Raw genomic sequence first — 55,461 nt, 5'->3', positions numbered from 1 at the left:
TCGTGCAGCGCCGCCAGCGCCACTTCGGTGGTCACGCCGCGGTATTCATTCGGGTACGGCGTGTGGAACACCTCAGGCGCCATCGGGCCGAAATTCTGTTTGTACGGCTGGCTCATGCCGGTCAGCGTGGTGCCAAGCAGCGTACGGCCATGAAAGCCGCCCCGGAACGAGATGATTGCCGGGCGATTGGTATGGGCGCGGGCTATTTTCACCGCGTTTTCTACCGCTTCGGCGCCGGAGGTGAAAAGCACTGCCTTGTGATCGATACCGCTTTGGCCTGCGATGAGATGGCTCAGGCGCTTGGCCAGATCCAGATAGGGCTGATACGACGCCACCTGAAAGCAGGCGTGGGTGACTTTGGTCAGCTGCGCCTGAATCGCCGCGACCACGTTCGGGTGGTTGTGGCCGATGTTCAACACGCCGATACCGCCGACGAAATCCAGATAGCGTTTGCCATCGACGTCCCACAATTCAGAACCCTGGGCGCGGTCGATGACCAGCGGGTGAGCCGTGACAATCCCGCGCGGTACGAATTGATCGCGCTGGCGGAGCAGATGAGGAGTTTCGTCGACTTTGCTGTTCATGGTTATACCTGTCGTGGGCCAGGCAGCCGGCGGGGTGGCTGCGATGCTGTTCAGGTTAAGCGTTCAGCGAAATGATCTACGCCGAACTTCGCCCCTCAAAAGTCCATATCGACTGTTTTTCGCCTTGCAAACGGCAGATTCCTTCATGCCCGCAAACCACCATGCAATCTGCCGGGCAGCGGCGCTTTTCGGACATTGCAGAGGCCTTGAAGCAGGCGTTTCAACAGAACATGCTTTGCGTTTGCGGCATGATGGGGCTCCTCTTTCATGCTCAGGAAATGCCCATGCCCGCCCTGCTCTACAAAGCCGATCCCGCACGTGCCGAACGCTGGCGCGTCCTGTTTGCCGAGCACGCGCCAGACATTGAATGGCGGGTATGGCCAGACATCGGCGACCCGGCCGACATCCACTATCTGGGCGCCTGGCTGGCGCCCGATGATCTGCAGGAACTGCTGCCCAACCTGAAAGTGCTGTTCGCCCTTTCGGCGGGTGTGGACCAGTTGGACCTGAGCCGTATTCCGCAATCGCTGCCGGTGGTGCGCCTGCTGGACCCTGGCATCAGTCACGCGATGTGTGAATACGCGACCTTCGCCGTGCTGAGCCTGCACCGGGAAATGCTGCGTTATCGGCAGCAGCAGGTGGAGGGTGTCTGGAAAGCTCATCCACTGATCCCCGCGCACCGGCGTCGAGTGGGTGTGATGGGGCTGGGGTTGCAGGCGCAACATATTCTGTCGAGCCTCAAACCCTTCGGTTTCGAACTATCGGGCTGGGCGCGCAGCGAACATCGAATCGACGCTGTCGAGTGCTACGCCGGGGAAGAGCAACTGGAGGCATTTCTGGGGCAGTGCGACATATTGCTGTGTGTCCTGCCGCTGACCGGGCAGACCGAAGGCATCCTCAATCGCCGGCTTTTCGAACAATTGCCCAAGCGTGCCGCGCTGATCAATATGGGCCGTGGCGGGCATCTGGTGGAGGCGGATCTGCTTGAAGCACTGGACAGCGACCAACTCAGCGCTGCGGTACTGGATGTGCTGCAGCAGGAGCCTGCCCCAGCCGATCATCCATTCTGGACACACCCGAAGATCCTGCTGACCCCGCACGTAGCGGCCATGACCCAGCCGGAAAGCGCATTTCCCGGCCTGCTCGATAACATTCGCCGCTTTGAACGTGGTGAAGCGATGCAGGGACAGGTGGATCGCGGCCAGGGTTACTGACGGATGATCGTTCCCACGCTCCGCGTGGGAATGCAGTTCTGGACGCTCCGCGTCCGATCTTGAACGTGCGGTGCTCTGTGGATTTTTGACGCGGAGCGTCACGAACTGCATTCCCACGCTGGAGCGTGAGGAACGATAATCTCGACTATCGTGCCGACGCTCCGCGTTGGTATGCCGTTCTGAACGCTACAACCCGCCTACATGAAACGCCTTCACTTCCAGGTATTCATCCAGTCCGTAGCTGGAGCCTTCGCGGCCCAGGCCGGATTGTTTGATGCCGCCGAACGGAGCGACTTCCATGGAGATGATGCCGGTGTTGAGGCCGACCATGCCGAACTCCAGCGCTTCGCCGAAACGCCATGAGCGGCGCAGGTCCTGGGTGAAGTAATACGCGCCAAGGCCATAAGGCGTGGCGTTGGCCAGTGCCAGCGCTTCGGCTTCATCTGTGAAGCGCATCAGCGGCGCGACCGGGCCGAAGGTTTCTTCGTTGGCCAGCAGCATGCCCGCATGGGTATCGCCCAATACCGTGGGCTGGACGAACTGGCTGGTGCCGTCGGGAGAACCGCCGTGCAGCAGTTTCGCCCCCTGGCTCAGCGCATCGTCGATATGCCGGGCGACTTTGCTGACCGCTGCCGGGTTGATCAGCGGACCGATGGTCACGCCCTCTTCCAGGCCGTTGCCGACCTTGAGCTTGCTCACTTCTTCCACCAGCCGTGCAGCGAAGCGGTCGTAGATGCCGTTTTGCACCAGAATCCGGTTGGCGCACACACAGGTCTGCCCGGCGTTGCGGAATTTGCTGAGCATGATGCCCGTCACCGCCTGTTCCAGGTCTGCGTCGTCGAACACGATGAAGGGCGCGTTGCCGCCCAGTTCCAGGCTCAGACGCTTGATGTGTTCGGCGCTCTGGCGCATCAGCAGGCGGCCGACCGGCGTCGAACCGGTGAAGGAAATCTTGCGCACTACCGGGTTGCTGGTCAGCTCTTCGCCAATCCCGGTGGGCATGCCGGTGATGACGTTGAACACCCCGGCAGGAATGCCCACCCGCTCGGCAAGCACCGCCAGCGCCAGTGCTGACAAGGGTGTGAGGTCCGAGGGCTTGACGATGATCGGGCATCCGGCAGCCAGGGCCGGCGCGCACTTGCGGGTGATCATTGCGTTGGGGAAGTTCCACGGGGTGATCGCGGCGCAGACACCCACCGGTTGCTTGAGGGTCATCAAACGACGGTCTGCACTGGGCGCGGGAATGGTTTCACCGTACGAGCGGCGCGCTTCCTCGGCGAACCATTTGACGAAGCTGGCACCGTAGCGAATCTCGCCGCGCGACTCGTTCAGGGGCTTGCCCTGCTCAAGGGTCATGATCAGCGCCAGGTCTTCGACGTTGTCGAGCATCGCCTGATGCCAGCGCTCCAGCAGCGCCGCGCGTTCGGCCGCGGGACGTGCGCGCCAGGCAGGCCAGGCGCGATCAGCCGCTTCGATGGCACGCAGGGTTTCAACGCCCTGCAGGGCCGGCACCTGCGCCAGCGCCTCGCCGGTGGCCGGGTTGCTGATGGTCAGGGTTGCGCCATCGTCAGCGCTGATCCATTGCCCATCGACGTAGGCGCGGTCTACCAGCAGGCTGGGGTCTTTCAACTGATTCTTGAGCATGATCAAGTCCTGTTCCGGGATGACTGCCAGTCTAGGCAGACGCCACAGTCCAGGATGCTGAAAGCGCGATAACGGCAGCGTCCGATGCTGAAATTTGCCTGCTGACGGCAGCCTCTACTGCTTCAGCGACCCCAGCAGACTTTGCAAAAAACGCTCGCCTGCGTTCATCTGGCTCTCGTCGATAAACTCGTCCGGCTTGTGTGCCTGCTCGATGGAGCCTGGCCCGCAGACCACCACCGGCACGTTCAGGCGCCCGGCGAACAGGCCGCCCTCGGTGCCATAGGAGACCTTGATGTGCTGTGTGCCCGGCTCGGCAAACGCATGCAGCATGCGCACCGCCTCAACGCTTGGATGGGTCTCCAGCGCCGGGTATTCGTTCATGACCTCGATCTCGATGTCCGCCACCCCCGACAGCTGTCGCGCCTCGCGTACCAGCACTTCGGCACGCTCGCGCAACTGCTCCAGCAACGCATCGGGGTTGTCGCCCGGCAGGTTGCGGTACTCGAATTCCATGGTGCACAGATTGGGCACAATGTTCAGCGCCTTGCCACCATCGATACGGCCGATGTGCACGGTGCTGTAAGGAATGTCATAGCCTTCGTCACGCGCGCCCTGCTGCTCGATCTGCCGCTGACTGTTGCGCAGCTCGGCAATGAAGTCGCTGGCCAGGTGAATCGCGTTGACCGCCCGCGGGGCCAGCGAGGAATGCGTCTCCTGGCCTCGACAGAAGGTGCGATAGGACGCCTTGCCCTTGTGCCCGACGGCGAACTGCATCAGGGTCGGTTCGCCCACCACGCACAGGAACGGGCGTACCGGTGCCAGATGCAGGACGTCCAGCAGGCGCCGCACGCCGACGCAGCCGATCTCTTCGTCGTGGGACAGCGCCAGTTGCAGCGGGCGCATCAGGGTCATGTCTGCGGCATCGAGCATCGCGTCGATAGCCAGGGCGATAAAGCCCTTCATGTCGCAGGTGCCACGGCCGTAGATGCGTCCGTCACGCAGGGTGGCCTGAAACGGTGGCATGGTCCACGCCTGACCGGCCGCAGGGACCACGTCGGTGTGGCCGGACAGCAGCACGCCGGGTACATCGCGCGGGCCGGTGCTGGCGAACAGGTTGGCTTTCTTGCCGGTCTCGTCCTTGACGATCAGCGACTCGATGCCTTTGCTGGCCAGCAGTTCGCGGACGTATTCGATCAGCGCCATGTTCGGCTCCGACGAAACGGTGTCGAAGGCGATCAGACGCTTGAGGATTTCCAGTGCGCGGGGGCTCATGAGGCTTTACTCGTCTGTTCGTTGAGGTTGTCCGCAAGGCTGATGTCAAAACGGCGAATGTCGAACGGGCTGATCGAGGTGCTGGTAGCGCCAGTGCTGATCAGTTCGGCCATTACGTCGCCCACGCCCGGGCCGAGCTGGAAGCCGTGGCCGCAAAAGCCGAACGCATAGAACAGGCCGTCGACCTTGCCGCTGCGGCCCATCACCGGCAGCGAGTCCGGCGTGTAGCCTTCGATGCCGCTCCACACACGGATGATGTTCAGATTGCCGACGCCGGGCAACAGGCGACGCATCTGCTGCACCTGATTGATGATGCTGCGCGGTTCGACATAAGCGCGGCGGTTGATCATGTCCGGCTTGCTGCGAAAGCCCCCGCCGATGACGATGTTGCCGCGGGCGATTTGCCGAAAATAGATCACTTCGTGCGGGATTTTGGTGAACACGCCGATCACCGTCGGCAGTGCATACGGCACCGGCTCGGTCACGGCCATCTGCGGACCATGGGTTTCCAGCGGCACGGGTTCGCGAAACTGCGTAGAGAGTTTCTGTCCCCAGGCGCCAGCGGTGATCAGCAACTGATCGGCGGTGAAAATGCGCCCGTCAGTGGTGGTGACTGCGAATTCGTTACCGACCTTTTCCACATGAGCCACTTCGGTACGCTCTTCGATCCGCGCCCCGGCACGAATCGCCGCGCGGGCGAAGGCAGGTGCCGCCAGGCGCGGGTTGGCGTGACCGTCGTGCGGTGCGTAGGAGCCGCCTTTCACGTCCGGCCCGAGAAACGGGAAGCGTTCGTGCAGCGCACGGCCACTGTATATTTTGAGGTCCAGCTCACGGGCTTCGGGGGCCGCTGCGTAGGCTTCCAGCTCGGCGATTTCGTCCTCGCGATAGCAGACGCGCATGTGGCCGCTGGGCAGGAACTCCAGGTCTTCACCGATCAGCTCCGGCAACCGCTGCCAAAGGGCTCTGGAGCGGTTGGCGAGTTCCAGCTGACCGAGATGCCGACCCTGGCGGCGCACGTTGCCGAAGTTCACGCCGCTGGCGTACTGACCGATCACGTCGCGCTCCAGCAGCGTCACCGACTTGCCGCGCTGGCGCAGAAAGAACGCTGATGCCGAGCCCATGAAACCGCCGCCGACAATCAGTACGTCCACTTTTGGCTGCTTCATGATGGCACCTCGTCCAGCAGCATCGACAACGGTTTGACCGGTGCCTGACCGCGCTGGCGACCGACCTGTTCGACCGGCACTCCGGCCTCGGCGGCGATCACCTCGGCGCCGGCCTGCGAGCAGTAACGACCCTGGCAGCGGCCCATGCCAACGCGACTGAAGGCTTTGGCGCGGTTGACTTCGCAGGCGCCTTTTTCACGTACGACACCGCGCAGTTCACCTGCGCTGATCATCTCGCAGCGGCAGACGATGGCCTCATCGGGCAAGGCAGCCGCCTGGGCAGCAGGCCACGGAAACGCTTCGGCCAGCCCGACCCGAAAACGATCCATTGCCACCAGACTCTTGCGCACTTCTTCCTGGCGCGAGTTATCCACAGGTCGACCGAGGTCTTCCAGCAGTGCCATTGCCGCCAGTCGCCCGGCCTGTTCAGCGGCATCGGCACCACGAATCTTCGCGCCGTCGCCCGCCGCGTAAAAACCTTTGACCGATGTGCGCCCCTCTTCATCGACTGCCAGCACCCATTGCCCGGATGCCTCGTCGAAGCGTAACTGGCAGCCGGCCAGATCAGCCAGCTGGGTTTCCGGACGCAGGTGATAACCCAGCGCCAGGGCATCGCAATCAATGCTCAGCGCGGTGCCGTTGGCCAGTTTCACGCGCACGCCGGTCACGCCGTCCTGTTCGCTGCCGAGGATTTCCTCGGGCTGCACGCCAAGATGCACCGGCACCCCGGCGCTGTACAGCTGGCCCAGCAGCTTCATGCCGTTGAACAGCAGACCGGGACGCGCCAGCAGTTTGGGCATCGCGCTGACACGTTTGCCGAACGGCGACGTGTCGAGCACTGCAGCGACATCGGCACCGGCTTTGACATACTGGCTGGCGACCAGGTACAGCAGCGGGCCGCTGCCCATGAACACCACGCGACTGCCAATCGAGACCGATTGCGACTTGAGCGCAATCTGCGAGCCGCCCAGGCTGTAGGTGCCTGCCAGTTGCCAGCCCTTGATCGGCATCAGGCGGTCGGTGGCACCGGCACACAGGATCAGTGCGTCGTATTCGACCACGGTATGCACGCCCTGACTGGCGCAGCAAAGCTCGCCTTGAGTCAGGTTCCAGGCCAGGGTGTCGGGGCGGTAGTCGATCTGTGTGCGCAAGCGATCGAAGCTTTCATGCAGGTCACGCGCCTTGGCCGCTTCGGTACCATACAGCGCCGAATAATCGCGCTTGAAGCCCTCTGGCTGACGGCGATAGATCTGCCCGCCGTCACGCCGGTTTTCGTCGATCAGGATCGGTTTGATGCCCGCAGCCAGCAAGGTTTCGGCGCAGCGGGTGCCTGCCGGGCCAGCGCCGATGATGACGACTCTCGGGCTGCCGGGGTTGCGAACGTCTAACCGTGAAGAAGTGGCCATTTCGCCTCCGGTTGAGTGGTGACGATGTCGAGTCCGTCGCGGGCTTCATTGGAGCAGGCACGCAGCCGCTCGCCGCTGCGGGTCCAGACCCAGCAATCCTGACAGGCGCCCATCAGACAGAAACCTGCACGGCGTCCCGGGTCGAACTCGGACTGGCGCAACGTGGGCTTGCGAGTCAGCAACGCCACCATCAGGGTATCGCCCTGCAATGCCTCGATGGGCGCGCCATCGACCATCAGGCTCACGACCGGGCGATCACGCTCGCCCAGTCTCACAAAACGGCCATTCATGCGTAAGCTCCCACGGTTTCAGGATTCAGGTTTTCTTGCACGGCCTGCAGTTCGTCGCTGTCGCGGTGGCAAAGGATCTCGCTGCCACCTGCGATCAGGCGACGGCTCGGCGCGGTCTTGTTGCACAGGCCCTCGACGCGGGCCGGGCAGCGATTGAGGAACGTGCACAGCTCCGTATTACTGGCCGATTCGCTGATGGGCGGCAAGTTGCCGCTGGTCACACCGCAGGTTTCCAGCCAGCCCTGGCGCAGTTCCGGCACCGAATGCACCAGCAGATCGGTGTAGGGGTGGAACGGCACCCGGCTGAAGGCTTCGCGGCTGCCCTCCTCGACCTTGTGACCGCTGTACATCACCACGATGTCGTCGCACAGCGCGCGAACGGTGGAAATGTCGTGGCTGATGAACAAATAGGAAACCCCAAGCTTGCGGCGCAGTTCGCCGAGCAGTTCAAGGATGCAGGCACCCACCACGGTATCCAGCGCCGAGGTCACTTCATCACAAAGGATCAGGTCGGGCTTGGCGGCCAGCGCACGGGCCAGGTTGACGCGTTGTTTCTGCCCCCCCGAGAGTTCGTTGGGACGTCGCTCGGCCAGCTCGCGGGGCAGGCGCACCAGGTCCATCAGCTCGTCGATGCGCTCACGCAACGCTTTGCCCTTCAGGCCGAAATACATCTTCAGCGGGCGCGCCAGAATTGCGCTGATGCTGTGCATCGGGTTGAGCGCGGTGTCGGCGTTCTGGAACACCATCTGAATGCGCCGGAATTGCTCTTTGGTACGACCCGCCAGAGTGCCGGACAACTCGGCACCGTCGAACGTCAGGCTGCCCTGCGCCGGGTCCAGGAGGCCGGCGACCACACGGGCCAGCGTCGATTTACCCGAGCCGGACTCGCCGATCACGCCGATGGCCTGACCACGGCGGATGGTCAGGTCGATGTCTTCCAGCACGCGAATCATCGGCATGCCTTGCAGGTTCTTTTTGCCGTAGCCTGCCGTCAGGCCCTTGATGGTCAACAGCGTGCTGTCCTTGACCACTTCGCTGGCTGGGCTCAGCACTTTATCCGGACGCGCTGCCGCCAGCAGGCTGCGGCTGTAGGCGTCGGCCGGGCCTTTGAGCAGCGCCGCGGTGCTGCTCTGTTCGATGATCCGCCCGCCATTGAGCACCACGATCTGATCGGCCATCTGCGCCACGACCGCAAGGTCGTGGGAGACATAGACTGCGGTGGCACCCCGGTCGCGGACTACCCGCTTGAACGCACGCAGCACGTCGATCTGCGTGGTGACGTCCAGTGCGGTGGTCGGCTCGTCGAGGATCACCAGCAACGGGTCACTGATCAGCGCCATGGCCGCCATGACGCGCTGCAACTGACCGCCCGAGACCTGATGCGGATAACGCCGACCGATGCTTTCCGGATTGGGCAGGGCCAGGTCGCGGAACAGTTCGACGGCCTTGGCTTCCAGCTCCGTGCGGCTGCCCAGACCGTGAATCAGCGCGCCTTCGATCACCTGATCGATCAGCTTTTTCGCCGGGTTGAAGGCGGCTGCGGCACTTTGCGCAATGTAGGAAACGCGGTTGCCACGCAGGCCCTGCAATTGGCTTTCTGGCAGGCTGAGCATGTCGTGTTCGCCCACCTGAACCACTCCGCCTGCCAGCTTGCAACCGCGTCGGGCGTAACCCAGCAGGGCCAGCGCGATGGTGGTCTTGCCGGAGCCCGACTCGCCGATCAGTGCCAGCACTTCACCTTTTTCCAGCGAAAAACTGACGCCTTTGACGATCTCCAGCTCGCCATGCTCGCCATCGGCAACCACGCGCAGGTCTTGCACACGAATCAACTGGCTCATCTCAATGCCCTCCCGAACGACGACCGCGCCGCGAGGCCAGCCGGTCGATGAACAGGTTCACGCCGATGGTCAGGGTGCCGATGGCCAGTGCCGGGATCACAATGGCCGGTGCGCCCTGGCTGAGCCCACCGATGTTCTCGCGTACCAGCGAGCCAAGGTCGGCGTCAGGCGGCTGTACACCGAGCCCCAGAAAGCTCATGCCGCTGAGCAGCAACACGATGAAGCCGAAGCGCAGACCCAGGTCGGTCATGACCGGGTTGAGCATGTTCGGCAGGATTTCCCGGCAGGCAATGTAGATACGGCCCTCGCCGCGTGTGCGCGCCACTTGCACATATTCCAGCGCCTCGATGTTCACCGCCAGGCTGCGCGCGATCCGAAACGCGCCTGGCGTGTAGCTGAGTACCGCCGTGCAGATGAGCAGCACTTCGGACGAGCCGAATGCCGAGACCATGATCAGCGCCAGCATTTTGCTGGGGATCGAGATGAACGCGTCCATCAGGCGGCTGATGATTTCGTCCAGCCATTTTGGCGCGACCGCCGACAGTAACGCGCACAGGGTGCCGATGCCGCTGGCCAGCACGGCAGAAATCAATGCCAGGCCGACGGTGAAGCGCGCACCGACCAGCACGCGGCTGAGCATGTCGCGGCCCAGGTAGTCAGTACCGAACGGATAGGCTGCGCTCAGGTTTTCGAACATGTTGTCGGAGACCACTTCGCCCACCGGATGTGGTGCGAGCCAGGGGCCGAACAGGGCGACCATCAACCAGATGAAGCACACCGTAGCGCCCAGCAGGCCAAGCCATGAGGTCGGACGGGACACCTTCTTGCGAAGCACCGGTTGCGGCGCCTCAGGCGTCGATTTCGCAATGAATTGAGTCATTGGTTTCTCAGCCTCGGATTGGAAAGAATTGCACACAGGTCGGCCATCAGCACCAACCCAAGGTAAGCGGAACAGAACAGCATCGTGCAGCCCTGCACCAGGGCCATGTCACGGTTGGTCACCGCATCGACCATCAGGCTGGCGATGCCGGGATAGTTGAAGATGGTCTCGACGATGACGACGCCGCCGAGCAGGTACGACAGGCTCAGTGCCACGGCGTTGACGATCGGCCCGATGGCGTTCGGCAACGCATGGCGCAATACGATACGCACCGGGCTGACGCCCTTGAGGCGCGCCATTTCCACATATGGGCTGTCCAGCTGGTCGATTACCGCAGCGCGGGTCATGCGCGCCATCTGCGCCACGATCACGCAGCACAGGGTCATCACCGGCAACGCATAAGTGCGCATGAACTGCCACGGCGAGCTGACATCGGCGCCATAGGACAGCGCGGACAGCCAGCCCAGATTGACGGCGAAAATCAGCACCGCCAGCGTCGCCACCAGAAACTCGGGCACGGCGACCAGTGACAGGGTGATGAAATTCAGCGCGCCATCAAGACGACTGCCGCGGTACATCGCTGCGCCAATTCCCAGTGCCAGCGCTACCGGCACCGATACCAGCGCGGTGGTGGCCGACAGCATCAGGGTTTTCGGGAAGCGGCCGGCAATCAGCTCGGAGACCGGCATCGCGTTGGAGACAGACTCGCCGAGATTGCCGCCGAGCAGGTTGGTCAACCAGCGCAGATAACGCACTACACCTGGCTGATCCAGGCCCAGTTGGGTACGCAATGCCGCGACCTGTTCAGGCGTCGCGAATTGCCCGAGGGCCTGTTGCGCTGCGTCTCCAGGCAACACCGCGGTAATGGCGAAGACCACGATGGAAACGATCAACAACGTCACGATCGCCGCGCCGAAGCGCTGCACGATCAACCAGAGTGTGTTGCTATTCATCTGCGTCCTCCTGCTCGGTTCAGCGTTGCAATTACGCGTCCAGCCACACCTGCTCGCTGAACATGTAGCCCATGAAGCCGCCCAGCGGGTTGCTGGAGTAGCCCTGGATACGCTTGTCCACACCGTCGATGTTGCTGATGAACACAGGGATGCCGATGCCGCAGTTCTGGCTGACCAGAGCCTGCATGTCGCCATACATTTTGCCGCGCTTGGCGTCGTCGGTTTCGCCACGGGCCAGCAACAGCAACTGGTCGAACTGATCGTTTTTCCAGCCGGATTCGTTCCATGGCGCTGTGGACTGGAAGAACTGCGAGAAGATCACGTCGGCGTTCGGGCGCGGGTTGATGTTGCCGAAGCTCAGCGGGTGCTTCATCCAGTGGTTGGACCAGTAGCCATCGCTCGGCAGGCGGTTGACGTTGAGCGTCAGCCCGGCCTGTTTGGCGGACTGTTGCAGCAACACGGCGATGTCCACCGAGCCGGTGGCAGCAGGCGATGCCGCCACGGCCATGGTGATCTTTTCCATGCCGGCTTTCTTGAGCAGGAATTTGGCTTTTTCCGGATCGTAGGCGCGCTGCGGCAGGTCGGCGTTGAAGTAGCGCGAGCCCGGCGAGATCGGATGGTCGTTACCCACGCGAGCGTAGCCGCGGAACACCGCCGATTTGACCTGTTCACGGTCCAGCAGGTACTTCATGGCCTCGGTGAAGTCCGGGCTCTTGCCGGGCATCTGGTCCTGACGAATGATCAGGTCGGTGTAGTTGCCGGACGGCGCATCCACTACACGGTGCGTGGCGCTGGCGGCAATGCGCGTGGTCGAGCGTGGATTGACCTCGTTGATCATGTGCACATCGCCGGACAGCAGCGCGTTGACCCGCGATGGCTCGTCGGCGATGGCGATGAATTCGATTTCGTCCAGGTAAGGCAGGCCCGGCTTCCAGTAGTTGGGGTTGCGCGCACTGACCGAGCGCACGCCAGGGTTGAATTCCTTGACGGTGAACGGCCCGGTGCCGATACCTTTGCTGAAGTCGGTGGTGCCTTCGGGCACGATCAGCAGATGCGAAACCGCGAGGATCGACGGCAGTTCGGCGTTTGGCGAACTGAGGGTGATCTGCACTTCCAGCGGGCCGGTGGCCTTGATCTCGGAAAACTGCGCCATCAGGGGCAGGACTTTCGAGCCGGTGGCCGGGTCCTTGTGGCGCGACAGGGAGAACACCACGTCGCCAGCGGTCAGTGCCTTGCCGTTGTGGAAGGTCACGCCCTGGCGCAGGGTCACGGTCCAGACCGTAGCGTTGTCGCTTTCGATCTTCTCGGCCAGCTCCATGTGCGGCACCAGATGGCTGTCGAAACGCGTCAGGCCGTTGTAGAACATGAAATGACGCACGTAGTCGGTAGACAGTGCGCCCTTGGCCGGATCCAGCGTATCGGCGGTAGAACTGGACATGCCGGCGACCCGGATACGGCCGCCCGGCTTGCCTTTGACAGGGGCATCCGCGTCGTCGGCAAAGACCTTGCCGGCCGCGCCGAACAGGCTGGTGGAGCCTGCCGCAACCACACCTGCAACACCCAGCATGCGCAACGCATCGCGCCGCGACAGGCCACGATTGAGACCTTCGAAAACCCGCAGGCTGTCTTGGCCTGTGATCAACGCGGAGTCGGTTTTGTTATCAGCCATATCAGTTCTACCTGTCGAAAAGGGAAAATTCCGAATTGCTCACGGTTGGCCGGAGCGTCCTTCAAGCACACACGACGACGGTCAGACAAACACTCAGTGGCGACTGTCCTGGTAGCGGTAATACGCACCCACCAGCGGCAGAAACCACGGCTTGCCGAAGTGGCCGGGAATGGCTGGCCAGCTCAGGTCCTTCCAGGGGTTGGCCTGCGCCTTGCCTTCCATGACTTCGGCCATCATCCGCCCCATGTGCACCGACATCTGTACACCGTGGCCGCTGTAACCCATCGAGTAGAAGACCCCGTTGTGTTCGCCTGCCCGCGGCAGACGGTCGGAGGTCATGTCCACCAGGCCGCCCCAGCAGTAGTCGACCTTGACCTGTGCCAGTTGCGGAAACATCTGCACCATGGCCGCCTGCAGCACCTTGCCGCTCTTGGCGTCGGAACTGCTGTTGGACATGGCGAAGCGCGCGCGCCCGCCGAACAGCAGGCGGTTGTCCGGCGTGAGGCGGAAATAGTTGCCGATCAAACGGCTGGTCACGTAAGCGCGCTGGTTGGGGAACAGTTGGTCGATCAGCGCTTGCGGCAACACTTCAGTGACTATGACGAAGCTGCCGACCGGCACGATGCGCCGGCGATACCAGCCCAGTCCGCCATGCTGGCAGGCACCGGTCGCCAACAGCAGCTGGCCGGCCTGGATAGAGCCTTTCGAGGTGTTGACCACAAAGCCGCCACGGTTGGCTTTCCAGTCCTTTACCGTCGCGCCCTGATACACCCTTGCGCCATGCCGCACGGCCGCATCGGCGAGACCCAGACCGAAACGTCCGACATGCATCTGTATGCCGTTGCGCTGCAGCAGGCCACCGTGAAACTCGTGCGAATCGATTTCGGCGCGCACGTCCTGAGCGGACAGTAGCTCGACGTCAGCATCGACTTCACGGCGGATCAGCTCGCAAGTGCGCGCCAGGCCTTCGTAATGCCCTGGCTTGGCCGCCAGCTTGAGCTTGCCGTTACGCTTGATGTCGCAGGCGATGTTTTCCTCCGCGATCACGGTCACGACGCTCTGCACCGCGCTTTCGTAAGCCTTGTAATACTCGCGTGCCTGATCGGCACCCAGGGTTGCGCTCAACGACGCGTAGTCCTGGGCCACGCCCGTATTGCATTGTCCGCCATTGCGGCCCGACGCTTCGCCGATCACCCGGCCTGCTTCCAGAACCACCACGCTGGCACCTTTCAAGGCCAATGCACGCGCCGCCGCAAGGCCGGTGAAACCGCCACCGACCACCACCACGTCAGCCTGCCCCTCCACTGCGCCATCTTGCGCGCCGGTAAAGTCTGGAGCCGTATCGAGCCAGTAAGACTCACTGCGCATATCGTTCCCCTTGTCACTCATCGAAGAGCACCTTGAAAAATGCCGGTTTTGCGCGGGTTGCCCAGCCTAGAGGCCGACCAGCCCGGCCAGTCCGCCGATATCCGGGATCTGGTGGTATTCGTAGAAGCTGTTGGCGGGCTGTTCATGACCGCGAGCCACAAAGGCCTTGTTTTTGATTTTCATGTCGTGGGCCGAGAACAGGTCATATCGGAAGCTCGAGGACACATGCAAGATGTCTTCCGGACCGCAACCCAGGTTGTCGAGCATGAACTCGAAGGCTGCCAGACGCGGCTTGTAGACCTTGGCCTGGTCGGCGGTGAACACCTTGTGAAACGGTGCACCGAGCTTTTCGACGTTGGACATGATCTGGCTGTCGCTGGCGTTGGAGTAAATCACCAGCGGGATCTTGTCGGCGATTTTCGCCAGACCGGCGGGCACATCGGCATGCGGGCCCCAGGTCGGCACGGCGTCGTAATACAGTTGGCCTTCTTCGCGGTATTCAACGTTCCAGCGCTTGCAGGTACGCGCCAGTGCAACCTTGAGGATTTCGTCGTACGGCATCCAGTCACCCATGACCTGATCCAGACGATACGCCGAAAAATCCCTGACGAACTGATCCATCTGTTCAGCCGGAACACGGTCGGCAAACAGCTCGCGCGTCATGGTGCCCATGTGGAAATTGGTCAACGTGCCGTAGCAGTCGAACGTAATGAATTTTGGTCGAAGAAAGCTCATTGTGTGCGGTCCTGAAAGTTCGTTGAGGTCATGGCATGACGAGCATTCCGGCCTGATGTCCACGGGCGGTGATGCACGCTGCAGCACAACCTCATTACAACACCGTGAAATCAGCAGATGGCGTTAAAAGTGATGGCTGCTTGATAGAAACCACCGTTTTGAGGTGCGCGCTCAGCAGACTTTGCGGGGCGCTCCAGCCTTGGGCAGAGCCCGGTTTTCGGCGCTTTTGTGACCCTTTTCAGGGCGCTCGGGCTCAAACACGCGGGTTTGCGCCGCAGAAACTGCGCCGCGCCAGCGGTTGGCGAGTGACAAATGCCGGCAGCTATATAAAGAGCCTGAACGCGGTGTAAAAACCCTAAGCATTTGCTGCCGGAGGCCCGGCTGATTTAAGCAGTAACTGTGGTCTGGCGAACGGCACTTTGTGGAATCTGCCGAATGCTTGCCAGCCTCTTGTCTCCTCTCGCCACAGGTGGGATACAGAGCATCTGCAGCAACCTTTTATTGCCTGTGCATCCTTCTGGACGGAGAGACTTCATGCTCGCTCAGCAACGCCTCGACTTTGAATATCGCCCCATGACTGCAGCCGATGTCGGCAACGCACATGAGCTGTCCCTCGCCCTGAAATGGCCGCACCGGCTTGAAGACTGGGCCATGCTGCAACGTGTCGCTCAGGGCTTCGTCGCGCTACACAACGGGCGTTTGATCGGCAGCGCGTTTGCCTGCCATCAGGGCGAGTTTTCCACCATCGGCCTGGTGATTGTCAGCGACGACTATCAAGGTAAGGGCATTGGCCGCAAGTTGATGGAATTGGCTGTCGGCAGCGTTGCACCCCGCACGGCGATCCTCAACGCCACGCTGGCGGGTGCGCCGCTCTACGCGAAGATGGGGTTTGTCAGCTTTGGCGAGATCCAGCAGCGTCAGGGGCAGGCGCAACCGCCCGGCCCGACCGAATTGAAGGCACAGGAACGTTGCCGTGGGCTGAGCGAGGCTGACCACCCTCGCGTGCTGGAACTGGCTAACGCCGGTTCAGGGATGGACCGCTCGGTGACGCTGGGCGATGTGCTGAACAACCTTGAGCACGCCGTCGGCATCGAGCGCGACGGCCAGTTGCAGGCCTTTGCCCTGTTGCGCCCGTTCGGCCGCGGCCTGTGCATCGGCCCTGTCGTCGCCCAGAGCGTTGACCAGGCCAGGCACATGATCGGAGAGCTGCTGGCCCGCGTGCCTTACGCCTTCGTACGCATCGACATCCCCACCGATTGCGGACTGGCCGACTGGCTGGAGCAAGCCGGCCTCAAGCGCGTCGACAGCGTGACCTGCATGAGCATGGGCGCGGTCCCGCAAGCCACTCAGGGCGTGCGCCAGTTTGCGCTGATTACCCAGGCGATCGGCTGATCGCCCGGAACAACATCATCGTGCCAATGCTCCGCGTCCGGTCTCGAACATGTGACGCAGAGCGTCACGAAATGCATTACCACGCGGAGCGTGGGAACGATCATCAACGCTTCAACTTCAGGAGCCGCCTCAATGCCCCAACCCACTGTCCTGCTATTGGCCCGCGCTGACCTCAGCCCGGTAGACACCGAATTCACCACTGGCCCCATCGATGCGCATGACTCGTTCGATAATGACCGCCGCACAGCGTTCATTGATGATCAGGGCATTGCGGCCGGCCTCGTGCACTTCGGCACGTCACTGTCAGTGGCCGCTTACCCCTACACCGAAATGCTGGTGATGCATCGCGGGTCCGTCACCCTGACCTCCGGTACCGAAAGCATCACGATCAAGACCGGCGAAAGTGCAGTGATCGGTCGTGGCACTGAAGTTCGTATCGAAGCGCAACCGGACAGCCTCTGGGCGTTCTGCGCGTCCACCCAGGCCAGCGGGCCAGACAAACCGGGCATTACCGCGCTCGACCGCCTCGCCATGCTCACGCCGTCTTCACCGCCAGATCCGGCGATTATGATTAGCGCGCTGCCGCAATGCCGCAGCAACAACCTCTTCGAAGACACCGCCAGCACCCTGCGTACCGGCGTGTGGGACTCGACACCCTACGAGCGCATCTCGCGGCCGCACAAGATCCATGAACTGATGAACCTGATCGAAGGCAGCGTCGAGCTGAGCCTGGAAAACGGCCCGAGCCTGACCGTGAACACCGGCGACACCGTATTCGTCGCCCAAGGCGCGCCCTGCAAGTGGACCAGCACTGCGTATGTGCGCAAGTTTTATGCGGTGACGTGAAGTAGAACGACGTGCGGCTTCGCCCGAGGACTCTATTCAGCAGGGAGTCTGAAATAGAACGGTGGGCAAACGCTATGTCGATGAATACAACGAAATCGGCAGAAGCACCCAAACACTGGTGATGCTTCTCGCCCGCTACATTATTCTTTCAGACCCAGCACATAGAACTTGCTGTCCACCGCGATCAACGGAAAGCTCGCAGGCAGGTCTTCCTTCGTGATTTCTCTGAAGCCGTGCTTTTCATAGAAGCGATGCGCAGCGTGAAACTTGTCGGTCGTGCCCAGGAATACTTCGGTGACGCCCTTGCGAGTTGATTCCTCGATCAGGCGCTCGAGCAGTCTGGCTGCAACGGAGAATTCCCGGCCGCGAAACGGCGCGGCGACAAACATCTTGCGCAGTGCTGCCTGCCCTGCGCCGATATCCCTGAGGCCGATGCTGCCGATGACCTGGTCGTCTTGTACCGCGACCCAGAAATCCCCTGTGCCGGTCTGGTAAAAGTCCGGAATCGCTTTCAGGTCAGGCTGGTCTTCGGCGGTGATGGGAATACCGAACTCTTCACGCTGGATCGGCAGGATCATCGCCGATACACCTGACTCGTCGCTCGGCACGAAACGCCGTATCTGAATCCCATTTACGCCCACATCACACCTCCTGGTCATCGTCCTCAGTGGAAATCAGTATTCCAGACAAGCAAACGCACCGACAAGTCGAGGCGTTTGCTTGAGCATTTTCGAGGTCACGTGCAGGTCCGGATGCAAAGATGTTTAATTACAACACCGCTCCGACGACCTGACGGTTACGGCATTTGCCTGTGAGCTTGCCCTTCCAGCCCGGGCAGTGAGCAGCTTCCGATACCCGCGATTGATGGCTCGAGCAATGCCTGCGCCATATCAAGTAAATAGACGACAGTTAGCGTGAGGTCTCGGCCCTGCCCATTGAGCGGGCAAACGTCTTGGAGGTACGGCTCACAACGTTGATCGAGTCACATTGGGGGAGAAAATCGATGCCTGGGCGCGCAACGAAATTGACGGCCGGGGTCCTCAAGCTAAACAATGCAAACCTCCGTTGCTTTGCCCCAGCGTTCCTACCGCTGCGTGAGAGGTGCTGAGTAGATTTAGGATTTGATTGTTTTCCAAGGAAATGGGTTATGGCAAAAGTTAGTAAAGTACCTTACTACACTATGGAACGATCAATGTTTCGTGGGAGGGTATGGAAAGAGAGTGATGGTTTAGATGGCGCAGTTCCCATCAATACTCCACAAAAAATCTCTTACCAACGCTGTGCGCCTGGTCAAGTATTCTTAAAGCCTGCTGAGCTTGGTAAAGATCAGTTAATGGCGCAGCAAACAGAAGCGGGAGGTCAGAAATCAGCTGCTGAGGTCAAAAGCAATAAGCCATTCTCCGGGCAATCCACACCTTCAAAATCCGATGCTCTAGAGGCTCATGCAGAAGATAAAGAAAAACTTCCAGAATTTGATCTGCAGGATATTCCTTTGGCCATGGACAACATTGGTTGGCCGATAGCTGCCAAGATTGCCAGACAGTGGTTCGCCAGCCCTAAGCATATCTATAATGATCGACCCAATTCAATTCAGCCCATTGATGACGCAACCGTGACGTTAAAATGGGCATTAAAGTATGGGAGCGTCGCAGAAAAATTCAACGAGTTGATTGAGGAAAAGATTTACTCTGAAAAAGCGATTGCAGGCGCTAGACATAAAATTTTCAAGCAAGTAAAAAATAAATTCGATGAATCTAGGTCAGCAGCAAATCTTTCCTTTGATACAGCTCCTTGGATAGGTGATATCAGGCAGTTTCATATTGATTGGCAAATTCAGTTTCAGGCAATATCAACAAGCAACACGCTTGACGGTCTGAGTTTAACTGACCTCACCGCGACGCTAGGGAATTTTAATATTTATGCGGCCATTGGCGTGGTTGAAGTTGCTGTGGAAAAGTTTTACAAATATGACGATCAAGCCAGAACCAGAACATTTTGCGTCGACGCAACGGCGGCTATTACCTGTGTGTATACCTACCTGAAAGATAACTATTCTTTTAATGACAAAAATGAGGGTAACAGCCAATATCTGGGCCACTGGAACAAAAATGATATGATTCTTTCTTACTCTGCCGTTGTCAGTGATCTGGTTGACGGTAAGAAAATTCATACCCGTATGGGAAGTACCCCGATAACTGAAACTAAAATCAATTGGGACTATTTGCCTGGCGGCCAGATTGACAAGCCAGTGGATAAAAGAACAGGTTTGGTAAGAAAATTCATGGAGAAAGATGTTTACTGGCCTGTTTACAACAGCTCTTATAGTGAGTGAAGAGAAAAGCATGGCCGGGGTGGCGATTTTATGATCTACAGCAGACCGAAAATCCACAAACTGAAAACGCCCATCATTATAAAGCTGGATACATTATGCAAACCTTCAGAACCTATGTAAGAAAAATGTATTTCCGCTCTTTTTTCTTCTTTATTTTTATGTTGATTGCTTTGGTTATTTACTCCATTGCTTTCAATCTGTTCGACAACACTGATTGTCAACGCTATAACCACACTGAGGCATTAAATGGAGGTGCAAAGAGTTTCGGTAGTAAAGATTTTATAATAACTTTTTGCGGAGCCGGGGTAAGTAATAGCCTTTTTAATGGGGATGGTATGGAGAGGGTCCGGCTGACTATCTTCGATAAACAAGGCGAGCTGTTAGCCAGGAGGTATTATAAAGTTTTTTGGGACGGCCAGCCGGGGCATGAGCCGCTTAAAGTCTCCGAAAACAGTATTATCTATCAAGATGATAAAGAGCAGAAAGATTATTTAATCACTATGCCTCCCACACGCTTGGAATGGATTAGGGCAAGGCTTCCCCTGTAACTATGATGGTCGTCAAAGGAATGGGTCTCGAGCAAGAGCAGTTTAGTGGCGCGGTATCTACAGACTATAAAGCTCCTTGGTCGAATCTGAAATAAAGGGCGTAAAGTTTAATTTGTTGAAATGTCTGGGTCTCCATTACAGTAAAGCACTCAGCGCGTGGCTAAAAGAATTCTGATAAACCGGATTATACTTATATGCAAGACAATAAATGACAGATGCTAAATTCGATATCTCCATATAGGTGTGCCGTTGATATAGTCGATTTGTCATCTGGCAAGATCTGCAACAGGCTTTCAGATTCGTAAAACGAGGACAAAAAAAACCGCCTGATGAAGGCGGTTTTTTTAGTGGAGGCTAATTACAACATCTTACAACTTCGGACCCGCAGCCTTGATGGCGTCGCTCACGTCGAACTTCTTGAAGTTCTCCACGAACAGGCCAGCCAGGGCCTTGGCGGCTTCGTCGTAGGCAGCCTTGTCAGCCCAGGTGTTGCGTGGGTTGAGCAGGCCGGTATCGACGCCGGGTACCGACTTCGGTACGTCGAGGTTGATGGTATCGAGGTGCTCGGTTTCGGCACCGATCAGTGCGCCGCTCTGGATCGCTGCGATCACGCCACGGGTGGTCGGGATGTTGAAGCGCTTGCCGACGCCGTAGCCACCGCCGGTCCAGCCGGTGTTGACCAGATAGACCTTGGATTTGAAGCCGCGGATGCGCTTGATCAGCAGCTCTGCGTATTCGCCGGCCGGACGCGGGAAGAACGGTGCGCCGAAGCAGGTGGAGAAAGTGGACTTGATGCCCGAACCCGAACCCATTTCAGTCGATCCGACCAGTGCGGTGTAACCCGACAGGAAGTGGTAGGCGGCCTGTTCTTCGCTGAGGATCGACACAGGCGGCAGTACGCCGGTCAGGTCGCAGGTCAGGAAGATAACGGCGTTCGGCTCGCCACCGAGGTTTTTCGGCGCGCGTTTTTCGATCAGTTCGCGCGGGTAGGCGGCGCGGCTGTTCTGGGTCAGGCTGCTGTCGGCGTAGTCGGCTTTTTTGGTGACCGGGTCGAGTACGACGTTTTCCAGTACGGCGCCGTGCTGGATGGCTTTCCAGATGACCGGCTCGTTCTTCTCGGACAGGTCGATGCACTTGGCGTAGCAACCGCCTTCGATGTTGAACACCACGCCTTCGCCCCAGCCGTGCTCGTCGTCACCGATCAGGTAACGGCTTTCGTCGGCGGACAGGGTGGTCTTGCCGGTGCCGGACAGGCCGAAGAACAGGGTGACATCGCCCTCTTCGCCCATGTTGGCCGCGCAGTGCATCGGCAAAACGTCCGACGCCGGGAGCAGGAAGTTCTGCACCGAGAACATGGCTTTCTTCATTTCGCCGGCATAACGCATGCCTGCGATCAGCACCTTGCGGGCTTTGAAGTTGATGATGACGGTGCCGTCGGAGTTGGTGCCGTCACGATCAGGGTCGCAGACGAACCATGGCGCGTTCTGGATTTCCCACTCGTCCTTGCCAGCCGGGTTGTACTGTTCAGGGTTGATGAACAGGCAGCGGCCGAACAGATTGTGCCACGCAGTCTCGGTGGTCATCTTGACTGGCAGGTAGTGCGCAGGATCGGAGCCTACATGAACGTGGGAAACGAAGCGCTCGCGCTCGGCGAGGTACGCGCCGACACGGTTCCACAGGGCGTTGAATTTCTCCTCCGGGAACTTGCGGTTGATCGGGCCCCAGGCGATGGCGTCCTGAGTGCTCGGCTCTTCAACGATGAAACGATCGACCGGCGAACGGCCAGTACGATGGCCTGTCTCCACAACCAGTGCGCCAGTATCGGAAAGTACGCCTTCTTTGCGGGCAAGGGCTTCCTTGACCAGTTCGTCGGTGCTCAGATCGGTGTACACAGCGTTGTTGGTTTGCGTCATGAGGTTCCCCGTCGGCCTGTGGCCGAGTGCTCCAAACGGTTTTGTAGTAAAAAAACAACCACTACTACAGCGTAAAAGTGGGCCGGATTATGCCAGAAATGCCCGGAAATGGTAGGACCCTCCTGTCAGAACAGCATTACAGGGGCCCACACCGTATTCTGAGGCCCTTTACGCGATGATTAATGGCGCGTGTCAGATGGCGAATCGACACCGCCGCCAGCAAACAGCTGCGCGACGTCAGTGGCATCGAACAGATAGCGTTCGTTGCAGAACTGGCAGTCGATCTCGACAGTGCCGTTGTGCTCGATAACCAGTTGCTGCGCGTCCTCCAGCCCCAGGCTGGCCAGCGCATTGGCCGAGCGCTCACGCGAGCAACTGCAGCGAAAGCAGATGGGCTGCACGTCGAACAGGCGAACCGGGTCTTCGTGATACAGGCGATGCAGGATGGTCTGGTTGTCAAGCCCGAGCATTTCCTCCGCAGTGAGGGTATTGGCCAGAGTGATGACGTGCTCCCAGCTGGCGTCGCGCTCTTCCGGATCGGTGATCTGTGCGATGGGCAGCTGTTGCAGCAACAGACCGCGGGCGCGATGGCCGTCGGCCTTGAGCCAGAAACGCGTGCCCAGCTGTTCGGACATCACGAAATAGTTGGAGAGGCTTTCCGACAGGTCTACGCCGTCGAGGGCAACGATGCCCTGATAGCGCTTGCCCTTGCTCGGGTCGATGGTCAATGCCAGCGAGCCATCGGGCATCAGGTCCTGCAGACCCGCGCCTGCTGTAACCAGCGCTTCGTCATAACGGGCAATGCCACGCAGTTCACGCTCGCTGGAGCACTCGACCATCAGCAGCGGTACAGCGCCGCTGGAGCGCGCCTGGAGGATCAACAGGCCGTCGAATTTGAGGGTGCCGACGAGCAGCGCGGCAGCCGCCATCAGTTCGCCAAGCAACTGCGCCACCGGTTCCGGGTAGGGATGCTTGGCGAGCACCTCGGCGTAGCTGCGCTCCAGGGCGACCAGTTCTCCGCGAACGTCGTTTTCGTCGAAGATGAAGCGCTGGGTGAAATCGATGTCCGGGAAATCATGCATAGGTAGTAAAGGTATCTGAAGTAATGACAATGGATGGCACGCGGCTGAGGAAGCGCCGCCCGGCACTCGAGAGCGCCGTGGGCCATGCGGATTGACCGCATTTTAGGAGCTATGCGGTGCGCTTCCAAGCTGGATGGCACTTCGGACTGATAGCCGGAGCTGCCCGGTGCTGTGTTTCAGTCGTTGTTCTGGCTGGCGCGGAAACCGAAAAGCTCCCGGCGTTGCTTCTTGGTCGGCTTTCCGTCGGTGGTCACACCCAGATTGCCGGCCTTGCGCTGAGCGACAGCGTTCTCGCGCCTGGCGATGCTATCGGGTGTCTCGTGATACAGCGTCTGAGCCTCCGGTGCGCCACGCCGAACGATGGACAGAGCCTCGACCACTACGGTGCGGTCGTCGAAACCCATGCGAATCTGAAACTCGTCACCGATACGAGGCTCCTTGCCGGGCTTGCAACGCTCGCCGCGACAGTGCACCTTGCCGCTTTCGATCGCCGCCTTGGCCAGTGCACGAGTTTTGAAAAAGCGCGCTGCCCACAGCCATTTATCCAGGCGGACCTTATCGTCTTCTTCCATCTTTTGTGCCATTTGAATTCCTCATGCGTGTGGCAGTCTTAACGTTATCCGGCTGATCAGGAAACGTGACGGCCTGCAGTTGCTGATCTATAGCTATCAAGAACATGAAGTAACCGATCCTTGCTTGTCAAAATCCGCTATTCATCATTTTATGGCCCTGACCTCACATGGAGTGCGATGTGACAGATTTTCCAACTTCGTTGACCTCCCCCAAAAAGGGGTGTGAGGGCTGCACCGGCAGTCCGGAACTGGGCTTTTCGTTTGATTATGCCTATCAACCCATCGTCAACCTGCATGACCAGTCGATCTTTGCCCATGAAGCGCTGGTCCGGGGCCCGAATGGTGAAGGCGCGATGTCGGTGCTGAAACAGGTCACCGACCAGAACCGCTACCGCTTTGATCAGACCTGCCGGACTACAGCCATCGCCGGCGCTGCGAGACTGGGCATGACCGAACGTTTATCGATCAACTTTTTGCCCAATGCCGTGTATCGTCCCGAGCTGTGTATCCGTAGCACGCTGGAAGCGGCCAAGCTGCATGACTTTCCTATCGAGCGGTTGATTTTCGAAACCATCGAAAGCGAACATGTCTGCAACAACGGCCATTTGAGCAACATCCTGCGCGAATACCGGGAGTTCGGTTTCATGACCGCCATCGACGATTTCGGTGCCGGCTATTCCGGCCTGACGCTGCTGGCTGATTTCCAGCCCGATCTGATAAAACTCGACATGCACCTGATTCGCGACATTCACCGTGATCGCGCACGTCAGGCCATTGTTCGTGGCGTTGTCACAATGTGTACGGACTTGGGGATTAAGCTCATCGCCGAAGGTATCGAACACATTGAAGAGCGGGATTTTCTGGCTGATTGCGGCATCTCCCTGATGCAAGGCTATTTGTTCGCCAAACCTGCATTCAAAGCCCTGGCTCAGGTAGCACCCGAGGCCTGGCAGAAGTCTTGAACAGTACGGAATCGCATTGAAGACATTCGATCATCTGACAGTCATCGGCCTACGCGAGTGGGTGGCGCTTCCCGATCTGGGGGTGGCTGGCCTGCGGGCAAAAATCGATACCGGTGCGAGCACGTCAAGTCTGCACGCCACGGAAATCGAACCTTTTGAACGCAATGGGCAGAAATGGGTGCGCTTTAACGCGCATCTGGGCACTGTGGTTCAGTTGCGGCATCGTCGCTGCGAAGCGCAACTGGTCGCCATGAAAACCATTAAAAGCTCCAACGGTCAGGCGCAGGTGCGCTATGTCATTCGCACCACGCTGGCCCTGGGTGATCTTATCTGGCCGGTGGAATTCACACTGGCCTGCCGCAAGTCGATGCGTTATCGGCTGCTGCTCGGCTCCAAGGCTCTGATCGACGGCCAGCTGGTGGTCAATCCGGGCATAACTTATGTACAAGACAAGCCGGTGTTCCCGGCCTCTACTTCCTCAGGTGTTGCATGAAGATCGCTGTGCTTTCGCGTAATCCGCGTCTGTATTCCACCCGTCGTCTGGTCGAAGCTGGCATTGAGCGTGGCCATGAGATGGTGGTGATCGACACCCTGCGCGCCTATATGAACATCGCCAGCCACAAGCCGCAGATCCACTACCGCGGCAAACCTCTGGAGGGCTTCGATGCGGTGATCCCGCGCATCGGTGCTTCGGTGACTTTCTATGGCTGTGCGGTGTTGCGTCAGTTTGAAATGATGGGCGTGTTTCCGCTCAATGAATCGGTCGCCATTGCCCGTTCGCGGGACAAGCTGCGCTCGCTGCAACTCCTGTCACGCCGGGGTATCGGTTTGCCGGTCACCGGTTTCGCTCACTCGCCCGACGATATTCCCGACCTGATACAGATGGTCAATGGCGCGCCCCTGGTCATCAAGGTGCTCGAAGGTACTCAGGGGATCGGCGTGGTGCTGTGCGAAACGGCCACGGCGGCCGAATCGGTGATCGAAGCTTTCATGGGCCTCAAGCAGGACATCATGGTTCAGGAATACATCAAGGAAGCGGGCGGCGCCGACATCCGCTGCTTCGTGGTCGGTGACAAGGTCATCGCCTCGATGAAACGTCAGGCCAAACCGGGCGAGTTCCGCTCCAACCTGCACCGCGGCGGCAGCGCCAGTCTGATCAAGATCACACCTGAGGAGCGCATGACTGCGTTGCGTGCAGCCAAGGTCATGGGGCTGAGCGTGGCGGGTGTGGATATCCTGCGTTCCAATCACGGTCCCTTGGTGATGGAGGTCAACTCCTCGCCTGGTCTGGAAGGCATTGAAGTGACCACCAGCAAGGACGTGGCCGGGATGATCATCGAGTACCTCGAGAAGAACAGCGGCCCGCACATGACCCGTACCAAAGGAAAAGGCTGACGGTTCTGCCCCTCGTTTAGATTGCTCAGGCTGGCGTTCTGTCTGCGGACAGACCGGCCTGGGCATTCAGTTACCGTACATCAGGTAAATAGGTCTGGCAGTCGATCCCGGGCCGCAGTATCCCGTCTTCTATCCCGTATCTCCCTGTTCAGCCTAAGGCGACGTAATAGCCAGCTTCGCGCCGAATAGCCATCCTCCTGTGTTACATAAATCAACACATTTTTCCCGTATTTGTATGCCGATCATGCATGAGGTAGTCGTTTACGGCATTAGACGTATACGCGCGCCATGGGAATAGTTGCGACTTTTTTCGCCTGCTACAGAGCCGGGATGCTCGTCTGCGGTGACCTTCTCGGGACATTTCCAAAGGGAGCTCCTGCCCCGAAACTGCTGTGAAAAAGCATGTTCGGCTCGCGGGTTTTGGACTTGCCCAAGCCACTTTGAACAAGGGTAATAATATGAAGAAGGCAAAGCTGAGTCTGGCCTGGCAGATTCTGATCGGACTGGTACTGGGTATCGCCGTGGGGGCGCTACTCAATCATTTCAGCGCAGAAAAGGCCTGGTGGATCACTAACATCCTGCAGCCAGCGGGCGATATCTTCATCCGTCTGATCAAGATGATCGTTATCCCTATCGTTGTCGCCTCTCTGATCGTCGGCATCGCCGGCGTGGGCGATGCCAAGAAGCTGGGGCGTATCGGTCTCAAGACCATTCTCTATTTCGAAGTCGTGACCACTATCGCGATTCTGGTGGGCCTGGTCCTGGCCAACGTGTTCCATCCGGGCACTGGCATCGACATGAGTACGCTGGGCACCGTCGATATCTCCAAGTATCAGCAGACGACTGCCGAAGTTCAGCACGATCACGCGTTTATCGCGACCATTCTCAACCTGATCCCGTCCAACATCTTCGCTGCCATGGCGCGTGGCGAGATGCTGCCGATCATCTTCTTTTCAGTGCTGTTCGGTCTGGGGCTTTCCAGTCTGCAGGCCGAGGTCCGTGAGCCGCTGGTGAAACTGTTTCAGGGCGTTTCGGAAACCATGTTCAAGGTCACTCACATGATCATGAACTATGCGCCGATCGGCGTGTTTGCCCTGATTGCGGTGACCGTAGCGAACTTCGGCTTCGCCTCTCTGCTGCCGCTCGCCAAGCTGGTGATTCTGGTTTACGTGGCCATCGCCTTCTTCGCCTTTGTGGTGCTTGGGCTGATCGCCCGTGCATTCGGTTTTTCGGTCATCAGGCTGATGCGCATCTTCAAGGACGAGCTGATTCTGTCCTACTCCACCGCCAGCTCCGAAACCGTACTGCCACGCGTGATCCAGAAGATGGAAGCCTATGGCGCACCGAAGGCGATCTGCAGCTTCGTGGTGCCCACGGGCTACTCGTTCAACCTTGACGGTTCGACGCTCTATCAGAGCATCGCAGCAATCTTCATCGCTCAGTTGTACGGCATCGACCTGTCGATTGGCGCGCAATTGATGCTGGTACTCACCCTGATGGTCACCTCCAAAGGCATCGCGGGTGTACCGGGGGTTTCCTTTGTCGTGCTGCTGGCGACACTGGGCAGCGCCGGTATTCCACTGGAAGGCCTGGCTTTCATCGCCGGTGTCGACCGGATCATGGACATGGCGCGTACCGCATTGAACGTGATCGGCAACGCGCTGGCAGTGCTGGTCATCTCGCGCTGGGAAGGCATGTATGACGATGAAAAGGGCGAGCGCTACTGGGAATCCCTGCCGCACTGGCGCAGCAAAGAGCCTGTGCCACTGCGCCAGCCTGCCGCAGAGTAACGGCCATCGTTCCTCATGCGTGGGCGTGAGGAACGAGCTGCCTTAGCTATCTGCCCGCTGCACGCGAGCCATGAACGCCGGCCAGTCAGCCTCTCTGTCAGCGGCTACTTGCTGAACGTTCGGGCTCAAGGCCAGCTGCTCCTGCAGGGCTCGCGCAGCGGGCATGTCCTCCAGCAGGTCCAGCCCGAACAGTCGCTCGCCGACCTGTTGCGCCAGATCGACGCTGTACAGAAAGTAGATATCGGCAACGGTGAAATGCTCGCCAGCCACATAGGGGGCAAACAGGCCGCGCTGAGCCAGGGCGGCGAAACCTTTGATCAGATCGCGACGTGCCTTGGCCTTGAGGTCGGGCGGCGTCGGTCTGCCACCAAAAATCACCTCCGCATAGCACATGCGTGCCGGCAGCTCGATGTACAACTCGATTTCCTTGGCGATGGTCCATACCTGAGCGCGTGCGAAGGCGCTGTCGGGCAGCAGTGGCCGGTCCGGTGAGGTTTCCTCTATATAGCGCAGAATCACGTCGGTCTCACTGATGAAGCCCTCCGCCGTTCCGAGGACGGGCACCTTGCCGCGGGCGCTGACAGCCAGCACCTCAGGGCTCTGACAGCCAAACAGCGGCACCACCTGAAAGGGCAGTCGCTTCTCCAGCAGCGCCAGCTTGACCATATTGAAGTAGTTGCTTGCGGCGAATCCATAAAGCGTCAGCATCGTCGGCCTCCTCAGCCTCCATCCTGGTAATTGACGGGCTGCACGCTACCGGGCTGACTCTATCTTTCAGTGACTTGGGTCATTTCCCGGCAGTTTTAGGAAGCGTCCTACACATGACCATTCGGGCTGGCAGGACTGCCCGATTGCAGGATTCCGGGTAGACTGCCCGCCTTACCTGAGGAGTGACCATGACCGACGACATCGATAATGACGAAGAAGACTTTGCTGCCTCGACCCTGATCGAAGCCATCGAGAACCAGATCGAAGCCGGTAATCCGCCAGCAGCCAGAGCGGTCTTCAACATGCTGACCCTGGTGAACTATGAGCGTGAAGATATTCTTGAAATGATGGCCCATGTGCTGGCCATCGAGATCGATGCCTTGCTGGAGCAGGACCGCCCGTTCGACACGCAATGGTATGAAGCAGCACTGCGCGCCCTGCCTGACCTGCCGCCGGAAAAGTAACCCTGCGGTCAGAGCGTGACAGCAAGATATATGCTGCAAACACTTCAGACGCTGACTACACTGCAAATGCCCCGCTGCCGCTTGATCCTCCGGGGCCACACGCCAAACCGGCTTTAACGGTCACCCAGAACCGACGAGCGCAGATCGGACACGTCGATTCCAGAGCACACCCGCCAGCCGGCGAGGTCGTACTACTACAAAAAAGTCTGGAGTACCTATGTCGTATACCCCTGAGTTGGTTGCCGAACTGGAAATCCTTGCACTGTTCAATCTGGGAAACACCCAGGAAGGCCTCAAAGTCCATCATGTAGCGGCGCCCACGGCCGTCGCGGCAGCACAAAGACTCTTCGACAAAGGGCTGACGACCCAGGTCGATGGCGGTTATCTGACCAGCCTCGGGCTTGAGGCCGCGCAACATGCCCAATCATTGCTGACCATCCTCAACGTCTCCAGGCAAGCCGCCTGAATGTCGCAGGGCCTGCGCACAAAAAAGCGTGGCAGGCCCTTCACTTATCCGAGCGCCAGTCGATACAGGACGTTGGCGCCAGAATAACCATCCGACCGAATCCGCTTCTCTCGGCTGCAAACCTTCTCCGCCATCTTTCTAGGTAATTCCACGCCTGCCCAGGCCAGATGCCTTGAGTTGCGATGACGCGTAATCCTGAAATTCGCCCCGACCTGGATGAGGGCATCGACCGCAAGGTTCTCAGCCAGTTGCGTAACCGTTTCCTGTCGCTCAACGACGGGCGGTACGCGCGTGCGCTGGAAGGCATGTCGACCCGCCAGCAAAGCGTTCTGACCCTGCTGCCGTTGTTCTTTCACGTCAACCATCCGCTGTTGCCCGGTTATGTTTCCGGCAGCACGCCTGCCGGTGTCTCGCACTACGAGCCGGACACGCTGGCCCTGGCCGAGGCACAGCGGCTGACGCGCTCCTTTTCCTACAAGGCCCGGCACGGCAACCCGCCCCAGCCGATTCATGGCCTGTTTCTGATGGGCAGCCTCGGCACGCTGGCTCAGGCCGAACAAAGCGATATGGATGTCTGGGTCTGCCACGACAGTGAGCTGGAGCCGGAGGCCATCGCCGACCTGCGCAAGAAGTGCCAGGCACTCGAGGCCTGGGCTGCGACGATGGGCGCAGAGGCGCATTTCTTTCTGATCGACCCACAGCGTTTCAAGAGCGGCGAGCGCGATTCGCAGCTCAGCTCGGACGACTGCGGGACGACCCAGCATTACCTGTTGCTTGACGAGTTTTACCGCACCGCGATCTGGCTCGCCGGGCGCACCCCGATGTGGTGGCTGGTGCCGGTCTATGAAGAGCAGAATTACGAGGATTACACCTACACCCTGCTGAGCAAACGCTTCATCCGCGCCAGCGAGGTGCTCGATCTCGGCCCGATGTCGCACATTCCCCCGGCCGAGTTCATCGGTGCCGGATTGTGGCAGTTGTTCAAAGGCATCGAGTCGCCCTACAAGTCTGTGCTCAAGCTGTTGTTGATCGAGGTCTATTCCAGCGAGCATCCTCGCGTTCAGTGCCTGAGCCTGCGTTTCAAGCAAGCGGTGTTCGCTAACCAGGCGGACCTGGATGAACTGGACCCTTACGTGGTCGTATACCGGCGCATCGAGGAACATCTGCAAGCACGCAACGAGCCGGAGCGCCTGGAGCTGGTGCGGCGCAGCCTGTACCTGAAGGTCAACAAGAAGCTCACCGGGTCAACGCGTTTGCGCAACGTCGGCTGGCAGCGCCAGTTGCTGGAACGCCTGACGACGGAATGGGGTTGGGACGAGCGACAACTGGCGCTGCTCGACAGCCGCAGTCAGTGGAAAGTCCGCCAGGTGGCCGGCGAACGCCGCGCACTGGTCAACGAGCTTAATTACAGCTATCGCTTTCAGAGCCGATTTGCCAAAACGCAAAGCACTGCCGATGCGCTCAATGCCCGCGACCTGACCATTCTGGGGCGGCGTCTGTATGCAGCTTTTGAACGCAAGGCGGGCAAGGTCGAGTTCATCAACCCGGGCATCGCCCCTGACCTTGCCGAAGATACGCTGACGCTGGTGCATTCGCCCGACAAGCGCGAGCCAGGCAAGCACCAGTGGGCCTTGTATAACGGCAATCTGGGCATTCACGAGTGGCCGAATTACTCGCCACTCAAACGCAGCCGGGAATTGCTTGAGCTGCTGACCTGGTGCCACCGCAATACCGTGATCGACAGCACCACCCGCGTGGCATTGCACCCGGGCACCAGTGACCTGAGCGAGTTCGAGCTGTTCAACCTGATGGGCGCCTTGCAGCAGAGCATTCAACTGCCACTGCCCGAGGTCAGCGATGAGGCGTTGCTGATGCCCTGCACGCCCAGTGAAATACTGCTGTTGATCAATGTCGGCGTCGATCCGCTCAGGCATCACCGCGACCTCAATATTCTGATGACCACCGAGCGCACCGACTCGCTCAGTTACGCGGGTGTCCGGGAAAATCTGGTGCTGACGCTGGACCAGATCACCCTCAATACCTGGAACGAAACCCTGGTCAGCCGTTACGACGGCCCGCACGCTCTGCTCGACTGCATGAGCGAGCTGCTCGGCAGCCTGCCGCAGAGCGGTAAACAGCCGCAGATTCACGTGCGTTGCTTCTGCCATAACCGCGCACCCGCTATTGCCCAGCGTGTCGAAGAGCTGATCGGCACGGCGCGGTTGTTACTGGAGAGGCGGCTCAATCACCGTTACCTGATTCAGGTGCAGCAGCAGTATCACGTGCTGGAGATGAAGCCGGGTCAGATCGGTCATGTGGTGATCAACAGCCTGCCCGGGCTGTTCAAGTATCTGGGTGAACAGCTGTCGTCATACAGCCCGCTGCACCTGGACCCGCAGGCACTCGATGACCACGATCTGGCCCTGATCCTGCCGCTTGGCCAGCCTGAGTGCATTCAGGTGTTCTATCGGGTCAACGAGCCGGATGCTGATCTGTACGTGCTCGACGAACACAATTCGCTCTGGCACCAGCGTCTGCCGTATCACGATGAACAGAGCCTGCTGGTGCCGCTGCAGCGCTTTCTTCACGCGCTGGTTTATCGCCGGGGCGCTTCATTGCCACTGGATGATCCGTCCGCGCCGGTGACGCTGGAAGCCCTCTACTATCAGATGCTGCCCTCCGGCGCGGGGCCTGCCCGACGTGTCGAGCATCGACCGGCGCCGACCGCGGCGGACAAGGCGTTCTACGACGTGCAGGCAATCATCGAAGAAACCTCGCCAGGGCAACTGAACGCCACCCTCTACTGCGACAACAACGAGTTTTCCGAACTGGAATACGGCGATCGACTGTACGCCGCCGTCGCGCAACAAATCCTCGGCAAACGCCTGGAGCTCCAGCGCTATCGCTGTTACATCACCGACCTGGACCTGTCCGGGCTGCTGGACGGCAAGCACGGGCAAAGCATCCTCTTCCTGCGCCACAAGGCCGAGCTGGAAAAACTGCTGAACGAGGCGATGGGTCAGGCCTGACGTACAGCATTGGCACGATAGGTTTTCTGCGAAGCGCCCGTTCCGCACGCTCCAGCGTGGGAATGCAGTTCTGGACGCTCTGGGTCCACTTCCGGAGCTGTGACGCCGGAGCGTCACGCACTGCATGCCAACGCGGAGCATTGGCACGACAGGTATTCTGCGGGGCGCCTCTCGTTCCTCACGCTCCGCGTGGGAATGCAGTTCTGGACGCTCTGCGTCCGCTCCTGAATCCGGAGGCGTTCTACGGATGCAGCGCCTTTGATTACTCGTACTCGCCCGCCGCTTCCGGCTGATATTCAACCGCCAGCAAGGTCAGTTTCAGGGTCTTGCCGCCCGGTGCAGGCCAGTCGATGTGTTGGCCGATTTGCAGACCCAGCAGCGCCGAACCCATTGGCGCCAGGACCGAGACGGTGCCGTCCGCGCCCGCATCCTGTGGATAAACCAGTTTGAGGTGGTAGTCCTTGCCACTGACTTCTTCGCGGCAATGCACACGCGAATTCATGGTCACAACGCCCGCAGGCACTTCGTCGTGGCCAACCACCTGGTCGGCGCGGTCCAGTTCGGCTTGCAACGCCTGGATACCCGGCGCGTCTTCGTCCTGGCTGGCGATAAAACTCTCAAGACGCTGTACGTCGAGTCGGGTAAGGATGATCGAAGGTGCTGTGGTCATGGTCTGGGCAGACTCCTTTATTCTCCATGAATAAAACAAAACCCCACCAATTGGCGGGGTTTGACGAGCCTCTTGTCTGCAGAGGCAAGGTCTGACCCTAACACAGCGCAATAAATACACAACCCGACGCGGTTTCAGCCAGCGGCCTGGTCAACCTCGGCGCGGGCTCGACGCTGATCGGCTTCATGGCGAATCTGGCGGCGCCGGTCGTCATCGGCCGAGCGCCATTCGCGGATGTCTTCGACATGACGGAAGCACCCCAGGCAAACCTTCTGCTCATCGAGCCGACACAGGCTGATACACGGAGAGGCTACTGCCGGGCTGACGTTGCTGAAAAGCGGCTTGGGCGGTCGAACGGGGGACTGGCTCACGATCAGATCTCGTCGAAATCCAGTTCAACACCAGCCTGCTCGACGGTAAAGCGCTCCAGCATCTCGCTCAGCAGCTCATCACTGGAATCGCAGGCCCAGCACTGATTCTCTTCGTCGTAGTCGAAGTGAAAACCACCCGATTTGGCGGCCAGCCACAGCTGGCGCAGGGGCTCCTGACGGCTGAAGATAAGCTGCGTGCCGCCTTCAAACTTGACGGTCAGTACACCGGCCGAGTTTTCCAGGTCCACATCCAGACCACTCTCGTCGAATACGTCTTCGATATTCTGCTGAGTCGCATCGACCAGATCGTGAAAGCGCGCTTCGGTCAAACTCATTACGGAAACCTCGATAATTGCCTGCTGATGGCGCAGACGGGCAAGATACGGACGCAGGCAGGCAAATGCAAAGCTTACCCAACATTGGCGATGCACGAGCACTTTAATCCCGATCAACCATAGCTCTGCTGCGGCTTTCGCGCCAAAGGCCCGCCAGACGGGACGCCGCTCGCATAGGCAAGGTGCCGGGTGGTCGGTATACTCGGGCGCAATTAATGCTTTTACAAAGGATTTCGCCATGAAGCGCCTGATCTCTTCGCTTGCTGCGCTTGTCGCGGTCGCGTGTCTTGTTACAGCCTGTGGCCAGAAAGGCCCGCTGTACCTGCCGGATGACACCAAAACCCCGGAAGAACAAGCCAAATCGCAATCGCACAAGCACCTTTAAGGGAACTCCATGGACGCCTTCAACTACCGCGACGGTGAGCTGTTCGCGGAAGGGGTAGCCTTGTCCGGCATTGCCGAGCGCTTCGGCACGCCGACCTATGTCTACTCGCGCGCTCATATCGAAGCGCAATACCGTGCCTACGCCGATGCGCTGAGCGGCATGCCGCACATGGTCTGCTTCGCCGTAAAAGCCAACTCCAACCTGGGTGTACTCAATGTCCTGGCGCGCCTTGGCGCCGGTTTCGACATCGTTTCGCGTGGCGAGCTGGAGCGTGTGCTGGCGGCGGGTGGCAAAGCCGAAAGGATCGTCTTTTCCGGTGTCGGCAAGACCCGCGAAGACATGCGTCGGGCCCTTGAAGTCGGCGTGCACTGCTTCAACGTAGAATCCACCGACGAGCTGGAGCGCCTGCAGGAAGTCGCTGCCGAACTCAATGTTCGTGCGCCGATATCGCTGCGGGTCAATCCGGACGTGGATGCAGGCACTCACCCCTACATCTCCACGGGCCTCAAGGAAAACAAGTTCGGCATCGCCATTGCCGCAGCGGAAGACGTGTACATTCGCGCCTCGCAGTTGCCGAACCTGGAAGTGATCGGGGTCGACTGCCATATCGGCTCGCAACTGACCACGCTCGAACCGTTCATCGATGCGCTGGATCGACTGCTGGATCTGGTAGATCGTCTGGGCGACTGCGGCATTCACCTGCACCACATCGATCTGGGGGGCGGTCTTGGCGTGCGTTATCGCGACGAAGAGCCTCCGCTGGCGGCCGATTACATCAAGGCCGTGCGCGAGCGCCTGGCCGGTCGCGACCTGGGGCTGCTGTTCGAACCGGGACGCTTCATCGTCGCCAACGCGGGCACGCTGCTGACCCGTGTCGAATACCTCAAGCACACCGAGCACAAGGATTTCGCCATCGTCGATGCGGCGATGAACGATCTGATCCGGCCTGCGCTTTATCAGGCCTGGATGGAGGTCACCGCGGTGCGTCCGCGTGACAGCGAACCTCGTGCTTACGATATCGTCGGGCCGATCTGCGAGACCGGCGATTTCCTCGCCAAGGGTCGCGAACTGGCGCTGGCCGAGGGCGATCTGCTGGCCGTCCATTCAGCCGGTGCCTATGGTTTCGTCATGAGCTCGAACTACAACACCCGTGGCCGTGCCGCCGAGGTACTGGTCGACGGTTCCCAGGCTTTTGAAGTGCGTCGTCGCGAAACCGTGGCCGAGCTGTTCGCTGGCGAAAGCCTGCTGCCGGAGTAATCCCCATGCTGCTGCGTTTTACCAAGATGCACGGGCTGGGTAACGACTTCATGGTCCTGGACCTTGTCAGTCAGCACGCGCATATCTTGCCCAAGCACGCCAAACAATGGGGCGACCGCCACACCGGTATCGGTTTCGATCAGCTTTTGCTGGTCGAGGCGCCGAACAACCCGGATGTGGACTTTCGCTATCGAATCTTCAATTCCGACGGCTCCGAAGTCGAACAATGCGGCAACGGCGCACGCTGCTTTGCCCGTTTTGTGCTCGACAAGCGCCTGACCGCCAAGAAGCAGATACGCGTCGAGACCAAGAGCGGCATCATCGAACTGGATATCCGCAGCGACGGGCAGATCAGCGTCGATATGGGGCCGCCAAGGTTTGTACCCGAAGAGATACCCTTCGAAGCGGCGGAACAGGCCAGCTGTTACACCGTTGACGTCGACGGGCAGAATATCGAAATGGCGGCTGTGTCCATGGGCAATCCGCACGCCGTGCTGCGGGTCGATGACATCAATAACGCACCGGTGCATGCGCTGGGGCCGAAGATCGAGCATCACCCGCGCTTTCCGGCCCGGGTCAACGTCGGCTTTCTCCACGTTGTGGACCGCCAGCGTGCGCAGTTGCGTGTCTGGGAACGCGGTGCCGGGGAAACCCAGGCGTGCGGTACCGGTGCCTGTGCGGCGGCTGTGGCTGCCATCAGTCAGGGCTGGATGGATTCGCCGTTGCTGATCGACCTGCCCGGCGGTCGCCTGTCCATCGAATGGGCTGGGCCGGGACATTCTGTCATGATGACCGGCCCCGCAGTCAGGGTTTATGAAGGCCAAGTTCGTCTTTGAGTGAGTAAGTACCATGACCGATAAACCTCCCGCTTCAACAGGCACCCCCTGCGAATCGCCTGTCGATAGCGCAGCGCCAGACCTTGAAGCAGAGGCGGTCATCGCCTTCCTGCTCGAGCACCCGGACTTCTTCGCCGAGCACGACGAGCTGCTGGTGTCGATGCGCATCCCGCATCAGCGTGGTGACACCGTTTCGCTGGTCGAGCGTCAGCTCAAGCTGCTGCGCGAGCGCAATATCGAAATGCGCCATCGCCTGTCGCAATTGATGGACGTCGCACGGGACAATGACCGCCTGTTCGAAAAGACCCGACGCCTGAACCTCGCGCTGATGGATGCGACCAGCCTGGAAGAGCTGGTCATCGCCGTCGAAGACAGCCTGCGTCAGGACTTTCAGGTGCCCTTCGTCAGTCTGATCCTGTTCAGCGACAGCCCGATGCCGGTGGGTCGCTGGGTCAGCGGTGCCGAAGCACAGAAAGCCATCGGCGGCCTGATTGGCGAGAAGATCATCTGCGGCGCCCTGCGTGAGCATGAACTGGCGTTTCTGTTTGGTGCAGAACAAGGCAAGGAAGTCGGTTCGACTGCCATCGCCAGCCTCAATCATCTGGGCCTGCATGGCGTGCTGGCCATCGGCAGCCGTGATCCGCAGCATTACAAAAGCTCGGTTGGCACCCTGTTTCTCAGTTATATCGCCGACGTGCTGAGCCGCCTGCTGCCGCGCTTCGCCCACTCATTACGCTCGGTTCGCTAGCCATGGAACAGCATCTGGACGCCTACTGCGTGCACCTGCGCAGTGAGCGCCAGGTGTCGCCCCATACGCTGGAAGCCTACCGACGCGATCTCGGCAAGGTTCTGGCGTATTGCCAGAAGGCACAGTTGTCGAGCTGGAGTGACCTGGATATTCAGCACCTGCGCAGCTTCACTGCCCGCCAGCATCAGCAGGGCCAGTCTTCACGCAGTCTGGCGCGGATGCTGTCAGCGGTGCGCGGCTTCTACAAGTACCTCAATCGCGAAGGTATCTGCCAGCACGACCCGGCAAACGGACTGTCACCGCCCAAGGGTGAGCGGCGCCTGCCCAAGACCCTGGACACCGACCGCACCGCGCAATTGCTGGACGGCGGCGTTGAAGATGATTTTCTGGCGCACCGTGACCAAGCCATCCTGGAACTGCTGTACTCGTCAGGACTGCGCCTGTCCGAGCTGACCGGCCTGAATCTGGACCAGCTGGACCTGCGCGACGGGCTGGTGCAGGTGCTGGGCAAGGGCAGCAAGACCCGCGTATTGCCGGTGGGCAGCAAGGCGCGTCAGGCACTGGAAGTCTGGCTGCCGTTACGCGCGCTGACCAATCCGCAGGACGACGCGGTATTTGTCAGCCAGCAAGGCAAGCGCCTTGGCCCGCGTGCGATTCAGGTGCGACTCAAGGCGGCCGGTGAGCGGGAACTGGGGCAGAATCTGCATCCGCACATGCTGCGGCATTCCTTCGCCAGCCATCTGCTTGAATCGTCACAGGACTTGCGCGCCGTGCAGGAGCTGCTGGGTCATGCGGATATCAAGACCACGCAGATATACACGCACCTGGACTTCCAGCATTTGGCTACTGTTTATGACAGCGCCCATCCCCGAGCCAAACGTAAAGGAGCTGCAGATGATTAAGCTGGTGACGTTTGATCTTGACGACACGCTCTGGGACACAGCCCCTGCCATTGCCGGTGCCGAGGTCACACTGCGTGACTGGCTGGGCGAACACGCGCCCAGGCTGGGGGCGGTTCCTGTCGAGCACCTGTGGGAAATCCGCTCGCGTCTGGTGGCCGAAGACCCGTCCTTCAAACACCGCATCAGCGCCTTGCGACGCCGCGTACTGTTCCATGCGCTCGAAGATGCCGGCTACGACCCGGACGAGGCGCAGGACCTGGCCGACCGGGGCTTTGAAGTCTTCCTGCAGGGACGCCATCAGGTACAGATTTTCCCTGAGGTGCAACCGATGCTGGAAATTCTCGCCAAGACCTTCACGCTCGGCGTGATTACCAATGGCAATGCCGATGTGCGTCGTTTGGGGCTGGCGGACTACTTTGCCTTCGCGCTGTGCGCCGAGGACCTGGGTATCGGCAAGCCGGATCCGGCACCGTTCGTGGAGGCGCTTCGCCGCGCAAGGGTCGATGCCGGCTCGGCGGTGCATGTCGGTGACCACCCCAGGGACGACATCGCAGGTGCCCAGCAGGCTGGCATGCGCGCCATCTGGTACAACCCGCAAGGCAAGGCCTGGGATGCGGATCGACTGCCGGATGCCGAGATCCACAACCTGTCGCAACTGCCAGAGGTGCTGGCGCGCTGGGCCTGAAAGCTCACTGACAGGCGCGCATAGAAAAGCCCGCAGCGACGGCGGGCTTTTCTCATACAGTCATGCAGCCTCAGATAGGGCGGCTACCGTATTTGTTGTCAGGCTTCTTGGGCGGATCGGCGACCACGTTGGCCTCCACTTCCTGCACCTTGCCGCCACGCGCCAGGAATTCTTCCATGGCACGTGCCAGAGCATCACGCTCCTTGTTCTTGGCTTCCACGCTAGGCAGTTCATCGACCGAGACTGCAGCCTTTGCCTTGCCTTTCGCGGCAGGTGCCGGAACGTCATCGTCTACTTCGACCGGGTCGTCTCCGGGAGCAGCTGCAAGCTCCTCACCGTCTTCTTCGCCTTCCAGGTCGTCTACCAGGTCGTCGTTAGTATCGTCGTCGTCGCTCATGTTCTACCTCATGACTTGCGAAAGCTGATTAGTTATAGCCCAACCGCCCAAAATTGCTAAGGCAACCGGAAAAATTCAACAACCGCTGATCTCAGCGGTTATGTCCACTCACCCTGAAGGGTGGCCAGGACGTTACGAGACCCACCAGCGTCTCGATGTTCGCCCAGGTAAATACCTTGCCAGGTGCCCAGCGCCAGTCGCCCTGCCGTAACCGGCAACAGCAACTGGCAGCCCAGCAGACTGGCCTTGAAATGCGCTGGCAAGTCATCAGGGCCTTCGTCGTCATGTTCGTAGCCATCCACGCCCTGGGGCACCAGACGGTTGAAAAAACGCTCAAAGTCGCGACGTACCGCCGGATCGGCATTTTCGTTGATGGTCAACGAAGCCGAGGTATGTTGCAGCCATACATGCAGTAGCCCGACACGACAACCGCGCAACGGGGGTAACCCCGCGACTATCTCGTCAGTCACCAGATGGAACCCGCGTGGCCTGGCCCGCAAGGCAATCCTGGATTGATGCCACATACCGTTCTCCGCACCTTCGGCGCGCATTCTAACTCGACTGAGAAAAAAGCAAAGCGCGCAATAAACCGGCTTCCCTGCAAGTTGACGAAGACTGTCGCCACCTCGTTACCTGCGCTGCGTCACGGTGCCGAAATCATTGACACGGGCAAGATCAATGACAGCAAAAAACGGCGGTATATCCACAAACGTCAGACAAAAAAATGCCCGGAGACCGGGCATTCTTTTTTGCGTAGGCCGAAGCTTACAAGTTGTAGCCGCGCTCGTTGTGTTGAGCGAGGTCCAGACCGACAGACTCTTCCTCGTCGGTGACACGCAGGCCCATGACCGCATCCAGCACCTTGAGGATGATGAAGGTCACGATTGCGGTGTAGACCACGGTGAACGCGACGCCCTTGAACTGAATCCAGACCTGAGCACCGATGTCAGTTACGGTGCCGAAGCCGCCCAGTGCAGGTGCTGCGAACACACCGGTCAGGATCGCGCCGACGATACCGCCGATGCCGTGAACGCCGAACGCATCCAGGGAGTCATCGTAGCCCAGCTTGCGCTTGAGGCTGGTCGCGCAGAAGAAGCAGATCACGCCTGCTGCCAGACCGATGATCAGCGCGCCCATCGGGCCGACGGTACCGGCCGCAGGGGTAACGGCAACCAGGCCGGCAACCACACCCGAAGCGATACCCAGAGCACTTGGCTTACCGTGGGTCAGCCACTCTGCGAACATCCAGCCCAGTGCGGCGGCCGCGGTAGCGATTTGAGTGACCAGCATGGCCATACCGGCAGTGCCGTTGGCCGCAGCGGCGGAGCCGGCGTTGAAACCGAACCAGCCGACCCAGAGCATCGCTGCGCCGATCAGGGTATAACCCAGGTTGTGCGGCGCCATCGGCGTGGTCGGGAAGCCTTTGCGCTTGCCCAGTACCAGGCACGCTACCAGACCGGCTACACCGGCGTTGATATGTACGACGGTACCGCCAGCGAAGTCCAGGACGCCCCAGTCCCACAGCAAGCCACCGACGCCGCCCCAGACCATGTGGGCAATTGGCGCGTAGACCAGAGTGAACCAGATACCCATGAACACCAGCATCGCGGAGAACTTCATGCGTTCTGCGAAAGCGCCGACAATCAGGGCAGGGGTGATGATCGCGAAGGTCATCTGAAAGGTGACGAACACCGCTTCAGGGAACAATGCAGCAGGACCGGTAATGCTTGCCGGCGTGATGCCTGCCAGGAACGCTTTACCCATACCGCCAAAGAAGGAATTGAAGTTGACGACGCCTGCTTCCATGCCGGTTGTGTCAAACGCGATGCTGTAGCCGTAAACGACCCACAGGATGCTGATCAGACCGGTGATGGCGAAACACTGCATCATCACCGACAGAATGTTCTTGGAGCGAACCATGCCGCCGTAGAACAGCGCGAGACCGGGGATGGTCATGAACAGGACCAGCGCGGTCGAGGTCAGCATCCATGCAGTGTCGCCAGAGTTCAGCACCGGCTCGGCCACTGGGTCAGCCGCCAGGGCAAGACCAGGTAATGCGAGGGACAACAGGGCACCGAGCCCTGCGAATTGACGCAGAGTCATATTGTTTTCTCCTGGGGCGTTGGGTTTGGCGGCTTAAATAGCGTCTGTATCGGTCTCGCCGGTACGGATGCGAATGGCCTGTTCCAGATTGACCACGAAAATCTTGCCGTCACCGATCTTGCCAGTGTTGGCGGCCTTGGTTATGGCTTCGATGACACGATCCAGATCCTTGTCATCGATGGCGACATCGATCTTCACTTTAGGAAGGAAGTCGACGACGTATTCAGCACCGCGATAAAGCTCAGTGTGACCCTTCTGACGCCCGAAGCCTTTGACTTCAGTGACGGTGATGCCCTGCACGCCGATTTCAGACAACGACTCGCGCACGTCATCCAGTTTGAACGGCTTAATGATGGCAGTGACTAGCTTCATGAAAACTTTCTCCCGAATTTGGTGGACTTGCCCCAGGAAAACAAACCCGACTCAAGTCTAAGCGCAGTGTCTGGCTTTGTAACGTGTCGGCCGCCTGATCAGGCCAGACCAACTCCAGAAAACCGCTTCTGACGAAACACTTCCCCGCTCCGCCTGCCGCACTGCATTCGTCACAGCGACTGCATCAGTGCATGGGTCATAAGCCACTAAGCAGAAAGCTTGCCATCTCGCGAATATTCATTGAATACAGGCCCTTGGGCTGGTTTTGCACAACCTGGCAGGGCCCATCATGGAGCCAATGCACAGCAATGGTGCTCATGTGCCCGTCACTGCGCTCCATAAGCGTGCATTGCGCACCTGGGATTGACTATAGACACTGCGTGTTACACTGCCGGCCTCTGATTCAGGAAAATAACCATGCTCGCGCCCAAAGCCTTTCTTGACGCTCTCAGCGGTCACGCCTCTCGCCTGTTCAATGGCGAAACGCCTGTACCGCGCAGCGAATTCGAAACCCAGTTCAAGGCCCTGCTGCAAAGCGGCTTCAGCAAACTGGATCTGGTCAGCCGTGAAGAGTTCGACAGCCAGATGGCCGTCCTCGCCCGCACCCGCGCGCGCCTGGAAGCGCTGGAGGCCAAGATGGCCGAGCTGGAAGAAAAGGCCTCCGGGACCGAAAAAGCCGAATAAGGCGTTTCCTTGTTTTGCTCTTAATGAGCAGCGCTGAGCACCATCATGCACAGCGGGCCAGACACCTGACCTGCTCGCGAATCCGGGCGCCCTTTTCCATTTCTGTCTTGCGCAGGTCGTGAGTGAGTTGCAGGTTCAGCCAGAACTCGGCGCTCGTCTCAAGGCATGCAGCAAGACGTAGCGCCACATCAGCGCTCACGCCTCTGCGCTGGAGCACGATGTCGTTCACCGTCGGCGTCGATACGTTGAGGGCCCTGGCCAGAGCTGCAGCGGTCAGCCCCATCGGCTCAAGATATTCCTCTTTCAAAACCTCGCCTGGATGGACTGGGCGCATTCCGTTTTTGGTCATTGGGGGTACCTCAGTGATAATCGATAATTTCCACATCCTCGGGGCCGTTGGTGCCCCAGACGAAGCAAATCCTGAATTGAGCGTTTATATGGATGCTGTATTGGCCAGAACGACTTCCATCGAGCGCCTCCAGTCGGTTACCAGGCTGAGAACGCAGATCCAGCGTCGAGGTAGCAGCATCAAGCATTGCAAGCTTGCGCTCGGCAACAGACTTGATTGACGGCCATAACCGCGTATTACCATGAAAAAATAGCGATCTCGTGTGCATACATTTAAAGCTCACAATCATGATTAAAGCTTAACGTTATTCGTTAACGCAATACTTTATTTGCCGTTACGACGACCCGCAATGCGGCCTTTCGGCAAGTCATGTGGGACTTTTCCTTCATTTGGATAATTTGTGATGTGATGGCCAGAAATGGCTGAGGGCTTTATCGGCTGCGCGATTCGTAAGCGCCTTCAGGCTGAAGGCGGTGCCAGCTCGATGGTCCGGCAATAATCCATGAACAGGCGCGTCGCGCGGGTCGGCTGGTTGTTGCGCAGATAGGCCATGACCAGGGTGGAGGCGGGCATGTCGTCTTCGATATCGAGCTGTGCCAGCAGCTCACCGTCGTAGGTCATGTTGGTTCTGGGACGCGTGACCAGCACCGAAAACCCCAGGCCCTGACCGACCATGCAGCGCACCATTTCGATTGATGGCGAGCTGTACGCGACCACCGGCGTATAGCCCTTTTCCGTGAAGATATCGATGAAGTAGGTCCTGCTGGGCACGGCGTCGAGCAGGATCATTGGCTCGCGGCTCAGTTCCAGCAAGGTCACGGTTTTTTTCGTCGCCAGAGGGTGGGCTGCCGGCAGTAGCGCATACGGCTTGTGCGGTGCATTCAGTTCCTCTTTGTTGATCGTGGTTCCCAGTTCCAGGTCGTACAGAAACGCCAGATCGAAGCGCCCACGGTGCAGCCCGTGCATCAGTTCATGTTGCTCGCCGTCGTAGAGCTGAATAGTGACGTCCGGGTATAAACGCTTGAAACCGGCCACCAGTCGGGGCATGTAAAGCGGCGCGGCCGATTCAAAACAGCCAATGGCGATAGTGCCGGAGACGTGTTTGTTTTCGGCCCGGGAGTTTTGTTCAAGCTCTTCGGAAAGTCGCAGCAACTCTTTGGCTTTTTCATACACTTTCCCGCCACCGGAAGTTAGGGAAACACCTTGAGCGTGGTGGCGCACAAACAGCGGCTGATTGAAAGCTTCTTCGAGGTTCTTGATAGCGACAGAAATAGACGGCTGCGAAATATGCAACTGCCGCGAGGCTTCGGCAATGCTGTCCATTTCGACGGCTGTCACGAAATACTTGAGCTGTTTCAATGTGAAGTGAGCCACGTGATACCTCGTGATGAGCCGACCCTTGACGGCTGCACTTGAATAGCTTTTACCTATGCATAGCGAGGAGCGTGCCAGCCGCTCGCGCCTTGCCGGAATCGCCGGGCCCTGATGATGTCCGCCGCTGGCCATGGTCATTCAGCTGCACCCAAAATAATAGACTTTTGCCAAACAAGCCCGCAAATGCGGGCGGCGCACCTATTGCGAGCGATTATAGCTGCCGCGTTATTCAATCGCCCTAAAAGTGTGCAGTCAGCTCGGCGTGACACTAAAGCATCACTCACTCTTTTTAACGCGCTGCTGCTCTGAAGATGAAGACAGGCGTATCTGCTTAGGATTTTCCTATGCTGCGGGCCAAAACTTACTATTTGGCTGCCGGACCTGGCATCAATCATGATGGCTTCAGAAGGGCAAACGGACAGCGTCCCGTTTCAACTTCAACAGGACGTCGCCCATCACTATTCAATTTGCCGAGCGAGCCGACAATGACGTTTGATTGGAAATACATGTTTGGCCTGTTCAGCGATACGGAGTTCTGGATGGCCACCTGGACGGTCATTCAACTCAGTGTATTGACCTGGGTCATCAGTATTGTTCTGGGTTTTATTCTTGCGCTGGCCAAACAATCCTCTTTGCCGCTGATCAACTTGCCGGCCAAAGCCTATATCTGGTTATTTCGCAGTTTGCCGTTACTGGTACTGCTGATCTTTGTCTACAACTTGCCGCAGGCAGTGCCCGCCACCTCGGCGGTGCTGGCCAACCCGTTCTGGGCCGGCCTGATTGCCATGGTGATGTGCGAAACGGCCTATGTCGCGGAAATTCATCGCGGCGGCCTGCTGTCCATCGCCAAGGGCCAGACCGAAGCAGCCCGGGCACTGGGCCTGCGCTTCGTGGGTACGCAATGGCGCATCGTGATTCCGCAGGCGCTGCGTGTGGCGCTGCCGTCGCTGACCAACGAATACATCTCCATCGTCAAACTCAGTTCGCTGGTTTCAGTGATCTCCCTGACCGAGATCCTGATGGTCGGTCAGCGCCTGTATTCGCAGAACTTTCTGGTGATGGAAACCATGGCGGCCGTGGCGTTCTACTACGTGCTGATCGTGACTGTATTCGACTTCCTGCTCAAACGCCTGGAACGTTATCTGGACGTCACGCAGCACAAGGTCACCCGCACACCGGATGCCGAACTGCTTGAGCTGGCCAGCCGCAAATCGTCAGTTGTCGCTCGTCCTGTGATCGACTTCGAAGGGCCTGCATTGCAAGCGACCCGATTGCACAAGGCGTACAACGACATCGAGGTGCTTGGTGCGGTCAGCCTGCAGATCAATTCCGGCGAGGTGGTGTCGGTGATCGGCCCCTCGGGGTCGGGCAAAACCACGCTGATCCGTCTGCTCAACGGCCTTGAGCAGATCGACAACGGCGACATCAAGATCAACGGCCAGCCGTTCATTCACCTTGTTCGCCAGGGCGCGCAAAAGCCGCGTTATGTGGAGAACGCCGCCTACCGCCTGAACATCGGCATGGTGTTTCAGAGCTTCAACCTGTTTCCGCACCTGACGGTGTTGAACAACCTGCTGCTGGCCCCGCGTTATCACCGCCTGGCGCCAGTACCCGAGCTCAAACAGCAGGCCTACGAGTTGCTGAACAAGGTGGGGATGCTGGAGCACGCCTGGAAATACCCGCATCAGTTGTCGGGTGGCCAACAGCAACGTGTCGCCATCGCTCGCGCCCTGATGATGCGCCCGCAAATCATGCTGTTCGACGAGCCCACCTCGGCGCTCGACCCGGAGAAGGTCAACGAGGTGTTGCAGGTCATTGAAACCCTGGCCCAGGAAGGCATCACGATGGTCATCGTGACCCATGAGATGAACTTCGCTTTCAAGGTCTCTGACCGCATCGTCTTTATGGAGAAGGGACGCGTGATCTGCGATGACAAACCCCAGGCGCTACGCGACGGCCAGCACCCCCGCGTTGAAGCCTTTCTTAAAGATGTCTCACTGGCCTGAGGCCTTGTTGAAGAGGAGAAGAACATGATCGAGCAATGGCAGATTGACCAGTTTCATGAGCAGGGTTTTCTGGTAGTGGAGGGCGTGCTGGCAGCCGATGAAGTGGCAGCGCTGCAACAGGACTTTGACCAGTGGGTAGACGACAGCCGCAGTCAGAATAAGGCCTGGGGGCAGACTCAGGACGGGCGTCCGCGCTTCGACATCGAAAGCGATCATCGGCCGGATCATCCGTCGCTGCGCCGTGTGGCTTCGCCTACGGAGATCTCGCCGGCCTACCGGCACGCGGCGTTCCAGTCACGCATGGCAGCCATCGCGGCGCAGCTGATCGGCGGCAACGGCACCCGTTTTCATCACAGTAAGATCAACTCCAAGCTGCCGCACACCGCGACTCAGGTGAAGTGGCATCAGGACTTTCTCTTCACACCGCACAGCAATGACGACCTGGTCACGGCGCTGCTGATGATCAGCGATGTAACCCCTGAAAACGGCCCGCTGAATGTCGCGCCGGGCAGCCATAAGCACGCGCTCTGGTCGCATTGGCAGAACGAGCGTTTCACCGGTGCCGTGGAAGACGCGGTGGTTGAACAGCATTGCCAGCAGCCGGTCGCCTGCTATGGCCCGTCGGGCTCGGTGTGCTTCATGCACACACGCCTGTTGCATGCTTCAAGCCCCAATGAAACCGAGTTTCCGCGCACGCTGTTCATCAGCGTCTACGCCGCCGAAGACGCATTGCCGTTCGGTGAGAACCCGCTGCCCAGCGAGCATGCCGGGTTGATGGTCGCAGGCCACGAGAGCGGTCTGGTACGCAGCACCGAGAACCACATACGCCTGCCGCAGAAACCCAAGGGTGCTTCATTTTTCGTGCAGCAAGCCGGAAAAGACGCCGCCGTTGCCTGATCTCCATGACTCCACGAGGAACACCTATGAAGCTGTCAGCCCTGATTGTTCGTCCCGTAGCCCTGGCTTTACTGGGCGCGGTGGTCGCCATGTCCTCGTCTGCCGCTTCGGCCTTCCAGCAGCCCGGCAAGATCATTGCCGGCTCGGACATGACGTTTTTCCCCTATGAGTACATGGACAAGAACCGCCCAGCCGGTTTCGACATCGAGTTTCTCGACGGCCTGGCAAAGGTCATGGGGCTCAAGGCCGAGAACATCGACACGCGCTTTCCCAACCTGATCGGCGGGCTGCAGGGCGGACGTTTCGACATCACCAACTCGTCGATGTACATCACCGCCGACCGCCTGAAAGTCATCGACATGATTCCTTACCTGAAAAGCGGTGAGGCGATTCTGTCGGTCAAGGGCAGCGCCTATCAGCCCAAGACTCCGGAAGATTTCTGTGGCCACAAGATCGGCTCCATGGCGGCCACGTCCTGGCTGCAACAACTGCAGAAACTCTCGACCGACTACTGCGTGAAGAACGGTCTGCAACCGATCGCCATCAGTGAATACGGCACCGACCCACAAACCACCCAGGCCATGCTGGCTCATGCTGTCGAAGCGCAGATCACTGACGCAGCCGTCGCGCGCGGCGTGGTCGAAAAGCTGGGTAGCCGGGTGGTGATTTCTTCCGAAACCCTGATCTATCCGGTGCTCAACGGCTTTGGCGTGAAGAAGGGCAACGACGAGGTCCGCAAGGCCCTGGAAGACGGTCTTGAGAAGTACAGCAAGACCCCGGAATACGCCGCGCTGCTGGAGAAATACAAGTTCCAGGCACCCACAGCCGATGACATCGCCGCCCTGATGCCCAAGCCCTGATAACCCAAGAGTGTGCCTGGCAGGTTCGTCAGGCACCTCCGACCGGAGAGCAATTAGCATGGCCCTTAATTTCGAAGAGCAGACGCGAGTCGACCTGGCCGCGACGTTTCGCATCATTGCCCATCTAGGGATGCATGAAGCGGTCGCCAACCACTTCAGCGCCGCCATTTCGGCGGATGGCAAACAGTTTCTGCTCAATCCCAAGTGGAAGCACTTCTCGCGCCTGCGCGCCAGCGACCTGTTGCTGCTCGACGCCGATGACGCCGACGCGGCGCATCGCCCCGATGTCGACGCGACGGCCTGGTCCATTCACGGGCAGGTACACCAGCGTCTGCCCGATGCGCGCGTGGTGCTGCACTTGCACCCGGTCTACACCACGGCCGTGGCGTGCCTGGCCAAGCCGCATATTCCGCCCATCGATCAGAACACCGCGCGCTACTTCAACCGCATCGCGGTGGACGAGCTTTACGGCGGCATGGCCGACACGACCGCCGAGGGCGCTCGACTGGCCGGTTTGCTGGAGGACAAGAGCCGTCTGTTGATGGGCAACCACGGTGTGATCGTGACTGCGCCGACCGTCGGCGAGGCCTTCGATGACATTTGGACCCTGGAGCGCGCCTGCCAGATTCTGGTGACGGCCTGGTCCACCGGCCAGCCGCTCAAGGTGCTGGCGGATGATGTCGCCGAGAAAACCGCCCGTGACTGGCAGAAAATTACGGACTTCTCTCGTCAGCACTTCGAGGAAATGAAACTGCTGATGATTCAGGCTGACCCCTCTTTGGTCGACTGATCGCCCCTGCTACTGACTGGATGCGCGTCTGCGGATGGCGTAGGGCTTTTTGCGCCCGCGCGTCGAGGTTTCATCCATTTTTCTTACGTCAACACGCCGTAAATCACCTGTCGAGGGATGCCGAGATGACAGAAAAAATCATAGAAATCGATACGCTCGTCGTAGGTGCAGGGCAGGCCGGAGTGGCCACCAGCGAACACCTGAGCCGTCTTGGCATCGAGCACCTGGTGCTTGAAAAACACCGCGTTGCCGAGGCATGGCGCAGTGGCCGCTGGGACTCGCTGGTGGCCAACGGTCCGGCCTGGCATGACCGGTTTCCCGGCCTTGAATTCGCCATGGATCAGGACGGGTTCGCGGGCAAGGAGCAGGTGGCCGAGTACTTCGAGCGCTATGCCCGCACATTCAACGCGCCGATCAAGACCGGCGTCGAGGTCAAGCGCGTTACCCGCAATACCGGGCGTGCAGGCTTTACCGTCGAAACCAGTGCCGGCACCTATGTGGTCAATCATCTGGTCTCGGCGACAGGGCCGTTCCAGAAGCCGGTCATCCCGCCGATAGCGCCCGTTAACGAGGCGCTTCATCAGATCCACTCGGCACACTATTTCAATCCGCAACAACTGCCCGAGGGCGGCGTGCTGGTCGTCGGCGCTGGCTCCTCGGGTGTGCAGATCGCCGAAGAGCTGCTGCTCTCGGGACGCCAGGTGTACTTGTCGGTCGGCCCTCACGACCGTCCGCCACGCGCCTATCGCGGCCGGGATTTCTGCTGGTGGATGGGTGTACTGGGGCTGTGGGACAGCGAAACCATGCAGCCCGGCAAGGAGCACGTGACCATTGCGGTCAGCGGTGCAAGGGGCGGCTACACGGTCGACTTCCGCCGGCTGGCTCAGGCCGGAATGAACCTCGTGGGCCTCACTGAAAGCTTCGTCGGCAACAAGGTGCACTTTCAGAACGATCTGGTGAGCAACCTCGACAGTGGCGACGCGAATTATCTGTCGTTGCTCGATGCCGCTGATGCCTACGCCGCACGCAACGGCCTGGACCTGCCGCTGGAGCCGTCGGCCCGTGAACGCGTGGCGGATGCGCCGAGCATCACCCATCCGCTCAGCGAGCTGGACCTGATCGAGTCAGGCGTCACGTCGATCATCTGGGCCACCGGCTATGCCCTGGATTACAGCTGGCTGCAGGTCGACGCCTTCGACAGCAAAGGCAAACCTCGTCACCAGCGTGGCGTGTCCTGCGAGCAAGGCCTGTACTTCGTCGGCCTGCCATGGCTGTCACGCCGCGGCTCCGCGTTTATCTGGGGCGTATGGCACGACGCCAAACACGTCGCCGATCAGATCGCCACGCAGCACAAATACCGTTCCTATGACGCAGGCAAATGTGCGACCCCCGTCGTGCCGTTGCGCAACGTCAACGGTTGATCATCGCGCTCATTGCCCACAGGAGTTACCCATGACTACGCCGACTCATACTCGTATCCGCATGTTCAACACCAAGGACACCTATCCCAATCAAAGCCTGAACAACGACCTGTGTCAGGCGGTGCGCGCGGGCAATACCGTGTACGTCAGGGGCCAGGTCGGCACCGATTTCGACGGCAATCTGGTCGGCCTGGGTGACCCGGCCGCCCAGGCGCAGCAGGCGATGAAAAACGTCAAGCAATTGCTCGAAGAGGCGGGCAGTGACCTGTCGCATATCGTCAAGACCACCACTTACATCATCGATCCGCGCTACCGCGAGCCGGTCTATCACGAAGTGGGCAAGTGGTTGAAAGGCGTGTTCCCGATTTCCACCGGGCTGGTGGTGTCGGCGCTGGGGCAGCCGCAATGGCTGATGGAAATCGACGTAATCGCTGTGATCCCTGAATAAGGACTGTTGCCCATGACTTTTTCCATTGCCGCCCGCTGTGCCAAAACCGGCCAACTGGGCATTGCCATCAGCTCGTCGAGCATTGCCGTAGGCGCGCGTTGCCCCTGGCTGCGTGCAGGTGTCGGCGCGGTGTCGTCGCAGAACATCACACTCCCGGCCCTGGGACCGCAGACGCTGGACCTGATGGAGCAGGGCATTTCTGCGTCTCAGGCGCTGGATCAGGTCATGAGCGCCAGCCCGTTCAGCGAGTATCGGCAAATCACGGCGATTGATCATCAGGGGCGAGTCGCGCATTTCAGCGGCAGTGAAACACTGGGCATCAACAACGCGGTCAGCGGTGATCAATGCGTGGTGGCCGGCAACATGCTGGCGAGCCCGGTAGTCATCGACGCAATGATTCAGTCCTTCGAGCAGGCAACCGGGCACCTGGCAGAGCGCTTGTTACAGGCGATGCAGGCCGGTCTGACCGCAGGCGGCGAAGCGGGGCCGGTCCATTCGGCGGCGCTGAAAGTCGTGGGCGAGCAGTCCTGGCCCATCGTCGATCTGCGCGTCGACTGGGCCGAGCACGACCCGCTAGGCGAGCTGAAAAGTCTTTGGCAGGCCTATCAGCCACAGATGCAGGATTACCTCGACCGCGCCCTGAACCCGGCTGGCGCACCAGGCTACGGCGTGCCCGGAGACGAGCGATGAGCTCCAGCCGCGAGCTGCTGGCGCGGCTGGTGGCCTTCGACACCACCAGTCGCGAATCGAATCTGGCCCTGATCGATTTCGTGGGTGATTACCTCGAACGCTTCGGGGTCTCTTGTGAGTTGATCTACAACGCGCAGAAAACCAAGGCCAATCTGTTCGCCACCATCGGCCCGGCTGACGTGCCAGGCATCGTGTTGTCCGGCCACACTGACGTGGTGCCGGTCGACGGCCAGCCGTGGACGTTCCCGCCGTTCGAGCTGAGCGAGGCGGATGGCAGACTCTACGGCCGTGGCACTGCGGACATGAAAGGCTACATTGCCTGCGTGCTGGCGCTGGTCCCGGCGCTGACCCGGGCATCGCTGCACATGCCGGTGCATATTGCGCTGTCCTACGACGAGGAAGTGGGTTGCCTGGGCGTACGCTCGTTACTGGCTTCGCTTCGGGCGCGGCCGGTGAAGCCGATGCTGTGTGTGATCGGCGAGCCGACGGAGTTGCAGCCGGTGCTGGGCCACAAGGGCAAAGTCGCGGTGCGCTGCGATGTACAGGGTGCCGCCTGCCACTCGGCCCACGCGCCCAGTGGCGTCAACGCCATTGAATATGCGGCGCAGTTGATCGGTGAACTGGGTCGCCTGGGCGAGGCGTTACGGGCAGCTGACGCCCTTGACGAGCGCTTTGATCCGCCGTTTTCGACCATCCAGACCGGTGTGATCAGCGGCGGCACGGCTTTGAACATCGTTCCGGAGCAGTGCCGTTTCGATTTCGAAGTGCGTGCGCTCCCCACCCTGGACCCACAGCAGATCGTCACTGCCATGCACGCCTACGCCGAGCAAAAATTGTTGCCGGCCATGCAGGCGGTCAGTGCCCGGAGCGAGATTCGCTTCACTGAACTGTCGAGCTATCCGGGGCTGGATATTCCCCTGCATAGCCAGGCGGCGAAATTGATTGCGGGATTCTGCGGCTCCCGGGCTTTCGGCACGGTGGCGTTCGGAACCGAAGGCGGGTTGTTCGATCAGTCAGGCATTCCGGCAGTGGTCTGCGGGCCGGGCAGCATGGAGCAGGGACACAAGCCGGACGAGTTCATCAGCGTCGCACAACTTGACGCCTGTGACGCGATGCTCAAACGTGTACTGGCGTTCGCGTCGCAGCCATGAATCCCCCCGGATTTCAGTGATACAGTTACGCGCCGAAATACGCTAACGTCTCGGCGCGCCAGTCATGGACTGGCCACTCCTCACGGCTATTCGAACGTTCTATGGATGGAAGCATGACTGACAAACGTCCCCTTACTCGCTGCTCCCTGGCCGCAACCCTGTGGTTGTGTGTCGGCACGTCGGTTTTCGCTCAGGACACAGCACTGCATTCCGGCAAATACGAGCAGTTGATGCTGGCCGTGACGCCCGAGCATCAGGTCGAGGGTTATTACGCGGAGACGCGCGGCGAGGCATTCAGCTGTGCGTTCTATCTGCAAGGCAAGGTCGAGGTCGGGAAGGGCGCAGCGGTGTCGTCCTGGCTTGATGATGTCTACCCGGGAACGCTAAAGGCCTCGGCCGATGGCGTGGTGCTGACGATCGAGCAAGGCCGGCATCACCCCGGCTGCATGAACGTGTTGGCGCCGGACATCGCCACCGGCCTGGATCTGACCCGGACCGCCAGCAAGCAATGGATCGGTCTGGTGACCGTCACGGCGGACAAGGCCTGGCTGCAGAAAACACCGAATGCCAAAGCCACCCGAGGCGCCTACATCGTCAAGGATGACGTTGTCGGGGTTTTGGCATTCAAGGAGGGCGCGGCTCAGGTCGAGTTCATCAATGCCGAAGATCGCTCGTTTACAGGCTGGATCAGTCAGGACCAATATGCGCGGTTGGCCGCGCCCGGACGCTGATGTCGGACGGGGAGGTCAGCCGAGCTGCCGCACTCGGCTGAGGTCTGTCGAGGGTGGGCAGCCAAATTGGCGGCTGTACTCCCTGCTGAATTGCGAAGGGCTTTCATAGCCGACGCGATAGCAGGCGCTGGAGGCGTCCAGGCCTTCATTGATGATCAGCCGCCGAGCCTCTTGCAGGCGCAGCTTTTTTTGATACTGCAACGGGCTCATGGCGGTCAGCGCCTTGAATCGGTGGTGCAGTGTCGAATTACCCAGGTTGGCCAGACGCGCCAGTGCGTCGATGCGCAGTGGCTCGGTGTAGTGACTGTTCAGCCAGTCGACCGCCCGCGTCACGCGATGCGTCTGCGAATCCCCGACCGCGATTTCGTAGAGTCGCCGCCCATTATTGCCGCGCAGCAGCCGGTAGTAGAGCTCCCGAAGTGCAAGGGGTGCGAGCATGCCGATGTCCCGAGGCGTGTCGAGCAGGCGCACCAGCCGCAACACCGTCTCAAGCAATGGCTGATCCATCTGCTCAAGAAACAGGCCCCGCTGAGGCTCGTCCGGAACGCCGTTCAATGGCGCTTCCGCAATGAGCTGGGCAATGTGCGCAGGCTCGAAATCCAGACGAATACATAGATAGGGCGCCTCGCCACTCGCTTCAAGCACACGCCCGGCGACCGGCACAGTCACCGCGACGACCAGATAGCTGAGCGGGTCGTACACATACTGCTCATCGCCCAACGCAACCTCCTTGCGACCTTGAACGATCACGCAAAGGGCTGGCCGATGCAGCGCATGAATCAGCTCGGACGGCGCATCGCAGCGGATAACGTGCAGCGGCGCAATGGCGGTTTCATAGGCACCGGGTGCCGCAAAACGCTGCGTCAGCAACTGGATGATTTCAGCCCGGCAAACATCGGTGCCCGGAGCGTTCGCAGCATTAGGTGTATCCATGAAGCACCCCGTCTCAAGTCAGTGTTGCTGTACGCCTTTCCGTTGCATCGAACGCCATCATAGCGGCCATTGTGCAGCGATTCAGCGTGCGGCAGACCCACAGACAGGAATAGGCAAGTGTCGCGCAGGTATCGGCATGCGCGCAGGGATGAGCGACTCGTAGCATGGCCATCGCAATCAGTTTGAGCCGCGTGCTGAAACTGAGCCAACGATGACTTCACGAGGAACGCCAGTCATGTCGAACATTCAAGGCAAGGTTGTACTGATCACAGGTGCCAGCAGCGGCATTGGCGAAGCTGCCGCCCGACTCATCGCCGCCAAGGGCGCACAGGTAGTACTGGGCGCTCGGCGCATCGAACGTCTGGAGACGCTGGCGGCAGACATCGAAGCGCAGGGCGGCTCGGCACGCTTCCGCGCGCTGGACGTGACCGATGCGCTCGACATGCAAGCCTTTGCCGACTTCGCCAAACATGCGTTCGGCAAGATCGACGTGATCATCAACAACGCCGGCGTCATGCCCCTGTCGCCCCTCGCCGCGCTGAAAATCGCAGAGTGGAACCAGATGCTCGACGTCAACGTACGCGGCGTACTGCACGGCATTGCCGCCGTGCTGCCGAGCATGCAAGCGCAAGGGCACGGCCAGGTCATCAACATCTCGTCCATCGGCGGCCTCGCCGTTTCCCCGACCGCCGCAGTGTACTGCGCCACCAAATTCGCTGTTCGCGCCATCTCCGATGGCCTTCGGCAGGAAACCGACAAGATCCGTGTCACCGTCATCTGCCCCGGCGTGGTCGAATCAGAACTGGCCGACTCGATTTCCGACCAGACCGCGCGTGACGCGATGAAAGCATTTCGAAAGGTTGCGTTGGAACCGGATGCGATCGCACGGGCGCTTGTTTATGCGATCGAGCAGCCGGATGGGGTGGATGTGAGCGAGATTGTGGTGCGGCCTACGGGAAGTGCTTATTGAGACAGGTAAACAGGACTACCACTTCCACGCTTTTTCGGTGAATTCGGCCGTTGGCGGGAGCGCGGATCGGAGAAACGCGAGGTATTTATTGAACAGCACCTCGTGCTGGAAGCGAGCCTCGAAGCCAAGCGTGACATCGGTGCGGTGGGTGATGATCATGAGGCGCTTTCGGTCGACGGTGACGAAGTTGTACTCGGTCCACGGCAGGCTTTGTTCGTGGTGGATGGGGTTTTTCCAGTTGAGCAGCTTGATCGCTGCGATAAAGGCCATGGCCACGGGGCCGATCAGGAACAGCAGTGATCCGGTGAGTATGGCTACGAACACGAACAGCATGATCACTGCGATGGCGATGCCTTTGAAAAGGGAGGAGGCAAAGTCGGGGTAGTGGAGGTAGTACTCTACTAGGGCGTGGGTGGTGGTGATGGTGTAGTTGTAGATGGTTTTTTGGCGGATGAGGAGGCCTATGAAATAGGCAAGATGGCCTGCAAGTGCAAGTATCATGCACGCCAGAAAGTAAGGGCTTTCTGAAAACACTATCCAGCCTCCCCAGATAAACAGTGAGCTTCCGGTTAGATGGA

57 protein-coding genes and 2 pseudogenes (1 of these 59 only partly in view) are annotated in these 55,461 nt (G+C 59.7%); 30 read left to right on the top strand and 29 right to left on the bottom strand.

Annotated features, from left to right (window positions below; translation table 11 throughout):
• A protein-coding gene (gabT, locus tag BLR20_RS25750; RefSeq protein ID WP_032614211.1) for a 4-aminobutyrate--2-oxoglutarate transaminase crosses the window boundary here: on the bottom strand, window positions 1–584 show its 5' end (the start). It extends 721 nt beyond the left edge of the window; the window shows 584 of its 1,305 coding nt (coding positions 1–584); the start codon lies at window positions 582–584; its stop codon lies off the left edge, out of view.
• A gap of 284 nt (window positions 585–868) precedes the next feature.
• On the opposite strand from gabT, the gene BLR20_RS25745 reads away from it, so the two are divergent.
• Window positions 869–1,798 (top strand): 2-hydroxyacid dehydrogenase, encoded by a 930-nt coding sequence (locus BLR20_RS25745; protein ID WP_054994035.1) that lies wholly within the window; start codon window positions 869–871, stop codon window positions 1,796–1,798.
• A gap of 186 nt (window positions 1,799–1,984) precedes the next feature.
• Here BLR20_RS25745 and BLR20_RS25735 read toward each other — a convergent pair whose 3' ends face one another.
• From BLR20_RS25735 to BLR20_RS25685, 11 genes are all read right to left on the bottom strand, one after another.
• Window positions 1,985–3,442 carry an NAD-dependent succinate-semialdehyde dehydrogenase gene (locus tag BLR20_RS25735; protein WP_054994034.1) on the bottom strand — a complete coding sequence of 486 codons (1,458 nt, stop codon included), beginning with the start codon at window positions 3,440–3,442 and terminating at the stop codon, window positions 1,985–1,987.
• A 114-nt stretch (window positions 3,443–3,556) separates the two neighbouring features.
• The gene (argE, locus tag BLR20_RS25730) at window positions 3,557–4,714 is read right to left on the bottom strand and encodes an acetylornithine deacetylase (RefSeq protein ID WP_054994033.1); all 1,158 of its coding nucleotides are present in this window, start codon (window positions 4,712–4,714) and stop codon (window positions 3,557–3,559) included.
• The gene (locus tag BLR20_RS25725) at window positions 4,711–5,880 is read right to left on the bottom strand and encodes an NAD(P)/FAD-dependent oxidoreductase (RefSeq protein ID WP_032614204.1); all 1,170 of its coding nucleotides are present in this window, start codon (window positions 5,878–5,880) and stop codon (window positions 4,711–4,713) included. Before BLR20_RS25725 ends, argE (BLR20_RS25730) begins: the two co-directional genes overlap by 4 nt.
• Entirely contained in the window at window positions 5,877–7,286 is a 1,410-nt protein-coding gene (locus tag BLR20_RS25720) for an FAD/NAD(P)-dependent oxidoreductase (protein ID WP_010436261.1), read from the bottom strand. Before BLR20_RS25720 ends, BLR20_RS25725 begins: the two co-directional genes overlap by 4 nt.
• Window positions 7,265–7,576, bottom strand: a complete 312-nt coding sequence (locus BLR20_RS25715) for a (2Fe-2S)-binding protein (RefSeq protein WP_010436264.1) — start codon at window positions 7,574–7,576, stop codon at window positions 7,265–7,267. The genes BLR20_RS25720 and BLR20_RS25715 overlap by 22 nt, the downstream gene beginning before the upstream one ends.
• Entirely contained in the window at window positions 7,573–9,414 is a 1,842-nt protein-coding gene (locus BLR20_RS25710; protein ID WP_010436266.1) for an ABC transporter ATP-binding protein, read from the bottom strand. The genes BLR20_RS25715 and BLR20_RS25710 overlap by 4 nt, the downstream gene beginning before the upstream one ends.
• 1 nt (window position 9,415) lies before the next feature.
• Window positions 9,416–10,294 (bottom strand): ABC transporter permease, encoded by an 879-nt coding sequence (locus tag BLR20_RS25705; RefSeq protein WP_010436269.1) that lies wholly within the window; start codon window positions 10,292–10,294, stop codon window positions 9,416–9,418.
• Window positions 10,291–11,247, bottom strand: a complete 957-nt coding sequence (locus BLR20_RS25700; protein WP_010436270.1) for an ABC transporter permease — start codon at window positions 11,245–11,247, stop codon at window positions 10,291–10,293. Before BLR20_RS25700 ends, BLR20_RS25705 begins: the two co-directional genes overlap by 4 nt.
• A 31-nt stretch (window positions 11,248–11,278) precedes the next feature.
• Window positions 11,279–12,916 (bottom strand): ABC transporter substrate-binding protein, encoded by a 1,638-nt coding sequence (locus tag BLR20_RS25695; RefSeq protein ID WP_032614198.1) that lies wholly within the window; start codon window positions 12,914–12,916, stop codon window positions 11,279–11,281.
• A gap of 93 nt (window positions 12,917–13,009) precedes the next feature.
• The gene (locus BLR20_RS25690) at window positions 13,010–14,284 is read right to left on the bottom strand and encodes an NAD(P)/FAD-dependent oxidoreductase (protein ID WP_054994036.1); all 1,275 of its coding nucleotides are present in this window, start codon (window positions 14,282–14,284) and stop codon (window positions 13,010–13,012) included.
• A gap of 66 nt (window positions 14,285–14,350) precedes the next feature.
• Window positions 14,351–15,019 carry a haloacid dehalogenase type II gene (locus tag BLR20_RS25685; RefSeq protein ID WP_003344523.1) on the bottom strand — a complete coding sequence of 223 codons (669 nt, stop codon included), beginning with the start codon at window positions 15,017–15,019 and terminating at the stop codon, window positions 14,351–14,353.
• A 534-nt stretch (window positions 15,020–15,553) separates the two neighbouring features.
• On the opposite strand from BLR20_RS25685, the gene BLR20_RS25675 reads away from it, so the two are divergent.
• Window positions 15,554–16,411 carry a GNAT family N-acetyltransferase gene (locus BLR20_RS25675; protein WP_032614196.1) on the top strand — a complete coding sequence of 286 codons (858 nt, stop codon included), beginning with the start codon at window positions 15,554–15,556 and terminating at the stop codon, window positions 16,409–16,411.
• Between the two features lie 132 nt (window positions 16,412–16,543).
• A complete protein-coding gene (locus tag BLR20_RS25670; RefSeq protein WP_032614194.1) occupies window positions 16,544–17,257 on the top strand; it encodes a cupin domain-containing protein in 714 nt (237 codons plus the stop codon).
• A 140-nt stretch (window positions 17,258–17,397) separates the two neighbouring features.
• Here BLR20_RS25670 and BLR20_RS25660 read toward each other — a convergent pair whose 3' ends face one another.
• Window positions 17,398–17,898, bottom strand: coding sequence for a GNAT family N-acetyltransferase (locus BLR20_RS25660; protein WP_162235671.1), 501 nt, complete (start codon window positions 17,896–17,898; stop codon window positions 17,398–17,400).
• A 506-nt stretch (window positions 17,899–18,404) separates the two neighbouring features.
• Between BLR20_RS25660 and BLR20_RS25650 the strand changes: the two are divergent.
• The 3 genes and pseudogenes from BLR20_RS25650 to BLR20_RS28640 form a co-directional block, all read left to right on the top strand.
• Window positions 18,405–19,709: pseudogene (locus BLR20_RS25650) on the top strand (DUF6402 family protein).
• Window positions 19,685–20,137, top strand: a complete 453-nt coding sequence (locus BLR20_RS25645) for a hypothetical protein (protein ID WP_032614189.1) — start codon at window positions 19,685–19,687, stop codon at window positions 20,135–20,137. The pseudogene BLR20_RS25650 and the gene BLR20_RS25645 overlap by 25 nt, the downstream one beginning before the upstream one ends.
• A 76-nt stretch (window positions 20,138–20,213) precedes the next feature.
• Window positions 20,214–20,349 (top strand): annotated as a pseudogene (locus BLR20_RS28640) (type VI secretion system amidase immunity protein Tai4); the annotation flags it as partial.
• A gap of 156 nt (window positions 20,350–20,505) precedes the next feature.
• Here the strand turns inward: BLR20_RS28640 and BLR20_RS25640 are convergent.
• The 3 genes from BLR20_RS25640 to BLR20_RS25630 all read right to left on the bottom strand — a co-directional run bounded on the left by BLR20_RS25640 (window position 20,506) and on the right by BLR20_RS25630 (window position 23,716).
• On the bottom strand, window positions 20,506–22,050 hold the full coding sequence (locus BLR20_RS25640; protein ID WP_010436292.1) for a phosphoenolpyruvate carboxykinase: 1,545 nt from the start codon (window positions 22,048–22,050) through the stop codon (window positions 20,506–20,508).
• A gap of 179 nt (window positions 22,051–22,229) precedes the next feature.
• Window positions 22,230–23,132: an Hsp33 family molecular chaperone HslO gene (hslO, locus tag BLR20_RS25635; RefSeq protein ID WP_010436295.1), complete on the bottom strand. Its 903-nt coding sequence runs from the start codon at window positions 23,130–23,132 to the stop codon at window positions 22,230–22,232.
• Window positions 23,133–23,308: 176 nt separating this feature from the next.
• Window positions 23,309–23,716 carry an RNA-binding S4 domain-containing protein gene (locus BLR20_RS25630; protein ID WP_010436299.1) on the bottom strand — a complete coding sequence of 136 codons (408 nt, stop codon included), beginning with the start codon at window positions 23,714–23,716 and terminating at the stop codon, window positions 23,309–23,311.
• Between the two features lie 167 nt (window positions 23,717–23,883).
• On the opposite strand from BLR20_RS25630, the gene rimA reads away from it, so the two are divergent.
• The 4 genes from rimA to gltP all read left to right on the top strand — a co-directional run bounded on the left by rimA (window position 23,884) and on the right by gltP (window position 27,851).
• Window positions 23,884–24,666 (top strand): S6 modification regulatory phosphodiesterase RimA, encoded by a 783-nt coding sequence (rimA, locus tag BLR20_RS25625; RefSeq protein WP_010436302.1) that lies wholly within the window; start codon window positions 23,884–23,886, stop codon window positions 24,664–24,666.
• A 16-nt stretch (window positions 24,667–24,682) separates the two neighbouring features.
• On the top strand, window positions 24,683–25,159 hold the full coding sequence (gene rimB / locus BLR20_RS25620) for a retropepsin-like aspartic endopeptidase RimB (RefSeq protein ID WP_010436304.1): 477 nt from the start codon (window positions 24,683–24,685) through the stop codon (window positions 25,157–25,159).
• Window positions 25,156–26,061 carry a 30S ribosomal protein S6--L-glutamate ligase gene (gene rimK / locus BLR20_RS25615; protein WP_003318100.1) on the top strand — a complete coding sequence of 302 codons (906 nt, stop codon included), beginning with the start codon at window positions 25,156–25,158 and terminating at the stop codon, window positions 26,059–26,061. The genes rimB and rimK overlap by 4 nt, the downstream gene beginning before the upstream one ends.
• Before the next feature lie 458 nt (window positions 26,062–26,519).
• Window positions 26,520–27,851, top strand: a complete 1,332-nt coding sequence (gltP, locus tag BLR20_RS25610) for a glutamate/aspartate:proton symporter GltP (protein ID WP_010436307.1) — start codon at window positions 26,520–26,522, stop codon at window positions 27,849–27,851.
• A 42-nt stretch (window positions 27,852–27,893) separates the two neighbouring features.
• Here gltP and BLR20_RS25605 read toward each other — a convergent pair whose 3' ends face one another.
• Window positions 27,894–28,559, bottom strand: coding sequence for a glutathione S-transferase family protein (locus BLR20_RS25605; RefSeq protein WP_054994030.1), 666 nt, complete (start codon window positions 28,557–28,559; stop codon window positions 27,894–27,896).
• A 188-nt stretch (window positions 28,560–28,747) separates the two neighbouring features.
• Here BLR20_RS25605 and BLR20_RS25600 point away from each other — a divergent pair, with 188 nt between their 5' ends.
• The 3 genes from BLR20_RS25600 to BLR20_RS25590 all read left to right on the top strand — a co-directional run bounded on the left by BLR20_RS25600 (window position 28,748) and on the right by BLR20_RS25590 (window position 32,518).
• Window positions 28,748–29,023: a hypothetical protein gene (locus tag BLR20_RS25600; protein ID WP_003344493.1), complete on the top strand. Its 276-nt coding sequence runs from the start codon at window positions 28,748–28,750 to the stop codon at window positions 29,021–29,023.
• Window positions 29,024–29,240: 217 nt separating this feature from the next.
• Window positions 29,241–29,489, top strand: a complete 249-nt coding sequence (locus BLR20_RS25595; RefSeq protein ID WP_003344490.1) for a TIGR02647 family protein — start codon at window positions 29,241–29,243, stop codon at window positions 29,487–29,489.
• A 182-nt stretch (window positions 29,490–29,671) separates the two neighbouring features.
• A complete protein-coding gene (locus tag BLR20_RS25590) occupies window positions 29,672–32,518 on the top strand; it encodes a class I adenylate cyclase (RefSeq protein WP_054994029.1) in 2,847 nt (948 codons plus the stop codon).
• Window positions 32,519–32,780: 262 nt separating this feature from the next.
• Here the strand turns inward: BLR20_RS25590 and rnk are convergent, their stop codons facing one another.
• The 3 genes from rnk to cyaY form a co-directional block, all read right to left on the bottom strand.
• The gene (gene rnk, locus BLR20_RS25585) at window positions 32,781–33,188 is read right to left on the bottom strand and encodes a nucleoside diphosphate kinase regulator (protein WP_003344485.1); all 408 of its coding nucleotides are present in this window, start codon (window positions 33,186–33,188) and stop codon (window positions 32,781–32,783) included.
• Window positions 33,189–33,322: 134 nt separating this feature from the next.
• Window positions 33,323–33,559 (bottom strand): DUF1289 domain-containing protein, encoded by a 237-nt coding sequence (locus BLR20_RS25580; protein ID WP_003318094.1) that lies wholly within the window; start codon window positions 33,557–33,559, stop codon window positions 33,323–33,325.
• A 2-nt stretch (window positions 33,560–33,561) separates the two neighbouring features.
• Entirely contained in the window at window positions 33,562–33,894 is a 333-nt protein-coding gene (cyaY, locus tag BLR20_RS25575; RefSeq protein WP_010438629.1) for an iron donor protein CyaY, read from the bottom strand.
• A 238-nt stretch (window positions 33,895–34,132) separates the two neighbouring features.
• On the opposite strand from cyaY, the gene lptM reads away from it, so the two are divergent.
• Genes lptM through BLR20_RS25545 form a run of 6 tightly spaced genes read left to right on the top strand, consistent with a single transcriptional unit; the run spans window position 34,133 to window position 38,707 of the window.
• Entirely contained in the window at window positions 34,133–34,279 is a 147-nt protein-coding gene (lptM, locus tag BLR20_RS25570) for an LPS translocon maturation chaperone LptM (RefSeq protein ID WP_003377923.1), read from the top strand.
• A gap of 9 nt (window positions 34,280–34,288) precedes the next feature.
• Entirely contained in the window at window positions 34,289–35,536 is a 1,248-nt protein-coding gene (lysA, locus tag BLR20_RS25565) for a diaminopimelate decarboxylase (RefSeq protein WP_032614178.1), read from the top strand.
• 5 nt (window positions 35,537–35,541) lie between these two features.
• On the top strand, window positions 35,542–36,372 hold the full coding sequence (dapF, locus tag BLR20_RS25560; protein ID WP_010438623.1) for a diaminopimelate epimerase: 831 nt from the start codon (window positions 35,542–35,544) through the stop codon (window positions 36,370–36,372).
• A gap of 13 nt (window positions 36,373–36,385) precedes the next feature.
• On the top strand, window positions 36,386–37,120 hold the full coding sequence (locus tag BLR20_RS25555; RefSeq protein WP_010438621.1) for a DUF484 family protein: 735 nt from the start codon (window positions 36,386–36,388) through the stop codon (window positions 37,118–37,120).
• A 2-nt stretch (window positions 37,121–37,122) separates the two neighbouring features.
• Window positions 37,123–38,022, top strand: coding sequence for a tyrosine recombinase XerC (gene xerC / locus BLR20_RS25550; protein ID WP_054994028.1), 900 nt, complete (start codon window positions 37,123–37,125; stop codon window positions 38,020–38,022).
• On the top strand, window positions 38,015–38,707 hold the full coding sequence (locus tag BLR20_RS25545; RefSeq protein ID WP_032614174.1) for an HAD family hydrolase: 693 nt from the start codon (window positions 38,015–38,017) through the stop codon (window positions 38,705–38,707). The genes xerC and BLR20_RS25545 overlap by 8 nt, the downstream gene beginning before the upstream one ends.
• Before the next feature lie 70 nt (window positions 38,708–38,777).
• Here BLR20_RS25545 and sutA read toward each other — a convergent pair whose 3' ends face one another.
• From sutA to glnK, 4 genes are all read right to left on the bottom strand, one after another.
• Entirely contained in the window at window positions 38,778–39,104 is a 327-nt protein-coding gene (gene sutA / locus BLR20_RS25540; RefSeq protein ID WP_003408329.1) for a transcriptional regulator SutA, read from the bottom strand.
• Window positions 39,105–39,202: 98 nt separating this feature from the next.
• Window positions 39,203–39,628: a secondary thiamine-phosphate synthase enzyme YjbQ gene (locus BLR20_RS25535; RefSeq protein ID WP_003344470.1), complete on the bottom strand. Its 426-nt coding sequence runs from the start codon at window positions 39,626–39,628 to the stop codon at window positions 39,203–39,205.
• Window positions 39,629–39,869: 241 nt separating this feature from the next.
• Window positions 39,870–41,207, bottom strand: a complete 1,338-nt coding sequence (locus tag BLR20_RS25525) for an ammonium transporter (RefSeq protein ID WP_003344468.1) — start codon at window positions 41,205–41,207, stop codon at window positions 39,870–39,872.
• Window positions 41,208–41,240: 33 nt separating this feature from the next.
• Window positions 41,241–41,579 (bottom strand): P-II family nitrogen regulator, encoded by a 339-nt coding sequence (glnK, locus tag BLR20_RS25520; protein ID WP_002555808.1) that lies wholly within the window; start codon window positions 41,577–41,579, stop codon window positions 41,241–41,243.
• Between the two features lie 417 nt (window positions 41,580–41,996).
• Here glnK and BLR20_RS25510 point away from each other — a divergent pair, with 417 nt between their 5' ends.
• The gene (locus BLR20_RS25510; protein WP_032614172.1) at window positions 41,997–42,263 is read left to right on the top strand and encodes an accessory factor UbiK family protein; all 267 of its coding nucleotides are present in this window, start codon (window positions 41,997–41,999) and stop codon (window positions 42,261–42,263) included.
• Window positions 42,264–42,306: 43 nt separating this feature from the next.
• Here BLR20_RS25510 and BLR20_RS25505 read toward each other — a convergent pair whose 3' ends face one another.
• The 3 genes from BLR20_RS25505 to BLR20_RS25495 form a co-directional block, all read right to left on the bottom strand.
• Window positions 42,307–42,612, bottom strand: a complete 306-nt coding sequence (locus tag BLR20_RS25505; RefSeq protein WP_010438608.1) for a HigA family addiction module antitoxin — start codon at window positions 42,610–42,612, stop codon at window positions 42,307–42,309.
• Window positions 42,613–42,622: 10 nt separating this feature from the next.
• Window positions 42,623–42,901: a type II toxin-antitoxin system RelE/ParE family toxin gene (locus tag BLR20_RS25500; RefSeq protein ID WP_074595090.1), complete on the bottom strand. Its 279-nt coding sequence runs from the start codon at window positions 42,899–42,901 to the stop codon at window positions 42,623–42,625.
• Between the two features lie 170 nt (window positions 42,902–43,071).
• Window positions 43,072–43,935 (bottom strand): LysR family transcriptional regulator, encoded by an 864-nt coding sequence (locus BLR20_RS25495; protein ID WP_050549171.1) that lies wholly within the window; start codon window positions 43,933–43,935, stop codon window positions 43,072–43,074.
• Window positions 43,936–44,471: 536 nt separating this feature from the next.
• On the opposite strand from BLR20_RS25495, the gene BLR20_RS25490 reads away from it, so the two are divergent.
• From BLR20_RS25490 to BLR20_RS25445, 9 genes are all read left to right on the top strand, one after another.
• A complete protein-coding gene (locus tag BLR20_RS25490) occupies window positions 44,472–45,992 on the top strand; it encodes an amino acid ABC transporter permease/ATP-binding protein (RefSeq protein WP_010438604.1) in 1,521 nt (506 codons plus the stop codon).
• Between the two features lie 24 nt (window positions 45,993–46,016).
• The gene (locus tag BLR20_RS25485; protein WP_054994027.1) at window positions 46,017–46,889 is read left to right on the top strand and encodes a phytanoyl-CoA dioxygenase family protein; all 873 of its coding nucleotides are present in this window, start codon (window positions 46,017–46,019) and stop codon (window positions 46,887–46,889) included.
• Between the two features lie 26 nt (window positions 46,890–46,915).
• Window positions 46,916–47,749, top strand: a complete 834-nt coding sequence (locus BLR20_RS25480) for a transporter substrate-binding domain-containing protein (RefSeq protein ID WP_010438600.1) — start codon at window positions 46,916–46,918, stop codon at window positions 47,747–47,749.
• A gap of 58 nt (window positions 47,750–47,807) precedes the next feature.
• Window positions 47,808–48,539, top strand: a complete 732-nt coding sequence (locus tag BLR20_RS25475; protein WP_010438598.1) for a class II aldolase and adducin N-terminal domain-containing protein — start codon at window positions 47,808–47,810, stop codon at window positions 48,537–48,539.
• A 125-nt stretch (window positions 48,540–48,664) separates the two neighbouring features.
• Window positions 48,665–49,960: a flavin-containing monooxygenase gene (locus BLR20_RS25465; RefSeq protein WP_054994026.1), complete on the top strand. Its 1,296-nt coding sequence runs from the start codon at window positions 48,665–48,667 to the stop codon at window positions 49,958–49,960.
• A 31-nt stretch (window positions 49,961–49,991) separates the two neighbouring features.
• Window positions 49,992–50,408: a RidA family protein gene (locus tag BLR20_RS25460; RefSeq protein WP_032614164.1), complete on the top strand. Its 417-nt coding sequence runs from the start codon at window positions 49,992–49,994 to the stop codon at window positions 50,406–50,408.
• Between the two features lie 12 nt (window positions 50,409–50,420).
• The gene (locus BLR20_RS25455; RefSeq protein ID WP_032614163.1) at window positions 50,421–51,098 is read left to right on the top strand and encodes a DUF1028 domain-containing protein; all 678 of its coding nucleotides are present in this window, start codon (window positions 50,421–50,423) and stop codon (window positions 51,096–51,098) included.
• The gene (gene argE / locus BLR20_RS25450; protein ID WP_054994025.1) at window positions 51,095–52,249 is read left to right on the top strand and encodes an acetylornithine deacetylase; all 1,155 of its coding nucleotides are present in this window, start codon (window positions 51,095–51,097) and stop codon (window positions 52,247–52,249) included. Before BLR20_RS25455 ends, argE (BLR20_RS25450) begins: the two co-directional genes overlap by 4 nt.
• A 113-nt stretch (window positions 52,250–52,362) precedes the next feature.
• Entirely contained in the window at window positions 52,363–52,980 is a 618-nt protein-coding gene (locus tag BLR20_RS25445; protein WP_054994024.1) for a hypothetical protein, read from the top strand.
• 15 nt (window positions 52,981–52,995) lie between these two features.
• Here the strand turns inward: BLR20_RS25445 and BLR20_RS25440 are convergent, their stop codons facing one another.
• The gene (locus BLR20_RS25440; RefSeq protein ID WP_054994023.1) at window positions 52,996–53,913 is read right to left on the bottom strand and encodes an AraC family transcriptional regulator; all 918 of its coding nucleotides are present in this window, start codon (window positions 53,911–53,913) and stop codon (window positions 52,996–52,998) included.
• Window positions 53,914–54,148: 235 nt separating this feature from the next.
• Here BLR20_RS25440 and BLR20_RS25435 point away from each other — a divergent pair, with 235 nt between their 5' ends.
• A complete protein-coding gene (locus BLR20_RS25435; RefSeq protein WP_054994022.1) occupies window positions 54,149–54,883 on the top strand; it encodes an SDR family oxidoreductase in 735 nt (244 codons plus the stop codon).
• Between the two features lie 15 nt (window positions 54,884–54,898).
• Here BLR20_RS25435 and BLR20_RS25430 read toward each other — a convergent pair.
• The coding region (locus BLR20_RS25430; RefSeq protein WP_244158752.1) for a permease at window positions 54,899–55,461 on the bottom strand (563 nt) is incomplete at its 5' end.

Origin of the sequence: Pseudomonas congelans, assembly GCF_900103225.1 — a bacterium.
Taxonomy (GTDB): domain Bacteria; phylum Pseudomonadota; class Gammaproteobacteria; order Pseudomonadales; family Pseudomonadaceae; genus Aquipseudomonas; species Aquipseudomonas congelans.
The sequence above is the reverse complement of the archived record's forward strand: the minus strand, read 5'-3'. Positions and strand labels throughout refer to the sequence as shown.

Coding starts and splice junctions, on each gene's coding strand:
- BLR20_RS25745 (WP_054994035.1), top strand. CDS start 869: ATGCCCGCCCTGCTCTACAAAGCCGATCCCGCACGTGCCGAACGCTGG.
- BLR20_RS25735 (WP_054994034.1), bottom strand. CDS start 3,442: ATGCTCAAGAATCAGTTGAAAGACCCCAGCCTGCTGGTAGACCGCGCC.
- argE (WP_054994033.1), bottom strand. CDS start 4,714: ATGAGCCCCCGCGCACTGGAAATCCTCAAGCGTCTGATCGCCTTCGAC.
- BLR20_RS25725 (WP_032614204.1), bottom strand. CDS start 5,880: ATGAAGCAGCCAAAAGTGGACGTACTGATTGTCGGCGGCGGTTTCATG.
- BLR20_RS25720 (WP_010436261.1), bottom strand. CDS start 7,286: ATGGCCACTTCTTCACGGTTAGACGTTCGCAACCCCGGCAGCCCGAGA.
- BLR20_RS25715 (WP_010436264.1), bottom strand. CDS start 7,576: ATGAATGGCCGTTTTGTGAGACTGGGCGAGCGTGATCGCCCGGTCGTG.
- BLR20_RS25710 (WP_010436266.1), bottom strand. CDS start 9,414: ATGAGCCAGTTGATTCGTGTGCAAGACCTGCGCGTGGTTGCCGATGGC.
- BLR20_RS25705 (WP_010436269.1), bottom strand. CDS start 10,294: ATGACTCAATTCATTGCGAAATCGACGCCTGAGGCGCCGCAACCGGTG.
- BLR20_RS25700 (WP_010436270.1), bottom strand. CDS start 11,247: ATGAATAGCAACACACTCTGGTTGATCGTGCAGCGCTTCGGCGCGGCG.
- BLR20_RS25695 (WP_032614198.1), bottom strand. CDS start 12,916: ATGGCTGATAACAAAACCGACTCCGCGTTGATCACAGGCCAAGACAGC.
- BLR20_RS25690 (WP_054994036.1), bottom strand. CDS start 14,284: ATGCGCAGTGAGTCTTACTGGCTCGATACGGCTCCAGACTTTACCGGC.
- BLR20_RS25685 (WP_003344523.1), bottom strand. CDS start 15,019: ATGAGCTTTCTTCGACCAAAATTCATTACGTTCGACTGCTACGGCACG.
- BLR20_RS25675 (WP_032614196.1), top strand. CDS start 15,554: ATGCTCGCTCAGCAACGCCTCGACTTTGAATATCGCCCCATGACTGCA.
- BLR20_RS25670 (WP_032614194.1), top strand. CDS start 16,544: ATGCCCCAACCCACTGTCCTGCTATTGGCCCGCGCTGACCTCAGCCCG.
- BLR20_RS25645 (WP_032614189.1), top strand. CDS start 19,685: ATGCAAACCTTCAGAACCTATGTAAGAAAAATGTATTTCCGCTCTTTT.
- BLR20_RS25640 (WP_010436292.1), bottom strand. CDS start 22,050: ATGACGCAAACCAACAACGCTGTGTACACCGATCTGAGCACCGACGAA.
- hslO (WP_010436295.1), bottom strand. CDS start 23,132: ATGCATGATTTCCCGGACATCGATTTCACCCAGCGCTTCATCTTCGAC.
- BLR20_RS25630 (WP_010436299.1), bottom strand. CDS start 23,716: ATGGCACAAAAGATGGAAGAAGACGATAAGGTCCGCCTGGATAAATGG.
- rimK (WP_003318100.1), top strand. CDS start 25,156: ATGAAGATCGCTGTGCTTTCGCGTAATCCGCGTCTGTATTCCACCCGT.
- gltP (WP_010436307.1), top strand. CDS start 26,520: ATGAAGAAGGCAAAGCTGAGTCTGGCCTGGCAGATTCTGATCGGACTG.
- BLR20_RS25605 (WP_054994030.1), bottom strand. CDS start 28,559: ATGCTGACGCTTTATGGATTCGCCGCAAGCAACTACTTCAATATGGTC.
- BLR20_RS25600 (WP_003344493.1), top strand. CDS start 28,748: ATGACCGACGACATCGATAATGACGAAGAAGACTTTGCTGCCTCGACC.
- BLR20_RS25595 (WP_003344490.1), top strand. CDS start 29,241: ATGTCGTATACCCCTGAGTTGGTTGCCGAACTGGAAATCCTTGCACTG.
- BLR20_RS25590 (WP_054994029.1), top strand. CDS start 29,672: ATGACGCGTAATCCTGAAATTCGCCCCGACCTGGATGAGGGCATCGAC.
- rnk (WP_003344485.1), bottom strand. CDS start 33,188: ATGACCACAGCACCTTCGATCATCCTTACCCGACTCGACGTACAGCGT.
- cyaY (WP_010438629.1), bottom strand. CDS start 33,894: ATGAGTTTGACCGAAGCGCGCTTTCACGATCTGGTCGATGCGACTCAG.
- lptM (WP_003377923.1), top strand. CDS start 34,133: ATGAAGCGCCTGATCTCTTCGCTTGCTGCGCTTGTCGCGGTCGCGTGT.
- lysA (WP_032614178.1), top strand. CDS start 34,289: ATGGACGCCTTCAACTACCGCGACGGTGAGCTGTTCGCGGAAGGGGTA.
- dapF (WP_010438623.1), top strand. CDS start 35,542: ATGCTGCTGCGTTTTACCAAGATGCACGGGCTGGGTAACGACTTCATG.
- BLR20_RS25555 (WP_010438621.1), top strand. CDS start 36,386: ATGACCGATAAACCTCCCGCTTCAACAGGCACCCCCTGCGAATCGCCT.
- xerC (WP_054994028.1), top strand. CDS start 37,123: ATGGAACAGCATCTGGACGCCTACTGCGTGCACCTGCGCAGTGAGCGC.
- BLR20_RS25545 (WP_032614174.1), top strand. CDS start 38,015: ATGATTAAGCTGGTGACGTTTGATCTTGACGACACGCTCTGGGACACA.
- sutA (WP_003408329.1), bottom strand. CDS start 39,104: ATGAGCGACGACGACGATACTAACGACGACCTGGTAGACGACCTGGAA.
- BLR20_RS25535 (WP_003344470.1), bottom strand. CDS start 39,628: ATGTGGCATCAATCCAGGATTGCCTTGCGGGCCAGGCCACGCGGGTTC.
- BLR20_RS25525 (WP_003344468.1), bottom strand. CDS start 41,207: ATGACTCTGCGTCAATTCGCAGGGCTCGGTGCCCTGTTGTCCCTCGCA.
- glnK (WP_002555808.1), bottom strand. CDS start 41,579: ATGAAGCTAGTCACTGCCATCATTAAGCCGTTCAAACTGGATGACGTG.
- BLR20_RS25510 (WP_032614172.1), top strand. CDS start 41,997: ATGCTCGCGCCCAAAGCCTTTCTTGACGCTCTCAGCGGTCACGCCTCT.
- BLR20_RS25505 (WP_010438608.1), bottom strand. CDS start 42,612: ATGACCAAAAACGGAATGCGCCCAGTCCATCCAGGCGAGGTTTTGAAA.
- BLR20_RS25500 (WP_074595090.1), bottom strand. CDS start 42,901: ATGATTGTGAGCTTTAAATGTATGCACACGAGATCGCTATTTTTTCAT.
- BLR20_RS25495 (WP_050549171.1), bottom strand. CDS start 43,935: ATGGACAGCATTGCCGAAGCCTCGCGGCAGTTGCATATTTCGCAGCCG.
- BLR20_RS25490 (WP_010438604.1), top strand. CDS start 44,472: ATGACGTTTGATTGGAAATACATGTTTGGCCTGTTCAGCGATACGGAG.
- BLR20_RS25485 (WP_054994027.1), top strand. CDS start 46,017: ATGATCGAGCAATGGCAGATTGACCAGTTTCATGAGCAGGGTTTTCTG.
- BLR20_RS25480 (WP_010438600.1), top strand. CDS start 46,916: ATGAAGCTGTCAGCCCTGATTGTTCGTCCCGTAGCCCTGGCTTTACTG.
- BLR20_RS25475 (WP_010438598.1), top strand. CDS start 47,808: ATGGCCCTTAATTTCGAAGAGCAGACGCGAGTCGACCTGGCCGCGACG.
- BLR20_RS25465 (WP_054994026.1), top strand. CDS start 48,665: ATGACAGAAAAAATCATAGAAATCGATACGCTCGTCGTAGGTGCAGGG.
- BLR20_RS25460 (WP_032614164.1), top strand. CDS start 49,992: ATGACTACGCCGACTCATACTCGTATCCGCATGTTCAACACCAAGGAC.
- BLR20_RS25455 (WP_032614163.1), top strand. CDS start 50,421: ATGACTTTTTCCATTGCCGCCCGCTGTGCCAAAACCGGCCAACTGGGC.
- argE (WP_054994025.1), top strand. CDS start 51,095: ATGAGCTCCAGCCGCGAGCTGCTGGCGCGGCTGGTGGCCTTCGACACC.
- BLR20_RS25445 (WP_054994024.1), top strand. CDS start 52,363: ATGACTGACAAACGTCCCCTTACTCGCTGCTCCCTGGCCGCAACCCTG.
- BLR20_RS25440 (WP_054994023.1), bottom strand. CDS start 53,913: ATGGATACACCTAATGCTGCGAACGCTCCGGGCACCGATGTTTGCCGG.
- BLR20_RS25435 (WP_054994022.1), top strand. CDS start 54,149: ATGTCGAACATTCAAGGCAAGGTTGTACTGATCACAGGTGCCAGCAGC.